Raw genomic sequence first — 56,830 nt, 5'->3', positions numbered from 1 at the left:
ACGTAATGACGGACGGATCGTACGTGACTTCAACCGCCTCCAAGTGACCTGTCGTTTCCGAACAGACCTCTTTATAAGTCGGGTTCTCTGTATGACCACCGGTATATCCTGAAATGACCTGCTCTACCCCATCATATTTATGGAATGGCTTGACCATGCACCAGAAACAACCACCTGCAAATATTGCTTTTGCCATCTATCTTCCCCTCCTCTGTATATGACTATTTTACCGCGTTCAGAGAATGGACTCGACTTTCCTGCTCATTCAATCCTCTGGGTTCGCTTTTAGACGACGCATGACGAAGTAAATCGCTGCAAAGACAAGAAGAAGACCTCCAAGCGAATACCAAATGTTATTCAAACGATAAATCATTTGATATAGGGCAAGCGTCACAAGCAATAATGCGATCGGTAAGAAGGCACGCTTAAAGTGGTACCAGTAATTCACGAAGATCGCCTCCTGTTTTTCTTTCATCTTACTTGAAGCGACATCTAAAAAGCCACCTTCATTTGAAGGCGGCTAGTGGATTACGATTGACGTGGATGTTCTGGGAAGTCCATCTCGTCATAACGAACGATTGACGTCCGGTTTTTGAATTTATGTCCTAACCAGAAGGCAAGGAACAATGGAATACCGACATACGTTGCGGCGATCCCGACCCAATCAATTTGATCCGCGAGGAATGCGGCATAGTTTTGACCAACGATGACGAGGAAACAAAGACCGAATGCGAACAGCGGACCGAATGGGAACGCTGGTGCAACATATGGTAAGTCTTTCAACGAGTGACCTTGTGCAAGGAATCCTTTACGGAAACGATAGTGACTGATCGCAATCCCGAGCCATGCGATGAAACCTGTCATCCCTGAAGCATTGAGTAACCACAAGTAGACTTGTCCACCAAACATTGACGTCAAGAAACAGAGTGCACCGATTGCTCCTGTTGCGAGCAAGGCGTTACGCGGCACACCGTTTTTCGATACTTTCGCGAATAACTTCGGTGCATCTCCTTGGCGAGCAAGCGTATAAAGCATCCGTGTTGAAGCATACATACCTGAGTTTCCGGCAGATAGAACAGACGTCAAGATGACGGCGTTCATGAGCGCTGCCGAGAAGGCAAGCCCTGCTTTTTCAAAGACGAGCGTAAACGGACTGACGGCGACGTCCGTAATGTCATTCGAAACCAAGTTCGGGCTCGTATACGGAATGAGCATTCCGATGACGAAAATCGCAAAGACGTAGAAAAGTAAGATGCGCCAGAAGACTTGTTTGACTGCTTTTGGAACATTCTTTTTCGGATCTTCCGATTCACCCGCTGCAATCCCGACCAGTTCTGTACCCTGGAAACTGAATCCGGCAACGAGAATGATACCGATGACAGCAGGAATCCCACCGACGAACGGTGCATCCCCAAGTGCAAAGTTTTTAAAGCCAACCGGTGGCTCTGATGTAAAGACACCGAAAATCATCGCGACACCAACGACTAAGAAGACGATGACCGTGACGACTTTAATCATGGCGAACCAATACTCCGCTTCTCCGAATCCTTTAACGGAGAAGTAGTTCAAGCCAATCATGAGTAAGAGGAACAAAGCACTGAAGTAAAATCCAGGAACATCCGGGAACCAGTACGTCATGACGATTTGTGCTGCGACGAGCTCAACTGCGATCGTGACTGCCCAGTTGTACCAGTAGTTCCAACCGAGTGCAAAACCGAATGATGGATCGACGAATTTTGTTCCGTATGTCGAGAAGGATCCAGCAACCGGCATATACGCTGCCATTTCACCAAGACTTGTCATCAGGAAATAGACCATCAGACCAACGATTGCGTATGAGAGGAGCGCTCCACCTGGTCCTGCTGCTGCGACGGAAGCACCGGACGCAATGAAGAGTCCTGTTCCGATTGCACCGCCGATAGCGATCATCGACATATGACGAGCTTGTAATCCACGTTTTAATCCTTCTGCTGTCGAATCTGTTGTTTGTTTTACATCTAGATTGTTCATTTCGTTCGCTTCTCTCTGTTTAGATTTTTTGAGAGGACACTTTTTGAATGAAAAAAACAAAAAGCGCCCTCATCTTCCAGATGGAAGATGAGAACGCAACATAATAAAATGGATGCGCCTCATTCTACCGTCGTGAAAGATAGCTCTCCACAAGTAAGTGATACCCCACTTGTGACAGTATTAGACCTATTCGATCTAATCCCAATCGATCATCTTCAAAGCGATGATTGATTTCGGCAATTCTTCCTTTTCGATCACCTCATTTGCCGCTTGACGACATCCGTAACCGTACTCTTAAGAACTGCAACCTCCATCCCACTGGTTGAGTGAGAACTGAATTAAGTTAGTTATTACTACGCCATATTACACAAAACGCCACGAAATTGTCAATTGCCTTTTTCGAATATGAGGTAGTAGATGGTAAAAATCCGATATGTTTAGTACACTAAATGGTAGAAGTCCACTGAGAGAAAGGATGCTGCTTGCATGCCACAGGAACGTGATTTGCTGACTTATCGACTCGAGGAACAAATGCGTGTCATTCTTCGTACCCTGCGACGTGAACTTAATCGACTATTTGAAGGAACAGCGACCCGGAGTGAGTTTTTCATCTTGCGGAGCCTCTCAGAAAACGGTCCTCAGCGTCCGACACTTCTTGCGGAACAGTTTGAACTCGCTACGAGTCAAGTCACTGCTTTAACGGATAAGCTCTTCAAACAAGGATATGTCACACGGACACGCTCGACGGAAGATCGTCGTTCGATCGTACTCGCTTTGACGGATGACGGAGAACGTGCTTTTCGGGAACTCGAAATCGTCCGAAGAAACTATTTACAGGATCGCTTCGGAACCTTAACAGAAGAAGAACTTGAAACGATGATTCGTGTCTTCGATAAGATTTTACTGACGATGGATGAGGATACCCTCACTTCGTCTTCATGAAAACGGTAGATTTTCTACCGTTTTTTCTTTTTTATCTAAACATTTCTCACGATCTAACCGTTACCTAGATGAGTATAACGGAAGTATATATATGGAAAACTGTTAGCTGGGGGAGTTGGGAGGATTTGTTGTCCATCATGAATCAATTCATCATTAATTTTTGTCTACTATTTACAACGATTACTCTCTTGTTCTTACCATTTCGGAATCAGCCGCGTATTTCGCTCAATTCAAGCTGGAGCACACGTCTCATATTAGGCGCTGTCTCTGGGCTGATTGCGGTTTTATTGATGTTCAATGGAATCCAGATTGATATCGCCCGTGTGGATCTACGAATCGTTCCCGTCGCGATTGCCATGCTATTCGGTGGTTTCCCGAGCGCCATCGTTGCAGGTGTGATGATCATCGGGACACGTTACTTCTTGACACCTGTCGATCAGATGGAAGGCTTTTATCTGTCCACACTGATTATCGTATTATTCATTTCGACGATCGGAATCGTACGTCGTTTCGTTCATGTCTCGACGCGCCATTTTCAATTATTGGTGTTGATCGGTATTCTCTATTCGTTACCTGCCATCTATATCCTGACACACAGCTGGTCAACGTTTTTTAAAATCTCGATTGCGTACGTCTTTTTTAATTTACTAGCTGGATTTGTTGCCTTTCGATTGCTAACAGAATTACGACGTCACTTTGAAAACATCCAGTATCAGCAGAAATTAGCGATGACGGATGCCTTGACCGGACTTGCCAATCGGCGCCGTCTCGATGATTCGCTGTCACTTGTCGGTTCGACCGATCAAGGCTATTCACTTGTCTTAATCGATATCGACTTCTTCAAGCACGTCAATGATACATATGGTCATGACGCAGGTGATGATGTATTACGTCAACTCGGCATGACGCTCGCTTCCTTAACACGTCCGGACGATCTCGTCGGACGGTACGGTGGCGAAGAATTTTTGATCATCTTACCAAGCACCACAGCTAAAGAAGCTCAAAAAATCGCAGAATTGGCTCGGATGACAGTCGCACGCAACCTGTTCCCGACAGCGGACGTACCGGATCTACAAATCACGATCTCGCTTGGGATTGCACATTCTAGTGGTTCTCATACGTCCCTTGAAGCGTTACAACAAGCAGATAAAGCGTTGTATTATTCAAAAGAAAGCGGACGAAACCGAAGCACGATCTATACGAAGGAACTCGCTTTCCGACAAGCCTGAACACGAGACGCTTCCTATTTAGGAGCGTCTTTTTCTATGCACTCATTCCGTCTCTTCGGGAAAGCCGATGCTCTCAACCGTTCCAAAGACGATCATCCGGCTCAATTGTTCCGCCATATAAGCCGCTGAATATGGTCGACCGTTCCGCAACCAGGAAATCAATAATCCTAACTGTCCACCAATGACGTAGTTCAATAGCAAATCCCGATCGACAAAGGTTGCATCCTCTGCGACTTGCGGTCGAAAAACGAGGCGATAATTCTCTTTCAACGTATCAAGAAAACGCGAGATGAATGTTTTGATGGGACCTTGAACGAGCATCGTCTGATAAAACAATTCATTTTCTTCAATGTGAATGAATAAACGAGCAAAATAACGACTGACCTGTTCGACGGTCGGAAACACGGTAGCTTTACCTGTAATCCGAATCGCTTGTTCGAGCGTCATCATCTGTTCCTCGACGATTTGGTCAAGTAAATCATATTTATCTGTATAGTGCGCATAAAAGGTCGAGCGGTTCACCCCCGCCCCGTCCGTCAGCATCTTGACGGTGATGCTTGAAAAACTGTTCGTCTTCAATAAACGAAACAATTCCATCGTGATACGGTCACGTGACCGTTTCGGTCGTGGATCACGGCTCTCATTCATCTGTATTTCACTCCTTTTTCATCTTCTTTTCATAAATGAATCCGTTACCATTTACTTTTCCAACATTTTGTCGGAAATTGTCGGTTGTTTGTTATCTAACTATCCATATAATTAACTATATTAATTACTCCTCCCCCCAGAGGAGTACTTTTTTTGAATCGATTGTACACAAGAAAGGATGCTAACACACCCATGAGTATGAAAAAATTATTAATCATCAATATCGTTACACTCATCGTTTTGATTGGTGGTGGTGTCGTCGGATACTACTATTACGATCAAGCAACAAGCTACGTCAAAACAGACAATGCAAAAATCGATGGCAAAATGATAACGGTTGCGAGCCCAAGCGCTGGAAAATTAACGGACTGGTCTGCGAAAACAGGCGAATCGCTCGATAGCGGTGCAACACTTGGTCACATCATGACTGCGCAAGCTGGACAAAAACCAACAGATCTTTCTGTTTCGATGCCTGCGAAAGCAACGATCGTTCAGTCGATGGCGACAAAGAATGGCTTCGTCGCAGCAGGTACACCCCTTGCCTATGGTTTTGACTTAAACGACCTTTGGGTCACGGCGAACATCGAAGAAACAGAAATCGATGAAATCAAAGTCGGACAAGCCGTTGATGTGTATGTCGACAGCTATCCTGACACAACACTTTCTGGTGAAGTGGAACAGATCGGAATGACAACAGCTTCGACATTCTCGATGATGCCTTCTTCAAACGGAAATGCGAACTACACGAAAGTCGCACAAGTCATTCCAGTTAAAGTATCACTCTCGCAAGAAAAATCACTCGACATTCGACCTGGTATGAATGTGACCGTCCGCATTCATAAGGATTAAGGAGGGACGTTCATGTCTACTACCTTCTTGTTCGGATATAGTGCGTTCACGATTCTAATCATTATCGGCGTCAACTGGATCGCCCGCCGGAATCGTCAATCCGACATCGCACTGGCCACTGACGGACCGACACTTGAGGAATCTCTCGAGGCGGAACCGACGATGACCGTGACACCACCAGTCGCAGCACCTTCAAAACAGGTATCGACGGAAAACGTCAGTATTCCAAAAGTACTGACGGTCTTACTGATCGGTATGTTCATTGCTATTTTGAACCAAACGTTGATTAATGTCGCGTTACCGGTTCTGATCAATGACTTCAACGTGTCGACGTCCACTGCCCAGTGGTTGACGACCGGTTTCATGCTCGTCAACGGGATCCTGATTCCGATCAGTGCCTTTTTAATGCGCAGTTACACGTTCCGCCAACTGTTCCTCGCTTCGATGACACTCTTTTTCTTCGGATCGATCATCTGTTCGATGGCGATGAACTTCCCGGTCATGATGATCGGGCGTGTAGTTCAGGCAGCAGGTGCTGGTATCTTGATGCCGCTTGGATCAAATGTCTTCATGACGTTATTCCCACCGCATAAGCGTGGAGCTGCTATGGGGATGCTCGGAATCGCGATGATTCTCGCTCCAGCTGTCGGACCAACGATCACAGGATATGTCATCCAAAACTATGACTGGCATGTCATGTTTTATGCGATGTCGTTCTTTGGATTAGTGACACTGTTACTCGGTGCTGCTTGGTTCCGTCTGACACAGCCCCTCTCGAAACCTTCTTTTGACGCACTTGGTGTGTTATTCAGTACGATTGGGTTCGGGAGTCTCCTTTACGGATTCAGTGAAGCTGGGAATGACGGCTGGGATAGTCCAATCGTCATCAGTTCGATCGTCATCGGTTTAATCGGAATAGCTGCTTTTGCAATGCGTGAGCTATCAATGGAAGATCCGATGCTAAACATTCGTGTGTTGAAGGTTCCGGAATTTTCGTTCACCCTCTTCATCAATGTCATCGTCACGATGGCCTTGTTCGGCGGGATGTTGCTTTTACCGATTTACCTTCAGAGTATTCGTGGATTCTCACCGGTCGACTCCGGTCTTCTCCTTTTGCCCGGATCACTGATCATGGGCATCACCGGACCGATTGCTGGTCGTTTATTTGACCGCTTCGGTATTCGTCCGCTCGCCATCTTCGGTTTGACATTGATGACGTACGGGACATGGGAATTGACGCAATTAAACATGGATACGTCGTATTACTCCATCATGGGCATCTACATGGTTCGGTCATTCGGAATGGCGTTCATCATGATGCCGATCATGACTGCCGGGATGAATGCCTTACCGATGAAGATGATCCCACACGGAAATGCGACGCAAAATACACTCCGTCAAGTCGCTGGATCCATCGGAACGGCGATTCTCGTCACCGTCATGACCCGTCAAACGACAGCTCATTTGGCAGACGACGCAAATCAGTTCACGACGCTCGATCCAACGCTTTCGCAACACTTGAATGACCTCGGACAACAGCTTGGTAGTTCACAAGCCGCTTCGATGAGCTGGTTTACGACGCTGACGAAACAAGCAACGATTCAAGGGATCACCGACGCGTTCTGGATTGCGACCGTTTTATCTGCGCTCGCACTGATTCTGTCGTTCTTCTTGCATGGAAAAAAAGAACCAAATCTGGATTGATTCATAAAAGGCCAGTTGATGTCATATCAGCTGGTTTTTTCTTATACTTTACAAAAAGTTCTTCTTTGCACTTCTCTCTTAAAATCGATACACTAGGGACAATGAGTTTCATATCTAAAGGAGATGCTTTATGGTTGCCTTTCTGCAATTTTATGCGTTTATCTTTGCTTGTTGTTTTGCTTGGCAAGTCGGTCGACCATCGCCTTGGTCGCAAAAGATTCTTCGCGCCTTTTTAACAAGTGTCAATGGGCTCTTCGTATTCGCACGTGCCTCGATTTCAATCTTTTTGTTAGTTGGACCACTATTACTCGTCACATATCTTGTTTTTCCACGGTTAATCACTTTTGAAAATGGTTTAGCGATGGTGATCAGTGTGCTCGTCATCGGACTGATCGATCGTCTCGTCAGTCTCGTCGTCCTACCACTCATACGTTCTTTTTTCCTAAAACGTCAACGCGTCATGCCACAATCGGTGGAAATGGTGCTCTATACGATGGCAATGGCTGTCTTGCTCTTCATTCAGCTTCATGCTGTTCCTGGCGTTCAGATTCATGTAGCATTAACACTTTTCCTTGGGTTTACGATTTATTTTGCCCATTATTTATTTGCGTTGTACCGAATTCGTCTCATGAAAAAGAAACTAACGACTGTTGCTCAAGACGAGGAACGAAAAGCTTCTTAATACGAATGCAACGAAAGATGATTTCCTCTTGGGAATCGTCTTTTTGTTTTCTGACAAATAACGTTGACAATGATAATCGTTATCATTTATAGTGAAAAAGTACTCAGTGAGGAGATGAAACGGATGCGTGCCCAACAAGTGATTGAAACACGCCGGTCCATCCGGTCCTATACGGAACAACCTGTTCCGGTTGAATTAGTAGAGGCATTACTCGAAACGGCGATGTACGCCCCGAACCATAAATTACGAGAGCCTTGGCGTTTTGTTCTCGCAATCGAAGAAGGACAAACTCGATACGTCGATGCTTTGATGGAGTTACTGACAGCGCGTGGTCAATTCGAGACGAAAACGTCTGAACAACGACAACAGGCTGAACAAAAATTACGAGAAGTCCCGGTTTACTTAACAGTACTTTGTCAAGTACAAGGAACGCCGGATCAACAGCTAGAGGATACACTCGCAACCGCTGCCATGATTCAAAATCTGCAATTGGTGGCGACAGAGCGCGGTCTTGGTTGTTGCTGGAAGAGCGGAAAACATTGGTTTACGCCAGAATATGCTGCACTCGTTCATGCTTCCGAAAACGAACGGGTTCTCGGCGTCATTCAAATCGGCTGGCCAGCCCTCGTTCCACCTGTCAAACCGAGAACGTCCGTGAAGGACAAGTTGACGCACTTTTAAGAGGTGCGCATTCTGCGAGCTACCCCTGCTCGCGCCAATCAAGCCCCAATTCAAAATAAAAACGTTCCGATGACGTCTCTCTCCCCAAATGGAGACGCAATCGGAACGTTTTTCTGTAAGGGAAATCCTTCATGATTGACAGGTGATTTAGCTTGATTCTAAGATAATGAAGGTGAAACAAATAACCGCTTACAAAAAGCGGGTCGAAAGAAGGGGTCCCCTTGCACGCAGATCAACGAAAAAAATTAACGGTCCTCATGATCAATATGTTTATTGCGGTCGGGAGCTTCGGGATCATCATTCCGATTCTTCCCGCTTATTTAGCGTCGATTGGACAAGGTGGGACAGCGGCTGGATTAATGATTGCCATCTTTGCCGGAGCACAGCTCGTCATGTCACCGATTGCCGGAAAATGGGCAGATCAATACGGTCGTCGCAAGATGATCATCTATGGATTGATCGGCTTGACCCTCTCGATGTTCGTCTTCTATTTCTCCAATTCCGTGACGGTTCTCTATATCTCGCGCGCAATCGGTGGTGCCGGTGCCGCACTCCTGATTCCAGCGATCTTTGCTTACGTCGCGGATATCACGACGATGGATCAACGCGCAAAAGGAAACAGTTACGTCTCGGCTGCGATGTCCCTTGGGATCGTCATCGGTCCAGGAATCGGTGGTTTCCTTGCCGAGTATGACTTAAAATTGCCGTTACTCGTCTCAGCGATCGTCTCGGGTCTTGCCGTCTTATTCAGCGTCTTATTGCTTCAAGAAAGCGAACAGCACGATGCAACAGCAATGGCACCCGATGAAGGATCGATGCTCAAGAAACTCGGTACGTCGTTTAAGAAACCGTACTTTGTCCCGCTCGTCATTACACTCGTCATGAGCTTTGGTCTCATGGCATACGAATCAGTCCTTGGTCTATTCGTCGATGACCAATTCGGCGCTTCACCGAAAGACATCGCAATCATGGTGACGTCCACCGGTATCATCAGCGTCATTGCTCAAATCTTCATCGTCGATAAGCTGTCACGTAGTCTTGGAGAAGGAAAGGTCTTGAATCTGTTCCTGTTCATCGCAGCGCTCGGCTTCCTGTTGTCATTATTGACATCAAGTTACGGTGGATTCTTTGCGATCACCCTCGTCATCTTCCTTGCGACGTCGATTTTACGTCCCGTCTTGAATACGATGATTTCAAAGCTCGCTGGTAATGAGCAAGGCTTTGCTATGGGGATGAACAACGCCTACATGAGCATCGGGAACGTGCTCGGACCGACGCTTGCGGGTGTCCTGTATGACGTCAACATTCTCTATCCGTTCGCACTCGGTCTGATTTTCCTCGTCGTGACGTTCATCGGATCGTTCATCTGGCAAAAACGTCAAGCACGACTGATTGCCAAGGTCGAACAAAGTTCTTAAACGCATCAAAAATAGCCTCGATTGCTCTATCCCATCGGACAGAGCAATCGAGGCTATTTCGTTTAACGATATTCGTTCGTCATACATATTGTTCCTCTGTTCTTGACACGAGCAGTTTCGCGACGATTTCTGTTAACAAGAAGACGAAGACGACTCCTGTAAAATCCAACGTCAACCACGGCATCAGACCACAGCCGATCAAAAGTGTCCCAATCATTAATGGACGATACGAAGAAAAGGATGGTCGATTCGGACGGACACTCAAAAGGATGCTCACGACACCCAGCACGATAAGCCACGTCACTGAAATATGATAGAAAAAGTGATCGACCAGTAAAAACAGACCAATTGGATACAGCGGAACCCACCAACGGTTCATACCAATACCTCCCGTTTTCTTTTCAGTATCGCATGATTTGAATTGATTCCCTTTATTTTGAAATGACTTATCCGTATTTCTTTTGATGCGCACGTTTAAGTTCAAGGTATTCTTTATCTGTCCGGATCAAATCCCATTTTTCTTGGAAGATGGCCGCAGATTTTGCTTTTTCTTCGTCGATCTCGCGTGTGTGCAATTCGTTTTTCTCTTTATCTTTGTATTTTCGTCCACCCTTATAGTTCGCGTAACGTCGTGCGCGCGTATGTCCCATCTGAATGAACTTCCGCGCCATATCCATACCAACGAAGTCCCCGTCTTCTTTATAAGCTAAATACATCTCATAAATTTTCTCAGACGATTCCTTCGCGATGTCCGGTGTCTTAAAACGCCAGTACGGCAAAATCTCACTTTTATAAGGTTCGACGAGTAAGACCCCTTGCTCTCCGCGTCCAACCCGGTACTTTTCCGGCTCCTTACGAAAATCCGTTGTCTTGAAATCGAGATCGTAATCAAACGCCATCCCGGTCACGCTCCCTTCTACTTTGAAACGTTCCCTTCCCGTCTATTCATCAATCCTCGATCCGGTAGAGTCCTTGCGTATAAATCGTCGCTAAGACGTGCGCGATCTCTTCGATCGTCGCTGTCGCCTCTTCGCGGACGACTTCGAATAAATACATCTCATTGGCAAAAAACCAACCACGGGCGACGAGTTTTGGGTCGACATCCTGCCGTGCGAGTCCTGTCTCCTGCGCATACTGGATATCCTGACTGATCCGATCAATGAACCGTTCCCGAATCGCTTTCCATTTCGCACGGACGATGTAAGACACGCCGATTGCTTGCTCGACAATCCGTAGTATCGCTCGTTCTTCTTCCGCGAGACGTAAGAAATCCGTCGCTTGGGTCACGATACGTTCCTTTGCTTCTAGCGGCGTCGTCGGTTCGAATGTTCGTTCTGCGATCGCGTGGAAGCGGCTCATGACATCTTCCATCAGGACGACGAGCAGCTCATCTTTCCCTTCGAAATGGACATAGGCTGTTCCGTAGCCGACGCCAGCTTGTTTAATCACTTGTGAAATCGTAGCCGTTTGAAACCCTTGTTCTAAGAAGACGTCACGTGCCGCACTCAACAGTTTCTCACGTGTCCGCACCGTGCGCAGATGACGTTTATCGATTTTTTCTGGTTGAGAAGATGACATATCCTTCACTCCTTTTGTTTTCTCTATTCGATAATATTGACACAATGTCAATTTGTTTGCTACGCTTTTGTCAAAATTGATTGAGCATTCATTTGAGGAGGATGACGTATGACACTGCAAGCAAAACGGAGCGATGCTTTTGCTCGGGACGAGCAAGATGCACTCGCCGCCTATCGTGATGAGTTTTATCTGCAACCGGGTAGTATCTATATGGACGGAAACTCGCTCGGTTTATTATCGAAGCGTGCCGAGAAGACATTGCTTGAGTCGCTATCAGACTGGAAAGAACTCGGGATCGATGGCTGGATGAAAGGACGTCATCCTTGGTTCGAATTATCGGAACGTCTCGCTGCTCTCAACGCTCCGCTCGTCGGAGCACAAGCGGAAGAAGTCATGGTCACTGGTTCGACGACCGTCAATCTCCATCAACTCGTGGCGACATTCTTCCAACCATTGGAAGGTCGAGACAAGATTTTAGCGGACGCGCTGACGTTCCCGTCAGACATCTATGCCCTCCAAAGCCAACTTCGCTTACGCGGACTGGATCCGGAGACACATCTCATCCAAGTACCGAGTCGGGACGGTCGCTTTTTAGAAGAAGACGATATCATCGCCGCGATGACGGATGATATCGCATTGATTGTCTTGCCAGCGGTACTTTACCGAAGTGGACAAATTCTCGATATGGAGCGTTTGACGAAAGCAGCACACGACCGTGGCATCCTGATCGGTTTTGATGGTTGCCATTCCGTCGGAGCCGTTCCCCACGCGTTCCATGACTGGGGCGTTGATTTTGCCTACTGGTGTAATTACAAACACTTGAACGGCGGTCCTGGAACGGTTGGTGGATTATTCGTCCACGAACGTCATTTCGGAACGTTGCCTGGTCTGACGGGCTGGTTTGGTTCACGCAAGGATAAGCAGTTTGACATGGATCACACGATGACACCGGCGGCGCATGCCGGGGCTTTCCAAATCGGGACACCACACGTCTTAAGTCTCGCTCCACAAATCGGTGCGTTAGAAATGTTTGACGAAGTCGGTATCGAAGCTGTCCGAACGAAGTCCCTTGCCTTGACACAATATATGATGGAACTCGTCGAACAGGAGCTCACACCGTACGGTTTTGTCATCGGAAACCCGGTCGACGATAAACGCCGCGGGGCGCACCTCAGCCTCGAGCACCCGGAAGCAGCACGGATCTGTAAAGCACTCAAGGAAAATCGGATTATCCCCGATTTCCGGGCACCGAACATCGTCCGTCTAGCACCCGTCGCGCTCTACAATACGTTTACCGATGTCTATGACGTCGTCGCGACACTCAAACGCATCATGAAAGATAAAGAATACGAACGTTTCGCGAATGAACGCGAAGTCGTTGCTTAAGGAGTACATCATGGAACAACCTACTGAACTACGGCGTGAACTCAAGACACGCCAATTAACGATGATCGCAATGGGCTGTGCGATCGGAACCGGTCTTTTCCTCGGAAGTGGGCTTGCGATCGGACTTGCCGGACCGAGTGTTTTAATCAGTTACGCAGTCGGTGCCTTCATCGTCCTACTTTTAATGGGCTGTCTGGCAGAAATGACGGTCGCCCATCCGACATCTGGCTCGTTCGGTACGATTGCCGAACGATACATTAGTCCATATGCGGGTTTTCTCGTCCGCTATTCGTACTGGATCGCAAACGTTCTCGCGATTGGCGTTGAGGTCAGTGCGATCGCTATCTATATGAAATACTGGTTCCCGGACGTTCCCGGGGTCGTCTGGATTCTCGTATTCGCTGCCGCGTTGATCTATATCAATGCCACGACAGTCAATACGTTCGCGACCTTCGAATACTGGTTCTCAGTCATTAAAATCAGTGCCATCTTGCTATTCATCCTGCTTGGCGCCTACTTGGTCATCGGTAGTCCAAGTCCTGAGATTGGTCCTCAAAACTTCACAAATGACGGTGGATTCATGCCGTTCGGCTTCTCAGGTCTCTGGATCGCGATCTTCATCTCCCTGTTCAGCTTCCTCGGAACAGAATTGATTGCCGTCACTGCTGGTGAAGCGAAGGATCCAGATGTTGCTGTACCGAAAGCATTAAAAGCGACAGTCTTCCGTCTCTCGACGTTTTATGTCGTAACGATTGCTTTGATGTTGATGATCGTCCCATGGCAACAAGCAGGCGGTGTCGATCAAAGTCCGTTCGTCAAAGTAATGGAGATGCTATCGATTCCGTATGCGGGCGGCATCATGAACTTCATCATCCTGACGGCAGCATTGTCTGCGATGAACAGTCAGCTGTATGCTTCGACACGGATGATGTATTCGTTATCGAAGGCAACGTATGCGCCAAAAGTATTTGGGCGTTTGAATCGAAAAGGTGTACCGCTTTTCGCACTCGCCTTGTCGACACTCGGCATTTTTCTCGCAGCGATCATTAGCAGTCAATCGAGCGTCTCTTATCCATTCATGATGGGGATTTCGATGTTCGGGGCGATTTTCACATGGTTCATGATTTTTATCTCCCATCTGTACTTCCGCAAAGCCTGGGAACGTGAAGGTGGACGGACGTTACCGGTTCGGATGATGGGCTATCCGTATTTGACTGCTCTCGGTGCATTGTTGTTATTCGCACTCGTCCTAACGACATGGTTCACGGATTTCCAAATCGTCTTGAAGTTTGGTGTCCCGTGGTTAGTGTTCTTGTCGATCGCCTATTTCTTCTGGAAACGGGCGCATCCGGAACAACCACAGACCGCTGAAAAACGAAAACTGAATTAACTTAATAAAGGGGATGAATGGGAATGACAAAGACAGATCCTACGTCTATTGAAGCATCGATTCAAACGGATTTTAAGAAAGATATGTCCTACGGGGATTATTTGCAACTAGATCCATTGCTTACGAGTCAACATCGCTTATCGGGGCATCATGACGAGATGCTGTTCATCATCATTCATCAAACGAGCGAACTATGGATGAAGCTGATCCTGCATGAGATGCGAGCAGCGACGCAAGCGGTCGCAAACGATGATCTCGAATCGTCGTTTAAGATGCTCGCACGTATCTCAAAGATTCAGCACCAGTTGATTCAGTCGTGGAATGTCTTGTCGACCTTGACCCCTGCCGAATATCTGGAATTCCGTGATGCGCTTGGTCACTCATCCGGTTTCCAATCGTATCAAAACCGCCAAATCGAATTCGCGCTCGGTTTTAAGAATGAGCAGATGCTAAAAGTGTATGCGCACGACGAAACGCTCTATCCGATGATGCTAGAAGATTTGAAGACACCAAGTATCTACGACGAAACGATCCGGGCGATGGCACGCCATGGGCTACCGATCGACCAATCCGTCCTTGAGCGTGATGTCACGCAAGACTGGACGCCAAATGCGAGCGTCGAAGCAGCTTGGGCGAGTGTCTATCGGGATGTCGATCGGTACTGGGATCTGTATGAACTTGGTGAAAAACTACTCGATATCGGGAGCCAACAACAGATGTGGCGCTTTAACCACATGAGTACCGTCGAACGGATCATCGGACAAAAGCCAGGAACGGGCGGTTCTTCTGGCGTCAGTTATCTACGCCGTGTGCTCGACCACCGGTTCTTCCCGGAACTGTGGTCAGTCCGCACGACATTATGAGGAGGATGAAGCGATGACACGATGGATTGATGTTTCACAACCACTTGATCGCCACGTCACGACGTGGCCGGGGGATACACCGTTTGAAGCAACATTGACATGGAATAAGGCAGACACCGGTTCCGTTAACGTGGGAAAGGTAACGATGAGTCTGCATACTGGCACTCATGTCGACGCGCCGTTTCATTTTGACGATGCTGGACAAAAAATCATCGACCTTGATCCAGATCTCTATATCGGACATGCGCGCGTCATTTACTTACCAGGTCGCACAGAAATCACAGCTTCTGATTTAGATGGCTTTGAGCTAAATGATGTCCAGCGCTTGATCATCAAAACGGATGGTTGGATCGACAAATCAACGTTCCCAGAAACGATTCCCGTCTTGACGCCAAGTCTTGCTGAACGTCTCGGCGAACTCGGGATTTCGCTGATTGGTCTCGACTTACCAAGCGTCGATGCGATCGATAGCAAGGAAATGGCAGCCCATCACGCACTGGCGCAGCATGGAGTCCATATCCTTGAAGGACTCGTTCTCGATGCGATCACGCCTGGTGATTACCACCTCAATGCTGTCCCACTTCCGCTCGTCGACGGCGACGGTAGTCCCGTCCGTGCCTTACTTCGTCCATACTAAAAAATCCGTCTAGCAGGCTCTCTGCTGGGCGGATTTTTTGTTACTTAGGTAGTAGTTCGAACAAATTGGCTTCAATTTGACGAACGACGTGTCCGAGGATCGCAAGCGATGGATCGACCTCGAATCCTTGATCTAAGGAATGATTCGCTCCTTCGATGACATCAATCGTCAGTTGTGAGGTGCGACACGTTTCAAGTGCTACTTCATCATAAAACTTATCGGCTGTTCCGATGACGAGGAGTCCAGTTTGCGACGAATTGGCGATTTGTTCGACTACTTTGGCTTCAAGAACGGGTGTTAAGAAAACGAAGCGTGCTGTCTGTAGATTCGGCTTAGCAAGCAATGCCGCTAGCGGAATTGTTCCTAACGACTTTGCGATGAACTGAACGTTTTCGTATGGATGCGTCGCAAGTACTTCTGAGACGACGGCGTCGACCCGGCGCGTCATGCACATATTCGATTCTGCGTCTGTCATCGAAAAGAGCTCTTCTGTCACATAGTGAATACAGATGACATCGATGCCTCGTGCTAGTAATGCCATTCGACTGTAGTAAAAGTAAGGATGATCGTATAGGTACGATGCTCCCGAAATCAAGAAGCAGACCTGTTTGGATCCCATTTGAAAATGATCATATGAAACGTTCGTCTGATCGACGACAATGGATGATTGTGTAATATGCATGAAACCCCTCCACGTTTTTTCTAGACTTTACCATTTCAGAGATGGACTGTCATGTTTTTTCAGCTCTCCCTTATAAACTAAAAAAGGCGATGTACCATATTTGGTCATCGCCAATCCTATATCTTTATCCAATCGGAGCAAACACGGACTGTTCGACTTGTTTTAACTCATAAAATGCCCCTTGTTGCGCCATCAATTCAGCGTACGTTCCGACTTCGATGACTTGACCTTGATCCATGACGATGATTTGATCCATCGCTTCAAGACCAGCTAACCGGTGGCTAACGAGGACAAGTGTCGCATCCGTTGCCCGTTCAAACAGTCGTGTAAGAATCATCTGTTCCGTCAAAGCATCAACGGAAGATGTCGGTTCGTCAAGCAAGTAAAGCGAGGCTTCCCGCAAGAGCACACGAGCAATCGCTAGCCGCTGCTTTTCTCCCCCAGACAAGTTCTCTCCTTTTTCAAACACACGATCACTCAACTCGAACGTCGTTAATCCGACATCATCGAGTGCTTGTCGCATCGCTTCATCCGTCGCTGCTTCGTTTGCGAGCAACAGATTGTCGCGAAGCGTTCCATAAAAGTAATGATTCTGTTGCAGCACGACATTTGCATGTTGCCAAAGTCCTTCCGGATCAACCGTCCGACTATCTTGACCAGCAATCGTTAATCCGTCCGCTGGATACATCCGTAACATCAATTGGAGTAACGTGGATTTACCGGAACCACTCGCCCCGACGATCGCCGTCTTCTTGCCGGCAGGAATCGAGACGGTGACGTCACGTAAGACCGGACGCGGTGCATCAGGGAACGTGAACGCCAACGCGTTCGTTTCAAAGGATGGTGCCTGATTGAGAACAAACGTGTCATAAGTTGGCTCTTCTTGCTCGGTCACGACTTCATCAAGTCGTTTCGCAGCATGCCGGCTATCTTCGAAAAAGCCCGGTAAAATCGCCATCGGTGCCGCATTTTCAAAAACGGTCAGCGATGTCATGACGAGTAACGCGAGGAAAACACCTTCGAGCTGTCCGCTTGCGACGAGATAGGCACCGACACCCAGAACAAGCCAAGAGATGATCAGCGTCACCATCGTATTCAATGCCAAGTTCGAGACGGCATGTAACCCATTCCGTTTTTCTTCTTCGACATACCGTTTCGCGACCGCATTCAAGTCCTGTTCTTTTTGATCAAGTTGCTGGTAAATCTTCAAATCACGATAGCCTTGGAACAACTCTGTCACTTCTGTCGACAGATCACCACGGCGGACACGAACCGAACGTGCGAAACGCTGTTCACGGTACGCAAACCATCCTGGAATCAAAAAGCCAGTCAGAATCAGACCAAGCAATAACAGTCCGGCAATTGTCCACGAGAAGAAACTGACGAAAAAGATCGTACAGAAGAAGACAAGCAACAAGACGATTGGTGGATAGAGGACGCGTAAGAACGTATTTTGCAGGCTCTCGACATCTCCGACGATCCGGGCAAGTAAGTCCCCACTCCGGTATTTGCCGAAGATACCAGGTGCGAGCGGCTCGAGTCGACGGTAAAACGACGTCCGGATATCACTGAGGATCGTAAACGTCGCCCGGTGCGAATAATAGCGTTCCGCATATCGACTGACGGCGCGCGTCAGACTCGACACTTTTTGCAGGGCAATCAAGACGGCGAGCGTCTGGATCGGTGGCAACAAGGCTGCTTTTGAAATGAGGTAACCACTTGCTGCGAATAACCCGACCGCCGTCACTCCAGCGAGGACACCGAAGAAGATCGACCAGGCGATATCGCGTTTTTGATGCACCATCAAACGAAAGATTCCTAGTAGTTCCTTCATCGTGTTTCCTCCCCTCTCTGGACGCTACGCATCCGAGCATACTCCGAATCACGTCCAAGTAGTTCATCGTGCGTACCACGATCGACGATTCGTCCGCCGTCGAGGACGACGATTTGATCTGAGCGCTCGATTGTATGCAGGCGGTGTGCGACAGTGATGACTGTCGCGGTTTGTCCAAGCTGTTCGATCGCTTGTTGGAGCAGTCGCTCCGTTTTGACGTCGAGTCCTGTCGTCGGTTCATCAAAGACGATGACGTTCGGTCGTTTCAAGAATGCGCGTGCCAACGCAACGCGCTGTTTCTCGCCACCTGATAGACCACGTCCGCCTTCTCCGATCACCGTGTCGACCCCTTCAGGTAACGTCGCAATCAGCTCCTCGAGCCCTGCTGCCTGCGCCGCCTCAAAAATCTCTTCCGGCGTCGCTTGACGGAGTTCACCGATCGCAATGTTTTCTGCCAGCGTTCCGGCATACAGATACGGATGTTGCGAGATGTAGCTCAACTGACGGAACCAACTTGCTTCCTCCACCTGACTGCGCTCGATCCCGTCAAGCAGAATTCGTCCTTCTTTTGGATCCGCGAGTCCGGCAATCAACTGTAAGACAGTCGACTTACCAGCACCACTGCGACCGATCAACGCCACCTTTTGATATGGCTCGATCGCAAGTGTCACGTCTTGTAAGGCAAAACGTCCTTCTTGATACGTAAAATCAACTTCATCCAAGGCGATTCGTGGTGGACGGTTCATCGAAAGTTCTGATTGACCGAAGGCAACGGGACGATCGTCTGCCGTTAGTTCGGCTGCGATCTGTTTCGCTGCCGCGACACTACCGCGTCCCGTATGGAAGGCAGCTCCCATCTCTTTTAAGGCAAGATAGTACTCTGGTGCCAACACGAGCATCAAGAACGCCGGAATGAAGGTGATGCTTTGGAACAAAATCAAGCGCAGACTGACTTCAAGTGCAATCATTCCCATGCTGAGCATCGAGATGAACTCAAGCATCAACGACGACAAGAAGGCGAGCTTCAAGACCGTTAACGTCGCATCCCGGAAATCAAGACTACTTTTTTCGATGACGTCACGTTGTCGTTTCGCACGACCAAATAACTTCAAGGTCGTCAGTCCTTGCAACGTATCAAGGAACGTTCCTGAGAACGCCGTCATCTTCTCGAGTTGAGCATCCGCCCGCTTTTGCGTCATGATGCCGATGATGATGTAGAACAACGGAATGAACGGTGCCGTGATCATCATGACGAGACCGGTGATCCAGTCATAGCTGAATGCCGCGATCAAGACCATCAAGGGAACAATCGTCGTCTGGACAACTTTCGGCAAGTACTGACTGTAGTAGCTGTCCATCTCGTCTACAGCGTCGAGCAAGACACTGACCTTCTGTCCCGCTTGCCCTTGGAGCATCATCTCGACCGAACGACCTGTGTATTTCGCGACGAGTGCTTCCCGGAGGGCCTGCTTCATGTGTGCCGATAACGTCGTACCGAGACGACCGTTCCAATACGTCACGGCGACCCGGAGCAACAGCATCCCGAGGACAACGAGTAGCAATGGAATAACGGCTTCAAACGGTTGTTCTTTCAAGAAAATCCGATCGACCGTCAACACGATGCCATACGATTGACCGACGACCGCAACCCCCATCAGGAAAGCTGCAATGATAAATTGAACGAGAATACTGCGTGGAATCTGGACGATTCCTTTTAATGGATTCATATACAAACGTCCTTTCACAAAGTGTGAACGACTTTTAGTGAATATTTTCACATATCGTACATTCAGTATACCGAATCCGGAACGGGGATGCCATGCAGATGCTGTCGAAAAGGTGTGACGGTTTTGTGAGAGCATATGACTCGACAATTCTTTCGAATAAAACTATTATGGATATACATTATCCACGTTTAACGAAAGGGGACTTCTCATGCAAATGAAAACCGGGGTCGAGCAATCCGTCTACGCGATGTTGCTCTTGACCTTCCTTCCGGATCGCGCTGTATTGCCCGGTGAATTCATCAGCCAGCAACTCGGTGCCTCGCCAACCTATTTTCAAAAACTCTTACGAAAACTCGTTCAGGCGGATCTGTTGTATTCCGTACCGGGTGTCAAAGGCGGCTTTCGTTTACGGCGTCCGGCAGACGAAATTCAAATCTTTGACGTTTATCAAGCGATCGAGGGCAAGCAGACGTTGTATGCGTCAAGCGGTGTCTTTGAGGATTTGATGGGAATTCAGGAACAGGAGATCGGTCTACTCTCGAATCTAATGACAGAGGCGGAAGACGCGTGGCAATCGACGTTGAAGCGCGAATCGATTGGCTCGATCCGCCAAGCAATCGACGACTCCTGTCCACCGGAACATTTAGAACGGTTGCATGCGTTAATCACAGACCGGATGATGACACTTTAATGAACAGAAAGAGGTTTTTACTATGGTATTAAATCGTTATTTTGACTTATTCGACGCGTCACGCACAGACGCACAAGCTTTTGAGGATCTCGTTTCCTTATTCACGACAGACATCACGTTCATCCTGAACGGACAACCAAAGCACGGGATCGACGCTTGGAAACAGTTCGTCCGTCATGTGTTCACGGCGAATCAGGATATTAAGCACATGTACGCAGGCTGGGAAGAAACAACACCCGGAACGTACGAAACACGCTGGGCAGTTTGCGGGAAACGGGCAGACGGTAGTGTCTTCACGCAAGACGGAAAAGATATCGCACGTCTCGATGAAAACGGACGAATCGCTTACCTGGAGAACGTTCCAGATGATCCGACGATGTTCCGTTCATAAGATGGCTTTTAAACAACGAAAACCTGTGTTCCGCGCAAGCAGAACACAGGTTTTTTGGTATTTAGCGCTTTAGTACGAGTCGTTTCAACAAATAGCCTGTGATGACAAGTAATGACGCAATGGCGAAATAGACCATGTAGATCAACAAGTCCGGCGCAAATCGTGACACGATGTACGTCATTACAACGACAGCCGTATAGAGCAACAAAAATAGACTGATGTGCTTCAACTTCGACACTCCCCTTTAAATCCTTCCCTCTTCTTTACGGAAACGACTGGAAGATGTTTCAAAAGGCCTGTCGTTACTTCGTTTTATAGATTCTTCGCTTTAAATGTATCTCCGCCTTCGATCGTGCCGTTATCAAAACCTTTTTGGAACCAACGTTCTCGTTGCATTGATGTGCCATGGGTGAAACTTTCCGGTACGACATATCCTTGTCCCTTCTCTTGTAACGTATCATCCCCGACAGCATTCGCTGCCGTCAACGCTTCTTCAAGATCGCCTTCTTCGAGCAAGTTTTCGCCTTGCGCATGATGCGCCCAGACGCCGGCATAATAATCGGCCTGTAACTCGAATCGAACGAGGTACTTGTTGAACTTCTCCTCACTCATTTGCTCTCGAAGTGGCATGATCTCGTCCGACTTTCCAAGTAACGTCTGGACATGGTGTCCGACTTCGTGCGCAATGACATAAGCCATCGCAAAATCGCCCGGTGCCCCGTACTTCGTCTGCAGTTCATCATAAAAGCTTAAATCAATGTATAATTTTTGATCACCGGGACAATAAAAGGGACCGACGGACTTCCCTGCTTGTCCGCAAGCCGAACTGACTTGATCCGTATATAAGACGAGCTTTGGTTCTTTGTAAGTCTTACCATCTTCTTTGAATTCTTTCGTCCAGACCCGTTCCGTATCTGCTAAGACGACGGAGACGAAGTCCGCTGCTTCTTTTTCCTGTGCTGTTTCTTCGTACGTCGCATTTTGCTGATCCCCGCCGGTTAAGTCTCCGAGTAATTCAGCTGGATTACCGCCCATCAAAGTGATGACGATCAGCAGGATGATCCCGACACCACCACCGATGCCGGCAATTCCTTTCCCGCCCATTCCCCGTCGATCCTCAACGTTTGAACTCCGTTCTCTTCCCTTCCATTTCATGCGCTTTCCTCCTACTCGTTTCGTTGTAGGTCTTTACCCGAAAGCATTCGTCCGTAACGCTACGTCTTAGGATGGACGTTCCTTCTCGTATTCATTGCTAAAATAAGTACATCCATTTCTAGGAATATCGCCCTCCTGTAGAGAAGAAGTTCAGCACGGATTTTCGCAGAAAGGAGCTGTCCGATGCACTCGTTCCGTCAACACCTCAAGAACTTCATGCATACGTACCGTAAGGACATCCTTGTTCTATCTGGTATGTTTGTATTCATCCTAATCTATAGCTTCCCGTTGTTTCGTTCCGGTATGGTGACGTTCAGCGATCTATCCTTTGGACTGTCCTCCCATCGCTATTTAGAAGAAATCTACGGTGCCTGGAACAACCGCTGGAGTACGACGACGCTTCTGAATGTCGCACGATTGCTCTACATCCTACCGTTTTATCTACTCAGTCTATTGTTTGGCTCATCCGGTCCTGTCTTGATCAAGTCATTCATCATCGGACTGTTAACGATCTCTGCTTTATCGATGTTTGCTTTTACGAAACGGCTCCATTCCGTTTATGTTTCTAAGCACTTTTCTTATCTCTCACTGATTGCTTTCGCGATCGCCGCGTTGTTTTATGCCTTGAACCCGTGGGTGATCACGCGAATTCAACATATCTATTTACTATGTGGCTATTCCGTCTTTCCTTACGCTTTGATGTTGTTCTTCAATATCTTCGACCCGAAGTTTCGTGAACAACTTGATCCCGGTTTTCATTTGTCTGATCGGTTGAGCCGACGGACATGGATTGATATCACCGGACTATCGATTGTCTTCGCCTTCATGGCGGCCGGGATCCATTATTTCTTCTTCTCGCTGATCTACATGGGCATCATGGTCGGACTCATTTTCCTAAAGACGAGTTGGACGCTTCGCAAAGAACGGATTTGGTCACCGTTACTGTGGTTTTATGTTCGGGCGACCTGTGCGTTTGGTCTCGTTTTTCTACTATTCAATGGATATTGGTTCTTGATGTACGTCGGCTCGATTCTGACCGGCTCACAAGCTTCACAACACAATATCAATGTGTCTGATACGTTGATGTTGTTCAGTCGCCACTCGAGCTGGACGAACGTTTTATTTTTAACGAGCTACTGGTGGCCGATGTTTGATTTGACGACGTTACCGCTGACGTTTTGGATTGGTGGTGCGATCACGCTTTTACTCATTTTACTAGGAGCCATCGTCGCGTATCGGCAACCGATCCATCTGTTCTTTAGTCTGCTTGCGATTCCGCTGATCGTCTTTGCGACCGGTACCCATGAACAAGTTGCCGATGCATTTGTTCTGTTCGTGACGAAGACACCGTTGATTGGTGCGATGTTCCGCGATCCAAATAAGCTAGTTGGTCTCTTGATGGTCAGTTACAGCTTGTTGCTCGCCGTCGGATTGAATGCCGTCTTTATCCGTGCGTCCCGGACGATTCCACTGAAGTTGTACCGGGTCGTCTCGATCGTCGGTACGCTGATCGTCGTCGCCTGCTTTTTCCTCCCTTACCGGACTGTCTATATGGAAGGTTTTTATCATCCGGTCAAGATGCCTAAGGAATACACGGCTATCCAAGAAGAAGTCAATGGGAAGTGGTTGCAATTCCCGATTGCGGACGAGATGACGCAACCAAGTACCGGCATCGCGACTCCACGCTGGAATCAAAATCCACGAAAAGGTGGCGAAATCAAGGCTACGGGTGACGTACAAGTCTATACGTCGGCACACGATACCGTCTTTCATCATGAAGGAGCATCACCGACGATTGGTTACATGATGACGTTCATGCAATATCTACTCGACACCGGTCGCTCGGAACAAGCCGGACAGATCGCAAAAGCGTTCGGATTGAAGCAATTCGCCTACCGCGATGAATACACGGGGATGAAGGATCGACAAGACTTCAATCTAAAGGTTCTGCAGGAACAACGTGATCTAGTGCAGACGAAACAAGTCGGCTTGTTCACCTTATTCGACTTGATCGCACCGCTTGATACACGAACCGTTCCACAACTGATTTTGACCCCCTATGGGCTCGAACGGTCGATTAGTTACCCGACACTGGATGGATACAATCTCGGGCGTCAATCGATTTTGTATGCGACACAAGCACATCAGGACAGCCTATCCTGGATGAAAAAGGGTGATCTCGTCGAGATGATCGAGGAAAACGACCTTGTCCTCAGTCAGGTATCGGACGAATACTACTGGAAACCGTTCGATGCGATTGATTCAGCCAATGCCTTCCTGAACTGGGGTAAGACGTTTCTCGCCAACAATGACTGGCGCTGGTATTTACGGACGCAAGGCATGACGAATCCGTCGTTTGATCTCGACTTTGGAGACGGAATTGGTCTCTCGTTTGCTTCTGCCCGAATTGACGCGCCGGTCTACAAATTAGACGGATTAAAGGCGAAGCAGATCGCCTCCTTTAATTCCATGCTTGAGGATGAGACGTTCTTCAAAGCCGATAACCCAGACATCGTCGACTTATCTCCGAATCCGATGTCAAAAGATAATAACCTGCCTGTCCTTCATGCGGAAGTCGCGGAAGGTGATCCGAAATACATCTGGCAAGTCGCGAAATCCGGTAAGCTACCGGCACGACCGAATAACGCCTACCGCTTTGATATCACAGCGAGCGGTCGCGGTGTCGACCGGCTCCATGTCAAGGTCCGGTTCTTTGATGAGAAGGATCGCGAGCTGAATCAAACGTATGTCGTCGCTCCGCATGATTCCGGTGATGTCGATGCGATTCACTTACAAGGTGAATATGTCACACCACGAAACGCAAAAACGATGCGGATTGATCTACTCAGCTTCCAACGTCCTGAGCGGAAAACGTATTGGTGGGTCCATGATATTAAAATCTTTAGCTATGAGGATTATATGATTCCAAACACGTTTACGATGACGAAAGACTTGCCTGCCGGTCGTTACGCTGGTTTTGCCCGCGTGCTGCTGAACCAAAAAGGCGGGCAACTCGATTTGACCTTCAATAAACGAGGCGTCACGATTCCAACTCGACAACGATCCGGTGCTAAACTCGCTTGGGTTCCGCTCGGCTCGTTCACGACGCCGAGCGGTCCTGCGACGCTCAGTGTGACGAACACGGAAGGCTTCAATGCCATCCAAAATATCGTTCTGATTCCGGAAGAAAAGCTGACTGCTTTACGAAAACGCGTCGATGATACACTCGCCTTCACGAAGACCTTGATGGTACTCGAGCCAGAGACCGGATTCGATTACACCGGTCACTTGCAGTCGGAGCGAAACTATCCCGGACTAAGCTTCGGGAAAGGAATCGCTGCGCAACGTGGACGTTTACAGCGTTCGATTGATATTCGGGAAGCGACCGACTATCAACTCCAGTTGATGTTGACTCCACCGCCAGGCAATGATGGTCGGATCACTGTCAAAATCCAAGACGGAAAGCAGGTCGTCTTCGAACGCACTTTGTCTCGTGCAGATATTCTAAATGGTCAAAAACACCAACAGCAGATCGGTAATCAGACGGTGACGTACGATCCGCTACACTTAGCGTTTCCGTACCGGATGACCGAGTTGAGTGATGTTTACCAAGCGTTATACGATGTGAAGTTATCCAATATCCCACTTGCGAAGGGACGCTATCAGTTAGAACTATCCTATGCGAGTAAGGTGCCATCACTCGTCGATTGGAAGGATCTGCACAAGTTCGACCCGAACGAGATCGTCACCGATAAAGCCCTTGCTGCTCCAGAAGCAGCAGCAAATTGTGCGACGTGCGTCTCGATCACGGACGATATGTTCGATGCGAGTGAGACCGAAAACGGCTATACGATTGATTATGAGCCGACCTGCTCGTGTGATTGGTATATTTATGCCTCGCAAAAAATGAAGGTGAAACCATATCACGAATATTTAATTCAGTTTGACGCAGTCAGCAAGAATGTCCGTCAACGGCACCTCAAAGTGTATTACCTGGATAAAGATGATCGTGTCATTGGTACGGATTTCATCAATGAAGTCGAAGAAAAGAAAAAGAAGCAGTGGAACCATTATGAACAAATCGTCATTCCACCGAAGAAGACCGTCCGGATGCAGTTGCATATCTGGACGCGCGGAAATGAGAAAAAGGCTGGGCAATTGCGTCTGAAGAATTTAGAAGTGCTACCGTACGATCAACTGATTCTAGTCGATCAACTCGTTCTCTCCGAGCAAAGCGGGACGCTGTTCGCAACAGAACCTGCGCGTGCGCTTGACGTCGATGCCTCACAGATGGGACGGGATATAAACAGTGATGCGCCACTCGGTCGCTTTACGGTCAATGATTCTCCGACGCCGTTATTTAAGCTCCAGACAGATCAGGAAACGATGCGTGGTGATACGGCATTAAACGGCGTTAGTCAGTTGTATCATTCGAACGAAAAGACGGCACATGTGACCGTTGTGTTGCGTCCGATTTATTACGCCGGACTGACCATCCTCGTCTTAGCGCTCCCACTTAGTATCTTGTTGATTTATTTCATGACAAGCAATCGTGGTCTAGCTATACGACAACGCCTATCGTCCGTGTTCAAGCAACGTCTTCCTCGTCTGAAACGAAACCAGAAATAGTCTATCTAAAAAGCTAAAAGGACAATGGAGACCCCTCGGTCCCCATTGTCCTTTTCATTTGACCGGTACTTCGTCTTTCCGGTGGCGCTGATACAAGCTGACCATCGTCTTCAAGAACGCAACGGAATCCTTGACGAGATTGACATGCGATCCTTCGCGCTCGATGCAGGTCACCGGTTGTTGGTAGACCCGTAGGCGTTCTTTTTTCGCTGCATACATCAGCTCTAAATCAATTGCGAGACCACTCTCGACGTGTAGATAAGGCAACAGACGATGGACGACCCGTCGGTTGATGATCTTCAGACCGGTCTGTGAATCGGTCACCCCTTTCGGTAAGAAGAACCGTGTCAGATTTCGTTTTCCAAAGCTCATGAAACGCCGGACGGCTCCCCGGTCTTCGATCGTCAAATCCTTCGTCCCGACGACGATGTCATAATATCCTTCCTGGGCGATCGTCAGCAACCGCGCGATGTCTTCAATTCGAAACGAGTTATCCGCATCGACGAAGACATAATAATCACTCGAGACGTTTTTCATTCCCTCGATGAACAGACCGGCCTTCCGTGTATTTCGTTCGACCTGGTGTACTTCTAGATATCCGACCGTGAATAACGTATCGGTCGCTTCCATGACGATCGAGCGATACTCCTGTAAGAGTGCTTTCGATCGATCTGATGAAGCATCATCAAAGAAATTGATCGAAGCGTGGATGTAGTCTTCGCTGATGAAGGTCGCAAGCGACTCTAAAAAATCTTTTACATAATTAAAACGTTTCTCTTCGTTAAATATTGGCAATATAAAGGCTATAGTATCCTTTAAAATGGGATATTCAGGATGGATGATATGCTGGATTTCAGCAAACAATTCATTCGGATAGGCTGGGCGATAAGAAAACAAGCGAAGCATACCGTCTCCTTGAACCGTGTGATACGGAAAATCTCCCTTTAAACGAATGGCTTCTTTAATCAACAGGATTTTGGAACGTGGACGTACAGCTCGAATCTGATTGGCGATCGCAAGCTCCTCTTCACGTGTCTTATAGTCGACGACATACAACAGAATCTCGTGTTCTTCTGCTTCTTGAATTTCAGTGCTAGCGATTTGTTTAAACGAGGCAGGACATCTGCCAGGTTGTGTGTAAAACAAAACCGGATAATAAGAAATCAAAGATTCGTATGGAATATGCCGCGAGTGATCGGTGAAAACAGCAATATGTCCTTGACTCATAAGTTTCATCCTTTCCGTAAAACAGCTCTGACTGATGGGAGGTGGCTCCATGACAAGTTTCATTCAGCGACATGCCGTCCTGTTGATTTTTCCGATTCTCGATGTAGCGTTGAATCTCGTGAACTATGCCTATCATTTACTATTAGCCCGTGAGCTTTCTAGTGCTGTCTACGGATTACTGAATGCTTATCTAGCTTTCTTAGGTCTTCTACTCATCATCGGTGGCGCTTTACAATGGACCGTGACACGTGACTACAGTCAACAGAAGACAAATGATTATCAAAAGCTCCGTTTTCGTATACTGGTGGTCACAGGATGCTTTTTACTTATTTTACTTTATGCATTACCTTATTTCCTGCCTTTTGCCAAAATAAACCTACTAATTGTTTATTTCATCATCGTGTTTCATATCCTTCTGTCTTTTCGTCGTGGTGTCTTACAAGCGACTGAACGCTTCTATGCCCTAAACCTCTCGTATTACATCGAATCCGTCGTCAAAGTCCTAGCCACATGGTTTTTGATTCAGCAAACGAACATCAGTTATGCACTGTTGTTCATCTTGGCCGGCATGATTGCGTCCTACCTATTAAGCCTGATACAAGTCACGTTCCCGGTTAGTAGCGGGCAAATCCAGGCGAATGGACTCGTCCATATGATCCATACACAGATCGTCATGACGCTCTTCTTTACACTTGATAGTCTCCTCGTCACCCGTTATTTTCCGCAGTTCGCAGGAGATTATTCCGTTGCCTTACGCTTCGGTCAACTCCTGTTATTCGTCGCGTTATCACTCGCCCAATTATTGTTGCCGCGCTTAAGTCAAAAAAGTCAGGATGAAGCCTTTCTTCTTTGGGAGCGGCGCTTTTACCGTATCTTGTTAGGTGGACTCGTTCTTGCTGTTTTGGTGTACTGGACGATCGTTCCTTACCTGATTCCGCTTCTATTCGGGAGCGGCTACGACATGGCAACTCATTACATCAAATATATGGTTTTCGTTTATGTCGGCATCACATTGATTCAATACGAGGCACTCGTCCAGTTTTCCCTACATCGAACTAGTTACTTGAAAGGCTACTGGCTGATTCTGATTCTGTTCGTCCTTGTTTTGACGACATTTCACTCGACCGTTGAGATTTGGTTGCTTGCACAAGCAGGTGTCTTTTTACTTGGCGCCCTGATCTTACGTTTCACCTTACCTCGACACCCCGATCCCGTGAAGGAGGCATAACATGAAACCCTATCTACTTTTTTTATCTTGGCGCGATATCAAACACCCGAAAGCAGGTGGCGCAGAAGTGTTCACCCACGAGATGCTCCGACGTGTTAGTGACGACTATGAAATTACCCATTTTTCTCCCGCATTCGAAGGCGGACATGATGTCGAGTACTTGGACGGAATCACTTATATTCGGAGAGGTACTGCACTTTCTGTCATTCCGCTCGCCTTTTCTTATTATCAGTCGCATGCTGCGACGATTGATTTAGTCGTCGACCAGATGAACACGCATCACTTTTTCACACCCTTGTATGTTCCATTAGCGAAACGTGCCCTCTTCATTCATCAACTGACACGTGAAATCTGGCAAATCAATGTTCGTCCTCCATTTTCATACGTCGGCGAATGGACGGAGACGCCACGTCTGCAGCTTTACCGGACCGGTCGCGCGTTGACGGTCAGTCAATCCACAGCAGACGACCTGCTTGCTGTTGGTTTCTCCAAGGACGACGTAACGATTCTACCAGAAGGTCTCTCCTTTACCCCATGGAACGAGGAGGACTGGAAGCCAAAAGAAACACATCCAACTTTTTTATACGCTGGACGGATGTCTGCCTATAAAGGAATCAATGATGCACTCCAAGCTTTCGTCATCGTCAAACGGGAGTACCCTGACGCTCGTTTCTGGGTCATTGGAAAGAAAGACGAGGCGTATATCACCGAGCACCTTCATCCAATCGTTCCGGAAGAGATGCGTGAGGCCATCACCTATTTCGGATTCGTCAGTGAGGAAGAAAAGCTCGAACGGATGAGTCGCGCGACGGCGCTCCTGTTTCCCTCCAAACGAGAAGGTTGGGGTCTGACGGTCAGTGAAGCGGCAGCTGTCGGTACACCGACGATCGTCTATGACGCCCCTGGACTGCGTGACGCCGTCCAGTACGGTATGACTGGTTACATGGCCAAAAGTCAGACGCCGGGCGCACTCGCTGCCGAGATGCGTGCCTGCTTACGTGACCCGGAAGAATACGAAATGATTCAAGCAGCCGGTCATCGTTTCGCTCAGACCTTGCACTGGGATCATACAGGTCAAGGGTTTCGAAACTGGTTGCAACGCGAATTAATACCTGTCGCACTGAAGGAGGATTTTTCATGATTGGAATCGCTATGTCCACATACGAAAATGAAGCAATCATCACGGAAACGATCCGCTCACTTCAGACACAACAGGCTTCTTTCCTTTGTGTCATCACGGATGATGGTTCGACCGATTCGACTGTCGCGACGATGCGTCGATTGACCGCAAATGATACGCGATTCGAAGTGCTTGCGCTACCGCACGGTGAACGAGGTATCGCTCGCAAGACTGCCATTGATCGCTTAAAGCAATACGATGTCGAATACCTCTACATCATTGATTCCGATATGGTACTTGAAGAACAGTTATTAAAAAGCTGCCTCTTATATCTTCAGGCACATTTAGAGGTCGGAGCACTCGTCATTCCCGAACGCGCGTACAGTGATTTTGATAATTACTTCAGTCAAGTGAAGGTCTTTGAGCGTAACCTGTTTAACGTCCCAACGGATCAACTCGACACGCATACGATGGAAGCCGCGCGCTTCTGGCGGCTCGAGGCGTACGTCGCCTCGGGCGAGATTGATCCGACGCAAATCAGTTTCGAAGAGACGCAGCCGACGATCCGTTATTTAGAACAAGGCGGAATCATTCGCCGTGCGACGTTCACTTACGTACACCACAACGAAAAGCAGGTCGAATTAAATGACCTGCTTCGAAAGAAACGCTATTACTTTGATGTCATGCCCGCGACGCTCGACGCGGAACAGGGTGGCTTCATGAAAGCCTTACGACGTTGGTATTTCTTCCGTCCCGTTCTCTATCATCAGGCTAATTTAAAAAAATATAGTCGTCATCCACTACTGACCGCTGGTGTCATCTACATGTACTTACGTCTTAGCTTCATTGGTGTAGAATCCCTCTTCTTCAAACGGGTTTCGTAAGACTGCCAGTAAGTGACTGATAGAGGATGTACGTTCCGAACTGCGTCGGGAATTCGAATCGATGAATACCGTTTTGGTCTTCTAGAATCTGTTCATGATGATCAATCGTCAGGGCACGTTGACTGATGATTGATCCATCTTCGTAAAAGAGACAATACGGACGATTTGAATTGATTAACACATCAGTAAAATGTTGTCCCAGATTCCGTTTACGTTGTTTCGTTTCCACGACCTCATCTCCGATGCGCGTCATGATACTAAGAACTCGATCGTCAATTTTCAATGGTTTCGTCATCATCCGACTGACGTTTCCTGCGTTCACAGCTGCCAGCAACGTATGGACTTGCATATAATCCGTCAAGACGATTTGTTTCGTTAACGGCGCCTGTTGTTTAGCAGCACGCAACAGCTCGACACCATCCATTTCTGGAAGTCGAAGTTCTGTCAGCAAGACATCAACGTCGGAGTTGCTGAGTTGTTCCAACGCCTCTTCTCCTGATCCTGCTTCCTGTACGTCTTGTCCCGCTGCCAGTAGTTTACGACGTAAAATCCGTCGTGTCGGTTCATGTGAGTCAACTAATAGATAAAGTGCCATATGCTATCGCCTCCGTTTTAAAAAGAAAGGATGGTCGTCAATGTATATTCTTTTACTATCAGGTGGATCCGGAAAACGGCTTTGGCCGCTCTCGAACGATTTGAACTCGAAACAGTTCTTAAAAATCCTGGAAGATCGCGATGGCAATAAACAATCGATGATGGAACGCGTCTTTCAGCAGCTTCAGGAAGTCGGTCTGGACGACCGGACTGTCATTACGACGACGAGTTCACAAGTCGATGCAATCGAAAATCAGCTTGGATTCCGAACGTCCATCATTCAAGAACCGTCACGTCGCGATACGTTCCCTGCGATCATGCTTGCGACAAGTTATCTCGCAGAACGAATTGATTTAGAAGAGACGATCATCATCATGCCGGTCGATCCTTACGTTGAACTATCGTTCTTTGAACGCTTCGAACAACTGGACCAAGCCGTCCAAGAACATCCGGATGCGCTTCATTTAATGGGGGTCGAACCGTTGCATCCGACATCAAAATATGGCTATATCATTCCGCAGACTTCCGACAATATGTCCATCGTCGATCGCTTCCAAGAGAAACCGACCGTTGAAGTCGCGAGTGACTTAATCGAACAAGGTGCACTATGGAACTGTGGTGTCTTTGCCTGTCGCCTTGACTTCTTAATGCAGTGTCTAGAAGAACAAGCTGTGCCGACGACATTCGAGGCGCTCCGTTCGAACTACGAGGCACTAGAAAAGACATCATTTGATTATGCGGTTGTTGAAAAGACCGATTCTTTATTCGTTCATCGGTATGATGGTTACTGGAAAGATCTCGGAACATGGAATACATTAACGGAGGAGATGCCGCATCCGCTTCATGGAAACGCCCGGATGCTCCATTCGAAAAATACGCATATCGTCAATGAATTACAGGTTCCGGTCCTTGGAATCGGACTTGATAACTTAATCGTGTCGGTGAGTCCAGATGGTGTCCTCGTTGCGTCCAAAGATGAGACACCTGCTTTAAAGGAATATTTGACGGATGATACTTTGCCACCACAATTTGAGTGGAAACGCTGGGGTTATGCGACGATTTTACATCAACAGCAACTAGAGGACGGGCGTTATGCCGTGACCCGACGGTTGCATATCAAGGCACATCAGCAAATCAGTCATCATTATCATGCGCATACCGACTCGACATGGAGTATCTTACAAGGTCGCGCTGAGGCACTGATCGATGGTCAGTCACAGCAGCTCGGACCAACTTCTGTCGTGCATATCCCACAAGGTGTTCCGCATACGCTGACCACACTAGAAGATCTGATCATGATCGAAATTAAATATTCGATCGATTGGACGGAACAAGATAACTATCCGCTCCCGACCTCCATCCGGTCCAAACCATGATGTTAGAAAGGGCACCTCTTATCGGTGCCCTTTCGTCTGCTCTAGTCTAAAAACACTTCACTTGTCACGAATGTGACGGATCCCGCTATTTCGTAATCTCCCGCTCGACGCGGTACAAAGAATTGGTTTCCTTTCTGTAAAGGAATCACGCGACTGCCTTGCCGCGCTTCTCCTTTACCATCGATGACAGTCAACAAACGAAAGACTGGATGATCATGTAATGTATATCGACCGATCACTTCATGACGGATCACCGTAAAGGAAGGTACTTGAAGCAACTTCGTCATGACACCCCCTTCCTTGATGATCGTCTCTGGTTGGTTCGTCCACGGCTCATCTGGAATCGTCGTGACAGCGATTGCCTTCTCAACGTGCAATTCTCTCGGTTTCCCGTCATCTCCTAATCTGTCGTAATCATATAGTCGATACGTCCGGTCGCTCATCTGTTGAATCTCAAGAAGAACGATGCCTGGTCCTAGAGCATGAATCGTACCACTCGGAATGTAATAAAATTCGCCAGGTTTTACTTTTTGATGCCGAAGAGACGTCTCCCAGTCCTTTTCTTGCGCGCACCGGAACAAGGCATCTCGTGATTGTAGATTGTGACCAAGAATGATTTCTGCCTCTGGTGCAGCCTCTAAGATATACCAGCACTCATTCTTACCGAATGGTTCTCCTTCTAGCCGTCGTGCCTCCTCATCATTCGGATGGACTTGTACGGATAAGTACGCGGACGAGTCCAGAAATTTTACATGAAGCGGAAAGGCGTCAAGCAGATAATCACCGAACAGTTCCGTCCGTTTCGTTTGCCATAATTCATCTAGCGTCTTCCCCTGATCAGGTCCATCTAAGAAATGCGTCCGTCCACTCGCATGAGCGGATGCTGTCCAACATTCTCCAATTTGTCCTTCTGGTAACTCAAACTGAAACAACGCCTCTAACCGTCGACCGCCCCAAATTCGTTCTTTGAAAATTGGTTGAATGGCATACATATCGACGCGGACTCCCGATAGACTAGGAGCGACGCTTCACCTCCATCTATACGTTTGGTTACCTCTTTATACCCATTTTTATGTCTATATTATCCAAATAAAACAGATTGAATCATAAAAAAACCAACTCTTAGTGCATCACTAGGAGTTGGTTTTCGTACAGTTTGCTAGCTCTTTTTATTGTTCGAGATAATCGATGATCGTCTGCGGATCCACTCGTTTCGTATAATCCGATGATACTTCAGCGAAACGAATCACACCACCGGTATCAATGATGAACGTCGCCGGTTTCGGTAACTGCCAATCCTCATTTCCGTTGTGCTTCGCTACATCAAGTCCCGATGCTTTGTAAATTTCAATCAAATAATCTGGCAGGTCGAACACCAAATCAAATTGACGGGATACATGTAAATCAACGTCACTTAAGACAGGGAAACTTAACGCATTCTTGTTTGCTGTCTGCTCAGCAAATTCAGGTGTCTCCGGACTGATCGCAACGACAGTCGCTCCCTGCGCACGAATACGGTCGATTTCCCGTTCATACGCGCGAAGCTCGAGATTGCAGTATGGACACCAGCCACCCCGGTAGAACGTTAAGATGACAGGACCTTGCTCGAGTAATGTCTCGATCGCCACAGGCTTGCCAGATACATCGGGTAACGTAAAGTGTGGAATCGTATCACCGACACCTAGACCTTTAGCAATACCAGAAGCATCCAGCTCAGCTGTCGCTTCCGCCATCAACCGTTGTTTCTCAGCAGGTGCCTTTTGTCGGAACTCTGATTGATACTGTTTGATTTCTTCGAGTAAGCGTGTCATGTGTTCTCCCCCTTTATTGCTGTATAGAATAACAGGGAGATTACTCGTTTGTCTCTTCTGACGACTCTTCTGCCTTCTTCCGGAATCGTTTCACAAATCCCATCAGTTGTTCCGGTGTTAATTCGAGCTTATTCTCATAGACATATTTCGTTCCGTATCCGAGTGCAAGGGTGGCAGTCGAAGCGACTCCCGCGGCAATGACGGCACCATACCCCGGAACTAGCTTCGCCATTTGCCGAAAAGCAGTCTTTCCGGAGTTTCCGACGATTGTCACGACAAGCAATTCCTTCGCACTCTCCTTGGATAACTGTCGTTCATACAGATTCGATAACTTGAGCATCAAGCCGATTTGAATTGAAGTCAACGGAATGATATCAGCTCCCGGGAACGGGACGGCACCGATCGCACCAGCGGCTGTTCCGGCACCGACGATCCAGTTGTTGGCGATCTTCCCACGAACGGTCGGATCCATCTGGCGAACGAACACATTATCCTTGTCGAACTTTTTTAAGATATCGAGGACCTCCCGGCGGAGCCGATCGATGTTCGTTCCTTCTCGTGCTGATACGGGAATGATTTTGGGTCCTGGTAGTTTTTCTGCAATATGCTGGACGATCGTATCGACATCATCCGTCGCATCCATCTTCGTGACAACGATCAAGACATTTTGGTTATGTTGATAAATCTTACGGAAATTCTTCGTCTCCGTCTCAGATAAAACAGTACCTGCCGCATTTAAAAAGTAAAGGATGACATCGGCACTTTGATAGTACGTCCACGTCGCTTCCGAGTTCTGTGTATTGGCATCATTCAATCCTGGTGTATCGACGAAGATGACTTTATCTTCCGGGTGCTGCCGGACTTGATCAATCCGGACCGTTTCACCCGGGCGCGCCCCGACCGTTGCGACTTCACGACCAAGAATCGCGTTCAAAGTCGAAGATTTTCCCGCATTGACATCTCCGATCAGAGCAACCGTCACGTCCTGCTCCAGCGATTGATTGAAATCCCGTCGCTCCGATTCAAACGACTGATCAAAGATTTCCTCCAGTTTGCGTTTCCGCTTTTGCTGATTGGTCTCAAGTCCTTCACCAAAAAAATCATCCATCGTGATCCCTCCCCCTTCTTCTGCTGTCTGTCTTTTCCCGTTATCTATTGATTTCAATACAAAACAGGCAAGTGAACCTCTTGTCCACTTGCCTGTTTTTAAAGATATGTGCTGCGTCGCTCGAGCAACACCGTATCGCGCCATCTGCCACCAAGCCGACCAATTCGCTCCCGGCGACCGACTTCGCGAAAATCAAATCGTTCATGAAGGCGCAGACTCGCTTGATTTTCCGGAAAGACTTGCGATTGCAGGGTCCAGATGCCTGCTGCTTCACTTGCTTGAATGACGTTTTCCATCAGGCGTGTGCCGACACCTTTGCCGCGCGCTTCTTCGGCGATATAAAGGCTGATTTCAGCGACACCGGCGTATGCCGGAATCGAAGAGAATGGACTTAACGCGACCCAGCCGAGCAGTTGCTCGTCTTCCATCGCAACGAGGCGGCTGTGTGCGTGGTGATGCTTCGTCCATTCTTCGTACGGTAATGCTTCCGTGCGAAACGTCGCCTTCTCCGTCTTTATTCCTTGTTCGTAGATCCGGACGACTTCTGGATAATCCGATTCTTTCATTAGTCGAATATGCATGGTGTCTCCTCTATTCGTTCATCATCTCATCAAGTTTTATACTTCTAATCGCACCGCCATTTCCCGACCGAATCGATCCCCGTGATCGATGAAGCCGAGACTTGCATACAGACGGTGTGCCGCCTGATTATCCGGCCGATAGCCGACGACGATTCGTTTGGCTGCGGGTAACACGCGCATCTCGTCAATTACGGCTTGCATCGCTAATCGTCCGATCCCGTTTCCTTGCTGTGTCTGATCGATCATAATGCGGTAAATCCAGTAACCATCGAGTTCTTCTAGTTCCGTGTTGTACATCACAAAACCAACGACTGCTCCACCTGCAATGATCGCCCGAAGGACAAGGCTCGGTTCGAACTTCGCTTGCGCGATCGAGTAGACGTTCGTTTCCATGAAGTCTTGCTGTTCTGCTGTCAATGTCAACTCACAACACGCTTCCCAGTTCTCTGCCGTTACCGGTACAAGTTGAATCATGTTCATTTCCCCTTTTAGTTAGACGGGAGTTGCCTCCAGCGTCTGTTGATCACATCGTTGCACAGTGATCGCCCCCTTTCCTTCTCTCTCCTATCGGTTGGTTTAATTCATTGTTGAAGAACTGCTGCGTTTTCAAGCACCGCAGGTAGTTCGGCTAACGATGTAATCGTAAATGTCGGCTTGATATCCGTCGCTGATTTTCCGTCTGGATTAAACCAACATGTGGCGATACCAGCTTGATTGCCACCTGCGATATCAGCTGACAAGGAATCCCCGACGATGATCGTTCGCGCCGGGTCGAATTGCGGAATCTGCGCAAATACGTGGTCGAAGAATCCTGCCATTGGCTTTTGAAAACCCGTCTCCTCTGAAACGAAAATCCCTTCAAAGAAATCCGTTAATCCAGCGCCATCGAGCCGTGCGCGTTGTGTCTTCGAAATACCGTTCGTGACGACATACATTGTGACGTTTCCGGTTAGCTGCTCAAGTAGCGCCGTTGCACCCGGAATCAATTCTGTTCCTTGTGCGAGATAGCCGCGATACGTTTCGTCAACTTCTCGTCCGTCGACCGTCCGTTCTTCTTCCGCGAAGAACGTCACGAACCGTGAGTGAATGACTTCCTCACGTGTCACCTCGCCTCGTTCGAGTGCTTTCCAAAGTGCTTGATTGAGTGTTTTATAGCGCGCTTCTCGCTCCGGCGTCCACTGCAACTCTTGTTGCTCGAGCAGGCGGCGAAAGGCAATCCGTTCCGTCGCTTCAAAATCGAGTAATGTATGGTCAATATCGAATAATATTGTCGTGTAAAACATATTCAAGCTCCTTTTCGTACGTGTTGTACAGTCGTTGTTTTCCCGCCCAGTTGAAATAACAGCACGCCGCCACCAATCAATAGGACACCGAGTGCTTTCGTCCATGTGAACGGAACGGTCTGTAAACCAAACCAACCGAGCGTATCCCACAGCAAGGCAAACAAGATTTGCGATACCATGACGATCGAAATCGCTCGACTCGGTCCGAGTTGTTGAACGCCTTGTGTCACACAGAGGACGACACCGACACCGATGATTCCGCTGAACCAAAACCAGGTTTGTGCCTCTTTTAGGGCAAATAGTTGTGATCCTTCGACGATTAAACCAATCGTCAGTGAAGCGAGGAATCCGAGTCCAAGGACTAGCGTCGTCGTCGCCCAAGCACCGACATGTTCTTTGACTTTTGCGTTAAACGTGTTTTGAATACAGACGAGCATGCCCCCACAAAGGGCAAGAATGATTCCCGTAACCATGTCACACCTCTTTCATTCGTAAATGCTTTCTCCAACGCGTTCCATCAACCCGTCCCGATCAATAATTTCAATCGTATGCTGCGTCCGGCGAATCAATCCATCGTCGACGAAATGGCGTAAGACACGATTGACATGACGGTAGCTCGTCCCGATCAAATCTGCCGCATCGACGAGTTCCTTACTCGCAAAAGCATCCGTATTAGGTGTCATCGACAACAAATAACTAGCGAGCCGAACTTCAACTGGGTACAACAGATTGAAGCTGAGCGTATGCGATTTTAACTCAAACTTTTTCGTGATCGTCTCGAGTAAAAATAATAAAAAGGCAGAATGATGGACACGTGCTTCTTCCAAATCCGGATAGGCAATGCGTAAGACGGTCACTGGTGTCACTGCCTCGACCGTGTTCATCAAATCAATCTTTCGGACGAACTCAATATCACCGACGAGATCAAACGGATGCTTGAAGGACAACACGAGACGTTTCCCCGTTGCCGACATATGCGTGATCTTCAATTTCCCTTCGACGAGCAGGTACAGTTCATGCGCAACATCGCCTTGTCGGCATAAAGCCTCACCCGGTGCGAACGTCTGGATGTGCATCGCCTTGCGTAGCGATGCGTCAAAGATATGCTCTAACTGATAGCGTTCTAAATAGGTCGTAATGTCCGTCACGCTTTCTCCCCCTTAGCTTTTTAAGATGAAGATACCTGCGATCATCATCACGATACCGATGATTTGTGGTCCGCGCAGTCGTCGCTTCATGACGCCGAACCAGCCTCTTCCGTCAATCCAGAGTGCCAGCGCTAATTGTGCCAGTAAAAAGAGCGAAATCGTCAAGGTCACACCCATTCGGTGGACCGCCGTCATGTTGCTGAATAATATGATTGCCGCAAAGGCTCCCCCTGCTAGATAAAGCGGTTTGACACGTCGCATCGCTGAAAAACTGCGATCCCGTAAGACGATCGCTAAAAGGATCGCAACGATGAACCCGGTCATCTGGGTGATCGTCGCTGCTTGCCACGTCCCAATCGTTTGACTAATCCGGGCATTAGCGACACTTTGGAGCGTCAAGAAAAAGCCACCGGCAATCGCAAATAAGACACCACGCATGTACATACTCCTCTCTTGTTCCATAATACTTTCATTTAACGAGAATCCTTCTGATTTGAACAGGACATTTGTCCTGAGATGTGAAGAAGTTCATGCTTTATGATAACTAAAAAGAATTTCATACAAAGCCAAGCGTATCAAAAAAGCGATTCTTCTCAGCAAGAGAACAATCGCTTTTGGTGTAAATGATTTATGCTTCTTCTTCCAATCGTTTAATGGCTTCATCCAGCTGTTCCTGATCCTCTTCCGATAACTTCGGATATTGCGGGTCAATTTTCTTCAAGACGTCATTCATGACTTCAGTAACGATATAGCGGGAATACCATTCGTCATCTGCCGGCAAGATGTACCACGGTGCATACGATGTCGACGTCGCCGAGACAAGCTCTGCAAAAATCTCATGGTATTCGTCCCAGTGCTTGCGTTCTTCAATATCACTGAACGAGAATTCGAAGTTTTTCGTTGGATCCTTCAGACGAGTCAACAATCGTTGCCGTTGCTCCTCTTTTGAGACATGAAACAAGAACTTGACGACTCGGAAGCCGTTCTCGACGAGATAGCGTTCAAAGTCATTGATTTGGCGATAACGCATCTGCCAGACATCTCCGTCATCCGGCTTTTCTTCTTCCTCGAGCAAATCATGAATTCGTGGCGCAATGACTTCCTCATAATAGGAGCGGTTCAAGATGCCGACTTCCCCTTTTTCCGGTAGACCTTCGTGGATCCGCCATAGATAATCGTGTTTTTGCTCCGTATCCGACGGTTTTTTGACGGAGATCGTCCGGAGTCCTTGTGCGTTTAGGTTAGAAAAGATGTAGCTGATCGCCTCATCCTTCCCCGCTGCATCAATCGCTTGCAGGATGACGAGGACACCGTTCTTTTCTTCGGCATGCAAACGCCAGTGTAACTCTTGTAATGTCTCGACACTTTTCGGAATCCGTTTCTCTCGTAATTCCGCTTCTGAAATTTTATGTTCTTCTGATGTCGGGTAATTCGAAAACGAGACTTGCTCGCCTTCCTTGACACGATAGGATGACAGTTTCATGGTAAGGCTCCTCCTTTAATTGCTTCTAAAGGGGGTTTACCCTACTCGTTCACCCTAAAAACGTTCAGATGAACTTATCTTTTCAAAAGGAGACGGACTCCTTCTTCTAGCGTCGTCACAGGACGACCGAGTAATTCTTTAAAATCAGTACTTTCTACTGCCAGAGTTCCGGCTGCGATATCTGCCTGGATACCCGTCAACATTGGAATCAAGAAGTCAGGTAAGCCGGCTTCTCGCATCCGCTCGCCATAGGTCGCACCATCTACTTCATCTACAGCGACCGATCGGTTAAGCACTGTTCCGACTGCATTCGCAAGTTCTGCTTGTGTATGCAACGGTCCAGAGAGTTCATAGATCGCTTTTGGATGCTCAAGCGTCAGCCCCGTCGCAATCGCTAGCGCATACTCATCTTGTAACGCCCATCCGACTTTTCCTTCGCCTGCTGCCGTTAACCAGTCTGCGCCTTGTGAAACGGCATCAATCGTTCCGAGTTCATTTTCGAGATACCAGTTGTTGCGGAAAAAGACATACGGGATACCTGTCGCTTGAATCGCTTCTTCTGTGACCCGATGTGTTCGCGCAAGTCCGTTCGTGCTCTGTGCCGCATTAGCGATGCTCGTATAGCCGATCAGCTTGACGCCTGCCGCTTGTGCTGCCGTGACAGCGGCTTGATGTTGCCGGATCCGTGTTGCTTCTTCACCATCCGTCGAGATGATCAGCAGACGATCGATACCTTGAAACGCGTGTCCGAGTGTTTCCGGCTGATCGAAATCACCATGCCGGACGTCGATTCCTTGCGCTGCAAGCGACGCTGCTTTTTCAACGTCACGGACACTAACCGCTACATGTTCGTTGCCGACTTGTTCACTGAGATGTTGCACGATGCGCGCACCTAATTTTCCGGTTGCTCCTGTAATTAACCATTTCATGATGAAACCACTCCTTTGAAGTTTGATGTTGTTCTTCATGATACGCCAGGTGATACACTAAAAAAAGTAGGCACTTATCTGAAACTAGGTCCCTCAAAACGAACCAATGGGAGAGGATGAACGTGGCTGTATTCGATTCAACAACTAATCAACGGACGGCTTGCCCGGTCACTCGGGTCCAACAGATGGTCGCTGGCAAATGGAAGATCATCTTGCTCTGGCACCTGACACACGGGACGCATCGTTTTCATGAACTACAACAATTAACAGGCATCTCTAAAGGAACATTAACGCGTCAGCTTCGCGAGCTCGAGGCGGATGGTTTGATTCAACGACACGTCTTTGGCGAAGTTCCTCCTCGCGTTGAATATTCCCTGACGGATGCCGGACATAGTTTTTTACCGATTCTTGACCAAATGGCAGCCTGGAGTGAGCAACACTTCCAGGGGAATGATCGTGAGTAACAAAAAAACATGCGCTTCTTCTCGATTCAGAAAAGAAGTGCATGTTGTCGTTCATTCCGTCGCTGTCACCGTCTGACGTAAGTGGGTATCAATCGCCTCTGCGACGCGTAATCCGGAAATGACAGCACTCTCGACGCGCGTCCGCCCTGACGCATCATCGGCTTCAAGGAACGCATCCCCGGCAAGCCAAAGCGGATGTGCCGCCAGTTTCAAGTGTGGTGTCCGGTAAACCGCGCGTGCCTGAGCGTAACGCCAGCGTTTGAGCTGACGCGAAACAATCGTCACCGGTCCGAGTTGCTGTTGTAACAGCCGCTCGACTTCAGCGAGTGTCTCTTCTTCCGGACGCTCGTACCAGTCTTCACTGAAGCGGGCTGTCATATAGACGCTCAGGAGTGTCGTCTTCGAAATCTGTTTCTCGGCATTATTGACGAGTTTTAACATCCCATCGACGAGTTGTTCGTCTTGTAGGCCGACTTCCCCGATTGTCAGTCGCTCTTTGATTTCAAACAGACCCACGAATGTCGGCTCGAACGTCACTTGACGTAACTGCTCATGATCGTCCTCTCCGAGCGCCAGATCAGAAGCCTGCAACAGTTCATATGCTTGCGGTACAGGCGCCGTCACAAGTAACGCATCATACGCACCTTGATGATCCGTCGCTTGTGTGACGAGTTCATCTTCTGTTGCCGTAATATGCGTGACCTGTTCATTCAAATGAACGGGAATCCCTCGACCAATCGCTTGTACGAGTTGATTCATGCCGTCCGTCGCGACATAGCGTGGAAAATCCGTTCCGAACCATTTACGAACCCACCCTTTCTCAAGCCAGTCGTCGACTTCGCGTCCTAACTCTTCCGTCCGAACCGTGAAGAAGACGGCACCATGATCCGCTGTTCCTTCATCAATCCGACGAGTCGCCATTCGCCCCCCGACGCTCTGGCTTTTTTCGATGATTTCAACAGCATGTCCTGCTGCCTGCAATTGACGTGCCGCAAAAATCCCGGCGAGTCCACCACCGATGATTCCGATTCGTTTCCCTGTCATCTCGCTTCCCCCTCATATTCCTCATTTCCCTAAGTATAGAGGTTTCTTCCAAGACATGGGTGAATCAATACCCGTTCGATATGCTCGTCATCTGTAATTCCTGCTCGATGAGCATGATGTTCTCCTCAAAGAACGCCCGGTGCTCTTCTAGTCCACGTTTGATGCACCACCCGACGGCCGTGAGTGCTTCCCACAAACGATAGTATGCTAGATACGTCTCGATCGGCACGTCTGGGTGTAACGTCGCGTATCCTTCTTGAAATGCCGTGACGTAAATGGAACCGAACGACTTGAGATTACGGACGATCTTCGTGAAGTCCATCTCGACGGCCCCGTAGCGGGTCGTCTCGAAATCGATCAACCCTGTGACTTGATCACCTATCGTCAGTAAATTTGCTAGGCGGAAGTCACAATGTATGGCAACGGGACGTGAAGGCTCCGGTAACGACTGTTCTCGTCTGACTAACTCTGTTTGGATGTTCTCTAAAAAAACCGGATCGAGTTCGGTCGTGATGAACGGCATGAATCCATCAAGTTTTTCATTCCGGAAGCGCCGCCAGTCCTGAACCGGATAGGCATAAAATCCGTCTTCCGTATACTCGCCGTAAGCTTCTCCTGTACACGTATGTAGCATTGCGAGCGTTCGACCAATTTCGTACGCCAATTTTTTAGTCATCGTGACCGGTGCCTGTCCCGGTAAGGCAGCAAGCACGAACGATCCGGTCGTCTGCCCGGGAGCTGCTTCAGCTAAGATGTGCGGCACGGGTACAAACCCTTCTAGTACATGAATCCAGCCACGCTCCCGGTACCACTTTTCAGCCGTGTACGGTCGCTTTAAGAAAACGACCTGACCATCTGTTAGGACGAGACAATCGACTTCAGAACTATACGATTCATCGACAGTCGCGTATGCTGCGACGTCGAGTTGAAAATGTTCAATCCATTCGTCTCGTGTCATTCCGTCGTCCCCAATATTTTCTGTAGCGTTTCACCTGGTAGACCGTCAATCGGTCCAACATAGGTCGATTCAAAACCTAATCCGATCAAAATACGGCGCGATGCTTCATGTGCTGGATCAATCGTTGCCGTGACGACCTGTAGCTCTTCTTCTGTCGCTAACTGTAACAGACGCTCTGCAATCGCTGTGCCGTATCCACTTCCCCACTGATCGGGTAGCAGCATGTAACCGAGCTCTGCTTCAAACGGTTGCGTTTGACTCCGGGTCATGTGCCCGATTCCAATCCATGTCTCTTCGGCATAAATCAAATACGATCCGAGTCGGTCGTGCTGCTGTTGTTCAAGGATTCGGTCAAAGCGCTGTTTCGTTTCCGCATCTGTTAATGCCTGTTCCGTAATGTAACGCATGACACGTTCATCTTGGACGAGCGTTGCGTAGCGTTCGTAATCGGGCGCTGTTATTTTTTGTAATTCAATCATCTTATTCTCCTCTTCATGTCCGGTAATCATTGTGGGTTGGGGTGAAGACATCTTCCGTCGACGGACGAACAATCGCAAAATGTTCGACGTTATAATGACCGTGCAAGACTTGATTGTGGTGAGCGATCATTTGCTCCGGCGTCAGGACATCAGAGCCGTTCGTCGTGTGCCCGTCAGCGACAAGCGTGACATCAAAGCCATGCACCGTCGCACTACGCACCGCGGTATCGATGCAGTGCTCCGTCTTACAGCCTAGGACGATCAGATGTTCAATCGATGCTTGGCGTAGATAATCAAGCAAAGGGGTACCATGAAACGCATTCGTCGCCGCTTTATCAAACGTGATACTGGACGCTGGAACGGGAATCGAGTCATGGACTGCAAACCCAGACCCTGTTCCGCCGGCGACATCCAGATCCCGAATAAAGACGATCGGGATATTCCGTTCGTCTGCTTCGAGTACGACCGCTTCGATGACGTGCGCGACTTGTTCTTTTAAGTATAAAGGACGTTCTTCTGTGTTTCCGTCGACGAGTTCCTGTTGAAAATCGATCACTAGGACTGCTTGTTTCATCGTCATGTTCCTCCTTATAAAATCGACTGCTTGTTTCCTTCCCGTTCTTCTGAATGATTTCCTGCTCCTGACGGACGTGAAACTTTTTAGCTGTTGGATTCGTTAAGAAGAAGGAAAGGATGTGTCTGGATGATTTGGTTTGGCGTCATCTTCTTATGTGTGCTTCTCGTCAATCTGACACTGGAGAAACTGATCATGAACCGGACGATGACAGGTCGCTGGTTCGTCCGCAACTTACTCATTTGTCTCGGGATCACTCTCTTATTATTCGGGATCGAACGTTATGTTATATCCGGATTCTAAAAAAGCAGATAGCGATTTTTCGCTATCTGCTTTTTTAGTTAATAGACTTCGTAATTTTGCCCCGTCTGTGCCCCTTCGACACTTTTCTCGAACGCCGTTGCGACACGTGACGCCGGAACGGCTTCAAAACCACGGAAGAAGGGTTCGTACTTCTCAAGCGACTCGATCAGTACGTTCGGACTGACGCTGTTGATTCGAATGCCTCGTGGCATCTCGATCGCTGCTGCGTGAACGAACGCTTTGACCCCACCGTTCGCAAGCGCAGCGGATGCGCCTTGACGAATCGGATCGTCCATCATGATGCCGGTCGTCAGCGTAAAGCTTCCGCCGTCTCGTACGGACTCTAAACCAAGCAAGACGAGATTGACCTGACCTTTTAGTTTACTGTCGATTCCGATTTGATTAAGCTCCGGTGTTAAGTCCGTCAATGGACCGAAATGAGCGCCACCTGTGGCACTGATGACGGCATCAACAGAACCGACCGCTTCATACATCGCTCGGATACTTGCTTCTGATGTAATATCGACTTGTACATCCGCTCCGCTTCGTCCAGCACGAATGATGTCATGCCGCTCACTCAACCGTTCGACGACTGCCTGCCCAATCGTTCCGCTTGCCCCTACTACTAAAATTCGCATGATTCCTTCCCCTTTCGCGTCTAGCTTACTTATCTAGCCTACTGCACAGTAGATGATGGTTTCAAGGAATGTACCGGGTGGGTCTTCAAGAAGACGAGGATTTCTTCGAACAAACACTGTTTATCCCGATCGAGCGTCAGTAAATGTTTACTGTTCGGAAGAAGGACTTTTTTCTGATCTCGGCTCGGTACCGTCGTTTCGATTCGCTCGAGACTTGCATGATAGACGGTATCATCTAATGCGCCAAGGAAAAGAGCGATGGGCTGCGTGATCTTCGGTAAGACGACTTCTGTGTCGAGGATGAACTGTTGCAGTGCTCGTAAGTCTTTTTCTGGTCGTGGAAAATGACAGGCGACAAAGTCTGCAATCCACTCTTGCGAACGATCGTCAAATTGAAAATACCGTTCTGTATAGCGACGAACGCGATACTCGAGTCCGGCGATCGTCCGCTCAAGAATCGGCGTCGAAAGTAAGATGAGTCCGGCACATCCTGACTGCTCTGCCAGTCGAAGTGCCATCACTCCACCGAGTGATTGTCCGATCAAAAAGATGTCGTTGTGTCCTCGATCATGTAAAAACGCGAGTCCGGCTTGTGCGGACTGCCAGACGTCTTCGATCGTCGTCGCAAACAAACGCTCCGGCGATTCTCCGTGCCCGGCATAGTTCGGTGCGAAACAGGTATACCCGGCTGCATGTAAAAAACGAGCGAGTCCCCGCATCTCATTCGCACTACCAGTAAAGCTATGTAACAACAAAATAGCAGGTCCAGCTCCTTCTAAGTACAAATCCCTTGATTTCGTAATCAAGTGCGCCCCTCCTTTTCATCTCTTCACATTTCCTCTACCAAAACACCCTCCCGTAACGATTCTATAATCCGAAAGCCTGGGTAGTTTGCTTCGGACCGTCGTTCGCCAGAGCGGTAATAAGCATTCCAGTAACTGATCATTCGATCCTCGATTCGCTTCATGTATGCTGGATCATCCTCGACGAATCGCCGCTTCACTTCCGAATCCCATTGCTCGATTGCGGGTACGATGATATCGACGATTTCACGGATGTACTCACTAGCAAGTTCGATGACATAGGCGAGGACCCATCCGTCGCGCGGACGAGTTTTAAGTAACTGTTGGAGATAATGCTCACGGACGTAACCGTCATGATGACGCGTGTAGAGGCAATATAAAATCGTCTGTTGCGTCGACGTCAGCTTCTTAATACGCTCCGCGTCGACCTCTAATAAGTACAAACGCATCGGAATCTGTATGTGTTCGTATTCTATCTTCACTTTAATTGTCCCTGGTGATAAGCGTGTCCATCCAAACGGTAGACACGCTTTAACGACCTGAACGTCCTGTTCATATCGTTTAGGAAATGCTGTAAGCCATCGGTTCATCTTATTCTCCTCTCATATAAAAAACTCCAAACGGCAGACGCTCACACGCCTGTCATTTGGAGTCAATTTGTTTCCTTATTCAACCGTTACCGACTTCGCCAAGTTACGTGGCTTATCGACGTCACAGTCGCGACCGAGTGCCGCGTAGTATGAAATCAATTGAAGTGGTAAGACCGACAAGAGCGGTGACAAGAGTGGCTCGACTGCTGGGATGACGAATGCATCTGTCGGCAATTCAAGACCTTCTGCTGCGATGACACACGCGTTTGCCCCACGTGCGACGACTTCCTTGATATTCCCACGGTTGTTAAGATGAACGTGTGGTTGTGTCACGAGCGCGATGACCGGTGTGTTGTCTTCGATCAAAGCGATCGGACCGTGCTTGAGCTCTCCACCAGCGTATCCTTCTGCTTGGATATACGAGATCTCTTTGAGTTTTAATGCACCTTCCATCCCGACGTATGCATCTTGTCCGCGACCGATGAAGAACGCGTTACGTGACTCAGACAAGTATTCTGTCGCGATTTCTTGGAAGCGATCTTTTTGAGACATGACCGACTCCATCGCACTTGAGATTTTACCGAGTTCCTTCATGAGATCAAAGTTGACGGCAACTCCTTTTGCTTGAGCAAGGTCAAACGCAAGGACAGCGAGAACAGCGATTTGAGCTGTATACGCTTTTGTTGAAGCAACAGCGATTTCTGGACCTGCGTGGAGCAACAATGTTGCGTTTGCTTCACGTGACAATGTTGATCCTGGAACGTTCGTGATCGTCAGTGCCGGGTGACCGAGTTTTTTCGCTTCGACGAGAACAGCACGGCTATCCGCTGTTTCACCTGATTGTGAAAGGAAGAGGAAGAGTGGTTTCTCTGTCAATAATGGCATGTTGTATCCGAACTCAGAAGAAATGTGCACTTCTGTCGGGATGCCTGCGATTTGTTCGATCAACTGTTTTCCGATCAAACCAGCATGATAGCTTGTTCCGCAACCGATGATATAGACACGGTCACGACCGAGTACGAGATCACGGACCGATTGATCGAGTGTGATGTCGCCTGCTTCGTTTTGATATTTTTGAACGATATTCCGGATGACTGCTGGTTGCTCATCCATCTCTTTAAGCATGTAGTGCGCGTACGTTCCTTTTTCGATATCTGATGCATCGATTTCAGCCGTGTACGCTTCACGCTCTTGGACGTTCCCGTCGAGATCTTGAATCGTGACGCTATCACGCGTCAAGATGATCATCTCACCGTCATGCAACTCAATGAATTGATCCGTTACTTGCAACATTGCCATTGCGTCTGACGCGACAACGTTGAACGTACCGTCACCGAGACCAACGAGAAGTGGTGATTTGTTTTTTGCGACGTATAAGACGTCTGGATTTTCCGCATCGATCAATGCGAGGGCATACGAACCGTGCAAGACGCGGAGTGTTTGACGGAATGCTTCCGCGACGTCACCTGTCTCGTTGAAGTTCTTTTCGATCATCTGAACGATGACTTCTGTATCCGTGTCGCTGAGGAGATCGACATTCAATTCCGCTTTTAGCTGCTCATCGTTTTCGATGACGCCGTTGTGCACGAGTGTGAAACGTGCTGACGCACTTTGGTGCGGGTGCGCGTTTGGTACGCTTGGAACACCGTGTGTCGCCCAGCGTGTGTGTCCGATTCCGACTGTGCCGTCTGCATCAGCAGGAACGACTTCGCGTAGCGCAGCAATCCGGCCTACTTCTTTATGGACTTGGACGCCGTCGTTGACGAACGCAAGACCTGCCGAGTCATAGCCGCGATACTCGAGCTTCTCGAGACCTTTTAATAAAATTTCCTTCGTGTTGACTTGTCCAATCATACCTACGATTCCGCACATGTTACATCTCTCCATTTACAAGTATTTCCCTAAAGAGGAAACGGCTCTTGTTGAGAGGATCCCGATCGGTCTGTTTGTCCGTCCAATCACTTGGACGATTTCAGAACGATTTACGGTATGGACCTGGTACCGGGAGGCATCCGCCGAATGATTCGATAAACCTCCACCTCGTCAGCTTTCATCCTACGAAGAAAGCCCTGGCGCTTTGTTAGTTCCGTCTGACTCCGTTTCTGTCCGACTTCACCATCATACGAACTTTAATCTGAAAAAGCAAGAAAGGTAACGTAGTTGTAACTATTCCCGATATTTCACTAATCAATACGTATAATCCCTATATTTTGTAAAAATCTCAAGCTGTTTTTCTAAAATAATTGTAAAAAAAAGAAGCAGAGCATCGCTCTGCTTCGGGCTGCTTAATTTTCTTGTAACGCATAGTTTTCACGAACGACATTCGCGATCCGCTCAACATATGCATCACACGCTTCTTGTGTCGGAGCTTCTGCCATGACACGAACGAGTGGCTCTGTTCCTGACGCACGAACGAGGATCCGTCCGTTGCCCGCCATTTCCGCTTCGACTTCCGCAATGATTGCTTGCACGGCAGGACCGCTCATTGCACCATTTTTATCTGAGACACGGATGTTGACGAGGCGTTGTGGGAAGATCGGCATCTCAGCTGCGAGTTCCGATAATTTCTTCCCTGTCGCTTTCATGATTTGCAACAACTGGACGCCTGACAACATGCCGTCCCCTGTCGTTGAGTAGTCCATGAAGATGATGTGTCCCGACTGTTCGCCTCCGAGCGTATAGTCGTTCTTACGCATCTCTTCGACGACATAACGGTCACCGACTGCTGTCTGAAGTGCCGTCATTCCGTTTTCTTTGACGGTTTTATGGAAACCAAGGTTACTCATGACCGTCGCAACAATCGTGTTGTCTTTCAGACGACCAAGTTCGTTCAAGTATTTTCCGCAGATGAACATGATTTTATCACCATCGACGATATCGCCGTTCTCATCAACTGCAATCAAACGATCGCCGTCGCCATCAAATGACAGACCGACATCTGCACCTTTTTCTTTGACGAAGGCAGCAAGGTGTTCAGGGTGTGTCGAACCGACACCATCATTGATGTTGAGTCCGTTCGGATTCGTTCCGATCGTCGATACTTCCGCTTCTAAGTCACCGAATAGACGTGGTGCGAGGCTTGACGTCGCTCCGTGTGCACCGTCAATCGCGACATGGATGCCTGAGAAATCTTCATCCGATGTCTGACGAAGCATATGCAGATACTTTTGTGCGCCCTCAAAATAATCATGAACGAAGCCGAGTTCTTTTCCGGCTGGGCGTGGCAATGTGTCTTCTGCTTCATCGAGCAATGCTTCGATTTCAAGTTCTGTTGCATCATCAAGCTTAAAGCCGTCCGATCCGAAGAACTTGATTCCGTTATCTTCCACTGGATTGTGCGACGCGGAAATCATGACCCCTGCTGTCGCATCCATTGTTTTTGTCAGATATGCGACACCTGGTGTCGAGATGACACCAAGACGCATGACTTCTGCACCGATTGATAACAGACCCGCGATAAGTGCGTTCTCAAGCATTTGACCAGAAACACGTGTATCGCGTCCAATCAAGACTTTTGGTCGTGTGCTTTCGTGTTTTGTTAATACGTAACCACCTGTTCGACCGAGGCGATACGCCAGTTCCGGTGTCAATTCTACGTTTGCGACGCCGCGTACGCCGTCAGTTCCAAAATACTTACCCATATGTTATTTCCTCATTTCACTAATTTGTTTTAATTGGTCGGAACGGATGTCCGAGGCACGGCTTTTAACGTGACATCCATGTTATCCGGGCGCAGGACGTCGAAGGCTTTCGACGTCTGGTAGGAAATCGGCAATCCATGCGTTCCTTCTTTTAATCCTGTCACGTCGATGACCGCTTTAATATCCGTCGCATCAATCGATGCTAAATCAGATTCTTTCCCACGGACAACGACATCTATCGTTTGGTTATAATCAATCGTATACTTCGACTCATCAAACCCGTTCAATGTGACCGTTACACCCGGGATCGTTTTCTCTGCTCGATCCTCGACGGTTTCTGTCGTCGATTTCGCGTTTTCCTTTTCAACGACGATATTGACGGTAACCTGTGTCGGATCCATCGCCGTCGCGTTTTCCGGTTCGACGAGTTTGACGGTTTTTTCGGTCGTCTTCGTCAATCCTTTGAGCGAGACCGCTTCCGTATCAACGGAACCAATCCGCTCCAATTCTTCTTTTGTCCCATACAGACGAGCTTCCGTCGTGACAGGAACAATCTTGACGACGGTATACCCTTTTTTGACGTCGTCTTTTGTCTTCACATTAATCGGTACTGTCTTACTTTCCTTATAGATCGGTACGGTGATTTCTAATTGTTCCGGTTGATAAGATGCATTGATCGTATTCCCGTTCGCATCGGTCGCTTTAGCATTGAACGTCTCTTTGAACGTCTCCGCCCGACCGGTAACATCGATCGGTACTTGAATCGCTGAAATTGCCTGTAGCTTCTCCGCCCCACCCGTAACTTCAACAGTTTGTTGGTTCGGTTGTGCTTCTCCCGCTACATAACCTTCAGCGATTTTGTTTTTATTGAGTAAGGCAACTTGTACCGGTACTTCTTTCGTAATCTTCTTATCGAGGAATACTTCGATCGTCTGTTGTTTCGGTGTCACCTCGACATCTTTTCCGAAGCCTGTCGGTGTAACACGGACACGATGATAGCCCGGGTCGAGTCCTTGCAAATCAATCGATAATCCGAAATCTTGTACGAGCCGGAGCATCGTCAAGCTACTCGAAGGACCTTTAACGGTGACCTCCATCGTATTTGGAATATTATAGGCGACCCATTGCGATTCATCATACTGGACCGTAACCGGTACGTCAAACTTCGTCGAACCTTGTCCTGCGATCGGTAACAGACTAGCGGCATCACTTTTTCCTGTTGGATTCGAACCTGCGACCATCAAATACAACATGACGGCTAAGGCAACAGCAACGATGCGTAAGAACCAGCGTTCATTGAACCACTTTTCGAACATTATTTTTTCGCCCCCATCCAGTTCAAGAAGGAAGTATTCGTCGGCTCGACCTTGACAATCGTCTCAAGCAACTTCGTCCGTAAGGATTCTTCATCGAGTTCCCGATACAGACGTCCATTGATAGCAAGTGAGACACCACCCGTTTCTTCCGAGACAACGAGTGTGACGCTGTCCGTCACTTCACTAACACCGATTGCTGCGCGGTGACGTGTTCCAAGCTCTTTTGAGATATGTGCACTCTCCGATAGCGGTAAGTAACAAGCGGCTGCTGCTAACTTGCCTTGCTGGACGATGACGGCACCATCATGTAAGGGTGTATTCGGAATGAACAAGTTGATCAGCAACTGACTCGTGATTTGTGAGCCGAGCGGAATACCTGTCTCCACGTATTCACTCAGTCCGGTCTCGCGTTCAATCGTCACGAGGGCTCCGATACGACGTTTTGACATATACTGAGCAGACGATACGAGCGCATCGACGATTCGAACTTGTTCATCTTCATCACTGATCGCACTACGTGAGAAGAATTTACTCGTTCGTCCTAAGTGTTCCAGTCCACGCCGGAGTTCGGGTTGAAAGATGATGATAATCCCCAGTAATCCGTAGGTGATGATTTGATTCAATAAGAATTGCAATGTTTTGAGTCCAAAAAAACCACTCAGGAACCAACTGATCAAAATGACCGAGATCCCTTTAATAAGTTGGACCGCTTTTGTTCCTTTGACGATGATCATGAGACGGTAAATGACGAACGTCACGACCGCGATATCAATCACATCATTAATATAATCGTACCAATGTACGTTTTCTCCCAGTTTCAACAATTGAAATTGAAGTGGTTGCCAGCTGAAGTAATTCACCAACCGTGCCCCCTAACTCATCTGATTTAAACAGTTTCCATTATAGCACAAAGGGACGAGTTCGACTCGTCCCAGCTGATTATTGAAATAGACGTTTGATTCCATACCACACGCGTTCGAATAATTGATCGATTTCCTTGATTTCTCCGGTCACGCTACCGGCACTCGCCATGTAAGCTTTTCCGTCAACGGTCATGACGTCGCCATTCACTTTCCCTTCGATGCGGACGTTCCCGCCTTCGACGTATAGATCTTGATTGACCGTGACGCCTTTCGGGACGACGACCTCACCATTTTGAGCGACGATGCCTGGTGCATTCGTGTAGGATAAGTCATGTTCTTCCTGTGCCATATAACCACCAAGGCTACCGACCGACAAGAGTAAGAAAACAGCCGCTGCCGCGAGCAATGGGTATTGTTTCATCTTCCCTCCAAAACGGGACGGCTGCGGTTGATGCAGTAAAGCAGCGCTCGGCGTATCCACCTGGTCGGGCAATTGTGCCAGCACGCGGGATGTAAAATCTGCCGATAATTTGGGCGCTGGAAGTTGACGCAGTCGAGCATCAAGGAGTCGATACTCTTCGAACTCGTCCATCGCGTCCGCTTCCCGTAACTCTGCTTCCAATCGTTCGAATTCCTCAGGTGGTTGGTTTTGGTCTAAATAATCCTGGATCCGTTCATGTACATGCTCTCGTGACATGGTGAGTTCCTCCTTCTCATCGTTTGGCAAAATGCTTCTTCAGCGCTTCCCGTCCACGATGAATTCTAGTTTTGACAGTAGCGACAGGTAATTCGATCATTTCACTGATTTCCTTTAGCGAAAGATCCTCTACATATTTTAGGACGAGTGGGACACGGTATTTTTCTGGTAAAGCCGCAATCGCATCCCCGACTTCGTTTCGTTGCTCGTTATCGACCACTTGGTCCTCCGGCAAGGTGTCCTTGCTCTCGAGTTGTGAATACAATGTCAGTCCTTCAGTACCTGACATCTCAGCATCAAGAGAATAATCAGGTTTCTTTTTCCGTAATCGGTCAATCGATACATTCGTGACTATTCGATACAACCAAGTCCGGAACTTCCATTGTGCATTATACGAATCAATCTTCGTAAATACACGGATGAAGGCTTCTTGTGTCGCATCCTCCGCTTCCATTCGATCGCGCAAGACGCGGAAAGCCACAAGAAAAGCACCTTCCTTATATAGATCAACAAGTGCCGCAAAAGCATCACGGTCTCCCTGTTTCACTCGCTCGATTAAGCGTAGTGTCGTTTCTTCCACTTTGAATACCCCCCGCTCTATGCGGTCAATCTCTTATACGAAGTCGACCGATAAATGTTTCATCTCCTTTTAAATTGTAACAAAAAAAACTTGAACTCCGCCGAAAAGAGTTCAAGTTCTATCCATTATTTTACTAAGCGATGTGTTTCCATTGCCAAAAGTAAATCTCCAATCAGTTCATTCGCAAGTTCTGCTGTTCCGTTTCCTTCTTCAAGTAACGGATTCACTTCAACGAATTCAGCTGCAATGAAGTCTTCTGCCGTTGCGCAATGCTTGAGAACCGTCTTTGCATCGTCTAAGAAAATGCCATCAGCGACACGTGTTCCTGTACCGACGACGAGTGATGGATCGAGACCATCCATATCGAAGCTAAGATAGAACGCATCCGTCGTTTCCTTCAAATAGGCAATCGCTTCTTCCATGATCGCGTCCATTCCCCGAGTTCGGATCGCTTCCATACCATAGACACGAATACCAAGACGATCAATCAGCTCTTGTTCCCCTGGATCAACATCACGTAATCCGATGAAGACGAGATGTTCCGGTTGCAGTTTGACATCGGTCCCTCCGACTTCTGTTAAACGCTGATGCCCTTCCCCAAGGGCGACAGCGAGCGGCATGCCGTGGATGTTACCAGACGGTGATGTTTCCGGTGTATTCAAATCACCGTGTGCATCGAACCAGATGACACCAAGACGTGGTACAGTTTGACGAAGCCCTGCAATCGTTCCAATCGCCATACTGTGATCGCCACCAACTAACAATGGAAAACGTTGTTCTGATAACGCGTCACGAACGATCAGGTGCAAGTCATTCGTCGTGTGGACGACGCCTTCGAGACGTTTTAGCTTCGGATCTTCTTCTCGAACCGCATCCTCGGATAAGACAGCCGCTTCCCCGTAGCGTACTGCTTCTTGTCCCCGTGCTTCGAGTGTCGCGAGTAGACCGGCTTTTTCGACAGCAGCAGGTCCGTGTTCAGTGCCTGGCTTTCCTTGTCCATAACGGTACGGTACGCTGATATACGCGATGTTCATACGATATTCCCCCTATGTCATAGTCACTTCTACATTTATTGTAAGCGGTAACAATCCAGTGGTTCAACTCAACAAAAAAACGCATGAATATACAAAAAAACACCGTGAAGGGAATCACGGTGTTCTTGCGTACGTACTCTGGTTATGCTTGGCATTTCATAATAAAAAAAACTTAAGACGAACGAAACTCGCTTAAGATCTTTAAATAAAATTGGTGGAGCCTAGCGGGATCGAACCGCTGACCTCCTGCGTGCAAGGCAGGCGCTCTCCCAGCTGAGCTAAGGCCCCGAAAGAAAAAGCGGAAGACGGGATTCGAACCCGCGACCCCGACCTTGGCAAGGTCGTATTCTACCACTGAACTACTTCCGCAAGAAATGAGCCATGCAGGATTCGAACCTGCGACCCTCTGATTAAAAGTCAGATGCTCTACCAACTGAGCTAATGGCTCGACATGGTGGGGGGGGGCGGATTCGAACCGCCGAACCCGAGGGAGCGGATTTACAGTCCGCCGCGTTTAGCCACTTCGCTACCCCCCCAGTTTGTCTAGGAAACTTATACAATTAAGAAAAACAGTGCCGGCAACAGGAGTCGAACCCGCGACCTACTGATTACAAGTCAGTTGCTCTACCAGCTGAGCTACACCGGCACAAAAAGTATAATGGTGACCCGTACGGGATTCGAACCCGTGTTACCGCCGTGAAAGGGCGGTGTCTTAACCGCTTGACCAACGGGCCATTGGCTCCGCAAGTAGGATTTGAACCTACGACCTACCGGTTAACAGCCGGTTGCTCTACCACTGAGCTATTGCGGAATAAATTAAATGCCTGGCAACGTCCTATCCTCACAGGGGGAAGCCCCCAACTACTTTCGGCGTTCAAGTGCTTAACTTCCGTGTTCGGCATGGGAACGGGTGTGACCACTTGGCTATCGTCACCAGACGATCGGGCT

Annotated in this window: 59 protein-coding genes, 7 tRNA genes, 1 rRNA gene and 1 riboswitch (1 of these 68 cut by a window edge); of the genes, 20 read left to right on the top strand and 47 right to left on the bottom strand. The window is 48.2% G+C overall.

What is annotated here, in order from left to right:
* The 3 genes from msrA to ACHWTJ_RS14315 form a co-directional block, all read right to left on the bottom strand.
* Positions 1-196 carry the start of a peptide-methionine (S)-S-oxide reductase MsrA gene (gene msrA, locus ACHWTJ_RS14325; protein ID WP_294739545.1) on the bottom strand. It extends 752 nt beyond the left edge of the window, so the window shows 196 of its 948 coding nt (coding positions 1-196); it begins with the start codon at positions 194-196; its stop codon lies off the left edge, out of view.
* A 69-nt stretch (positions 197-265) separates the two neighbouring features.
* The gene (locus ACHWTJ_RS14320; protein ID WP_035399267.1) at positions 266-448 is read right to left on the bottom strand and encodes a hypothetical protein; all 183 of its coding nucleotides are present in this window, start codon (positions 446-448) and stop codon (positions 266-268) included.
* Positions 449-528: 80 nt separating this feature from the next.
* Positions 529-2,010 (bottom strand): amino acid permease, encoded by a 1,482-nt coding sequence (locus ACHWTJ_RS14315; protein ID WP_055969897.1) that lies wholly within the window; start codon positions 2,008-2,010, stop codon positions 529-531.
* Positions 2,011-2,142: 132 nt separating this feature from the next.
* Positions 2,143-2,331: riboswitch (Lysine riboswitch) on the bottom strand.
* Positions 2,332-2,496: 165 nt separating this feature from the next.
* Between ACHWTJ_RS14315 and ACHWTJ_RS14310 the strand changes: the two genes are divergently transcribed.
* Together ACHWTJ_RS14310 and ACHWTJ_RS14305 are read left to right on the top strand one after the other, a co-directional pair.
* Positions 2,497-2,952 (top strand): MarR family winged helix-turn-helix transcriptional regulator, encoded by a 456-nt coding sequence (locus tag ACHWTJ_RS14310; protein WP_294739550.1) that lies wholly within the window; start codon positions 2,497-2,499, stop codon positions 2,950-2,952.
* Positions 2,953-3,089: 137 nt separating this feature from the next.
* Positions 3,090-4,181, top strand: coding sequence for a diguanylate cyclase domain-containing protein (locus ACHWTJ_RS14305; protein ID WP_394679895.1), 1,092 nt, complete (start codon positions 3,090-3,092; stop codon positions 4,179-4,181).
* Positions 4,182-4,223: 42 nt separating this feature from the next.
* Here ACHWTJ_RS14305 and ACHWTJ_RS14300 read toward each other — a convergent pair whose 3' ends face one another.
* A complete protein-coding gene (locus ACHWTJ_RS14300) occupies positions 4,224-4,829 on the bottom strand; it encodes a TetR/AcrR family transcriptional regulator (RefSeq protein ID WP_294739553.1) in 606 nt (201 codons plus the stop codon).
* Positions 4,830-5,021: 192 nt separating this feature from the next.
* Here ACHWTJ_RS14300 and ACHWTJ_RS14295 point away from each other — a divergent pair, with 192 nt between their 5' ends.
* From ACHWTJ_RS14295 to ACHWTJ_RS14275, 5 genes are all read left to right on the top strand, one after another.
* A complete protein-coding gene (locus tag ACHWTJ_RS14295) occupies positions 5,022-5,678 on the top strand; it encodes an HlyD family secretion protein (protein ID WP_294739555.1) in 657 nt (218 codons plus the stop codon).
* A gap of 12 nt (positions 5,679-5,690) precedes the next feature.
* Positions 5,691-7,382 carry a DHA2 family efflux MFS transporter permease subunit gene (locus tag ACHWTJ_RS14290; protein WP_294748429.1) on the top strand — a complete coding sequence of 564 codons (1,692 nt, stop codon included), beginning with the start codon at positions 5,691-5,693 and terminating at the stop codon, positions 7,380-7,382.
* A gap of 130 nt (positions 7,383-7,512) precedes the next feature.
* On the top strand, positions 7,513-8,064 hold the full coding sequence (locus ACHWTJ_RS14285) for a hypothetical protein (RefSeq protein WP_294739558.1): 552 nt from the start codon (positions 7,513-7,515) through the stop codon (positions 8,062-8,064).
* 123 nt (positions 8,065-8,187) lie between these two features.
* Positions 8,188-8,745 carry a nitroreductase gene (locus ACHWTJ_RS14280; protein WP_394679894.1) on the top strand — a complete coding sequence of 186 codons (558 nt, stop codon included), beginning with the start codon at positions 8,188-8,190 and terminating at the stop codon, positions 8,743-8,745.
* Between the two features lie 221 nt (positions 8,746-8,966).
* Positions 8,967-10,163 (top strand): MFS transporter, encoded by a 1,197-nt coding sequence (locus tag ACHWTJ_RS14275; RefSeq protein ID WP_294739562.1) that lies wholly within the window; start codon positions 8,967-8,969, stop codon positions 10,161-10,163.
* Between the two features lie 79 nt (positions 10,164-10,242).
* Here the strand turns inward: ACHWTJ_RS14275 and ACHWTJ_RS14270 are convergent, their stop codons facing one another.
* The 3 genes from ACHWTJ_RS14270 to ACHWTJ_RS14260 all read right to left on the bottom strand — a co-directional run bounded on the left by ACHWTJ_RS14270 (position 10,243) and on the right by ACHWTJ_RS14260 (position 11,741).
* On the bottom strand, positions 10,243-10,542 hold the full coding sequence (locus tag ACHWTJ_RS14270) for a hypothetical protein (RefSeq protein WP_394679893.1): 300 nt from the start codon (positions 10,540-10,542) through the stop codon (positions 10,243-10,245).
* A 67-nt stretch (positions 10,543-10,609) separates the two neighbouring features.
* Positions 10,610-11,062 carry a DUF4385 domain-containing protein gene (locus ACHWTJ_RS14265; protein WP_394679892.1) on the bottom strand — a complete coding sequence of 151 codons (453 nt, stop codon included), beginning with the start codon at positions 11,060-11,062 and terminating at the stop codon, positions 10,610-10,612.
* A gap of 49 nt (positions 11,063-11,111) precedes the next feature.
* Complete coding sequence (locus tag ACHWTJ_RS14260) at positions 11,112-11,741, bottom strand: TetR/AcrR family transcriptional regulator (RefSeq protein WP_394679891.1); 630 nt, start codon at positions 11,739-11,741, stop codon at positions 11,112-11,114.
* 108 nt (positions 11,742-11,849) lie between these two features.
* On the opposite strand from ACHWTJ_RS14260, the gene kynU reads away from it, so the two are divergent.
* The 4 genes from kynU to kynB are packed head-to-tail and all read left to right on the top strand — an operon-like array spanning position 11,850 to position 16,017.
* Positions 11,850-13,127 (top strand): kynureninase, encoded by a 1,278-nt coding sequence (gene kynU / locus ACHWTJ_RS14255; RefSeq protein WP_294739570.1) that lies wholly within the window; start codon positions 11,850-11,852, stop codon positions 13,125-13,127.
* 10 nt (positions 13,128-13,137) lie between these two features.
* A complete protein-coding gene (locus ACHWTJ_RS14250; RefSeq protein ID WP_152995538.1) occupies positions 13,138-14,517 on the top strand; it encodes an amino acid permease in 1,380 nt (459 codons plus the stop codon).
* A 23-nt stretch (positions 14,518-14,540) separates the two neighbouring features.
* The gene (gene kynA / locus ACHWTJ_RS14245; RefSeq protein ID WP_294751852.1) at positions 14,541-15,380 is read left to right on the top strand and encodes a tryptophan 2,3-dioxygenase; all 840 of its coding nucleotides are present in this window, start codon (positions 14,541-14,543) and stop codon (positions 15,378-15,380) included.
* Between the two features lie 13 nt (positions 15,381-15,393).
* Positions 15,394-16,017 (top strand): arylformamidase, encoded by a 624-nt coding sequence (kynB, locus tag ACHWTJ_RS14240; RefSeq protein WP_394679890.1) that lies wholly within the window; start codon positions 15,394-15,396, stop codon positions 16,015-16,017.
* Positions 16,018-16,057: 40 nt separating this feature from the next.
* On the opposite strand, the gene ACHWTJ_RS14235 is transcribed toward kynB, so the two are convergent.
* The 3 genes from ACHWTJ_RS14235 to cydD all read right to left on the bottom strand — a co-directional run bounded on the left by ACHWTJ_RS14235 (position 16,058) and on the right by cydD (position 20,260).
* Positions 16,058-16,699 carry a cyclase gene (locus ACHWTJ_RS14235; protein WP_394679889.1) on the bottom strand — a complete coding sequence of 214 codons (642 nt, stop codon included), beginning with the start codon at positions 16,697-16,699 and terminating at the stop codon, positions 16,058-16,060.
* 124 nt (positions 16,700-16,823) lie between these two features.
* Positions 16,824-18,533 (bottom strand): thiol reductant ABC exporter subunit CydC, encoded by a 1,710-nt coding sequence (cydC, locus tag ACHWTJ_RS14230; protein WP_294739580.1) that lies wholly within the window; start codon positions 18,531-18,533, stop codon positions 16,824-16,826.
* The gene (gene cydD / locus ACHWTJ_RS14225; protein WP_394679888.1) at positions 18,530-20,260 is read right to left on the bottom strand and encodes a thiol reductant ABC exporter subunit CydD; all 1,731 of its coding nucleotides are present in this window, start codon (positions 20,258-20,260) and stop codon (positions 18,530-18,532) included. Before cydD ends, cydC begins: the two co-directional genes overlap by 4 nt.
* A gap of 208 nt (positions 20,261-20,468) precedes the next feature.
* On the opposite strand from cydD, the gene ACHWTJ_RS14220 reads away from it, so the two are divergent.
* Both ACHWTJ_RS14220 and ACHWTJ_RS14215 read left to right on the top strand, forming a co-directional pair.
* Complete coding sequence (locus tag ACHWTJ_RS14220; RefSeq protein WP_394679887.1) at positions 20,469-20,951, top strand: Rrf2 family transcriptional regulator; 483 nt, start codon at positions 20,469-20,471, stop codon at positions 20,949-20,951.
* 22 nt (positions 20,952-20,973) lie between these two features.
* Positions 20,974-21,342 (top strand): nuclear transport factor 2 family protein, encoded by a 369-nt coding sequence (locus ACHWTJ_RS14215; protein ID WP_294739585.1) that lies wholly within the window; start codon positions 20,974-20,976, stop codon positions 21,340-21,342.
* Positions 21,343-21,403: 61 nt separating this feature from the next.
* Here ACHWTJ_RS14215 and ACHWTJ_RS14210 read toward each other — a convergent pair whose 3' ends face one another.
* Positions 21,404-21,571 carry a hypothetical protein gene (locus ACHWTJ_RS14210; RefSeq protein WP_294739587.1) on the bottom strand — a complete coding sequence of 56 codons (168 nt, stop codon included), beginning with the start codon at positions 21,569-21,571 and terminating at the stop codon, positions 21,404-21,406.
* Positions 21,572-21,654: 83 nt separating this feature from the next.
* Positions 21,655-22,497: a neutral zinc metallopeptidase gene (locus ACHWTJ_RS14205; RefSeq protein ID WP_294739589.1), complete on the bottom strand. Its 843-nt coding sequence runs from the start codon at positions 22,495-22,497 to the stop codon at positions 21,655-21,657.
* Positions 22,498-22,680: 183 nt separating this feature from the next.
* Between ACHWTJ_RS14205 and ACHWTJ_RS14200 the strand changes: the two genes are divergently transcribed.
* A complete protein-coding gene (locus ACHWTJ_RS14200) occupies positions 22,681-27,126 on the top strand; it encodes a hypothetical protein (protein WP_294748390.1) in 4,446 nt (1,481 codons plus the stop codon).
* A 54-nt stretch (positions 27,127-27,180) separates the two neighbouring features.
* On the opposite strand, the gene ACHWTJ_RS14195 is transcribed toward ACHWTJ_RS14200, so the two are convergent.
* On the bottom strand, positions 27,181-28,353 hold the full coding sequence (locus tag ACHWTJ_RS14195; protein WP_294739593.1) for a glycosyltransferase: 1,173 nt from the start codon (positions 28,351-28,353) through the stop codon (positions 27,181-27,183).
* 49 nt (positions 28,354-28,402) lie between these two features.
* Here ACHWTJ_RS14195 and ACHWTJ_RS14190 point away from each other — a divergent pair, with 49 nt between their 5' ends.
* The 3 genes from ACHWTJ_RS14190 to ACHWTJ_RS14180 are packed head-to-tail and all read left to right on the top strand — an operon-like array spanning position 28,403 to position 31,585.
* Positions 28,403-29,581, top strand: coding sequence for a hypothetical protein (locus ACHWTJ_RS14190; RefSeq protein ID WP_294739595.1), 1,179 nt, complete (start codon positions 28,403-28,405; stop codon positions 29,579-29,581).
* Between the two features lies 1 nt (position 29,582).
* Positions 29,583-30,722, top strand: coding sequence for a glycosyltransferase family 4 protein (locus ACHWTJ_RS14185; protein ID WP_394679886.1), 1,140 nt, complete (start codon positions 29,583-29,585; stop codon positions 30,720-30,722).
* Positions 30,719-31,585 (top strand): glycosyltransferase family 2 protein, encoded by an 867-nt coding sequence (locus tag ACHWTJ_RS14180; RefSeq protein WP_394679885.1) that lies wholly within the window; start codon positions 30,719-30,721, stop codon positions 31,583-31,585. The genes ACHWTJ_RS14185 and ACHWTJ_RS14180 overlap by 4 nt, the downstream gene beginning before the upstream one ends.
* On the opposite strand, the gene ACHWTJ_RS14175 is transcribed toward ACHWTJ_RS14180, so the two are convergent.
* The gene (locus ACHWTJ_RS14175; RefSeq protein ID WP_294739600.1) at positions 31,569-32,180 is read right to left on the bottom strand and encodes a response regulator; all 612 of its coding nucleotides are present in this window, start codon (positions 32,178-32,180) and stop codon (positions 31,569-31,571) included. The genes ACHWTJ_RS14180 and ACHWTJ_RS14175 overlap by 17 nt on opposite strands.
* Positions 32,181-32,220: 40 nt before the next feature.
* Between ACHWTJ_RS14175 and ACHWTJ_RS14170 the strand changes: the two genes are divergently transcribed.
* Positions 32,221-33,555, top strand: coding sequence for a sugar phosphate nucleotidyltransferase (locus tag ACHWTJ_RS14170; protein WP_294739602.1), 1,335 nt, complete (start codon positions 32,221-32,223; stop codon positions 33,553-33,555).
* A 41-nt stretch (positions 33,556-33,596) separates the two neighbouring features.
* Here ACHWTJ_RS14170 and manA read toward each other — a convergent pair whose 3' ends face one another.
* The 11 genes from manA to ACHWTJ_RS14115 all read right to left on the bottom strand — a co-directional run bounded on the left by manA (position 33,597) and on the right by ACHWTJ_RS14115 (position 41,898).
* Positions 33,597-34,547: a mannose-6-phosphate isomerase, class I gene (manA, locus tag ACHWTJ_RS14165; RefSeq protein WP_294739604.1), complete on the bottom strand. Its 951-nt coding sequence runs from the start codon at positions 34,545-34,547 to the stop codon at positions 33,597-33,599.
* A 177-nt stretch (positions 34,548-34,724) separates the two neighbouring features.
* Complete coding sequence (locus tag ACHWTJ_RS14160; protein WP_294751879.1) at positions 34,725-35,366, bottom strand: peroxiredoxin-like family protein; 642 nt, start codon at positions 35,364-35,366, stop codon at positions 34,725-34,727.
* Between the two features lie 40 nt (positions 35,367-35,406).
* A complete protein-coding gene (locus tag ACHWTJ_RS14155; protein ID WP_035399298.1) occupies positions 35,407-36,474 on the bottom strand; it encodes a YcjF family protein in 1,068 nt (355 codons plus the stop codon).
* Between the two features lie 98 nt (positions 36,475-36,572).
* Positions 36,573-37,055 carry a GNAT family N-acetyltransferase gene (locus ACHWTJ_RS14150; RefSeq protein ID WP_294748372.1) on the bottom strand — a complete coding sequence of 161 codons (483 nt, stop codon included), beginning with the start codon at positions 37,053-37,055 and terminating at the stop codon, positions 36,573-36,575.
* Between the two features lie 36 nt (positions 37,056-37,091).
* Positions 37,092-37,529, bottom strand: a complete 438-nt coding sequence (locus tag ACHWTJ_RS14145) for a GNAT family N-acetyltransferase (RefSeq protein ID WP_394679884.1) — start codon at positions 37,527-37,529, stop codon at positions 37,092-37,094.
* Between the two features lie 107 nt (positions 37,530-37,636).
* Complete coding sequence (locus tag ACHWTJ_RS14140; protein ID WP_294748367.1) at positions 37,637-38,338, bottom strand: YjjG family noncanonical pyrimidine nucleotidase; 702 nt, start codon at positions 38,336-38,338, stop codon at positions 37,637-37,639.
* Positions 38,339-38,340: 2 nt separating this feature from the next.
* Complete coding sequence (locus ACHWTJ_RS14135) at positions 38,341-38,811, bottom strand: DMT family transporter (protein WP_023466690.1); 471 nt, start codon at positions 38,809-38,811, stop codon at positions 38,341-38,343.
* A 12-nt stretch (positions 38,812-38,823) separates the two neighbouring features.
* Positions 38,824-39,486, bottom strand: coding sequence for a Crp/Fnr family transcriptional regulator (locus ACHWTJ_RS14130; RefSeq protein WP_294748364.1), 663 nt, complete (start codon positions 39,484-39,486; stop codon positions 38,824-38,826).
* A 12-nt stretch (positions 39,487-39,498) separates the two neighbouring features.
* Positions 39,499-39,924 carry a DMT family transporter gene (locus tag ACHWTJ_RS14125; RefSeq protein WP_238238429.1) on the bottom strand — a complete coding sequence of 142 codons (426 nt, stop codon included), beginning with the start codon at positions 39,922-39,924 and terminating at the stop codon, positions 39,499-39,501.
* A gap of 190 nt (positions 39,925-40,114) precedes the next feature.
* Entirely contained in the window at positions 40,115-40,969 is an 855-nt protein-coding gene (locus ACHWTJ_RS14120) for a PPK2 family polyphosphate kinase (protein WP_294751885.1), read from the bottom strand.
* Positions 40,970-41,043: 74 nt separating this feature from the next.
* Complete coding sequence (locus ACHWTJ_RS14115; protein WP_394679883.1) at positions 41,044-41,898, bottom strand: SDR family oxidoreductase; 855 nt, start codon at positions 41,896-41,898, stop codon at positions 41,044-41,046.
* Positions 41,899-42,020: 122 nt separating this feature from the next.
* Here ACHWTJ_RS14115 and ACHWTJ_RS14110 point away from each other — a divergent pair, with 122 nt between their 5' ends.
* Positions 42,021-42,362, top strand: a complete 342-nt coding sequence (locus ACHWTJ_RS14110; RefSeq protein WP_255999198.1) for a helix-turn-helix domain-containing protein — start codon at positions 42,021-42,023, stop codon at positions 42,360-42,362.
* A 51-nt stretch (positions 42,363-42,413) separates the two neighbouring features.
* Here the strand turns inward: ACHWTJ_RS14110 and ACHWTJ_RS14105 are convergent, their stop codons facing one another.
* From ACHWTJ_RS14105 to ACHWTJ_RS14090, 4 genes are all read right to left on the bottom strand, one after another.
* On the bottom strand, positions 42,414-43,406 hold the full coding sequence (locus ACHWTJ_RS14105; protein ID WP_394679882.1) for an NAD(P)/FAD-dependent oxidoreductase: 993 nt from the start codon (positions 43,404-43,406) through the stop codon (positions 42,414-42,416).
* A 64-nt stretch (positions 43,407-43,470) separates the two neighbouring features.
* Positions 43,471-44,364: a phosphotransferase family protein gene (locus ACHWTJ_RS14100; protein ID WP_294751893.1), complete on the bottom strand. Its 894-nt coding sequence runs from the start codon at positions 44,362-44,364 to the stop codon at positions 43,471-43,473.
* A complete protein-coding gene (locus ACHWTJ_RS14095; protein ID WP_294751895.1) occupies positions 44,361-44,843 on the bottom strand; it encodes a GNAT family N-acetyltransferase in 483 nt (160 codons plus the stop codon). The genes ACHWTJ_RS14100 and ACHWTJ_RS14095 overlap by 4 nt, the downstream gene beginning before the upstream one ends.
* Before the next feature lie 13 nt (positions 44,844-44,856).
* Complete coding sequence (locus ACHWTJ_RS14090) at positions 44,857-45,417, bottom strand: isochorismatase family protein (RefSeq protein ID WP_294748339.1); 561 nt, start codon at positions 45,415-45,417, stop codon at positions 44,857-44,859.
* Positions 45,418-45,546: 129 nt separating this feature from the next.
* Here ACHWTJ_RS14090 and ACHWTJ_RS14085 point away from each other — a divergent pair, with 129 nt between their 5' ends.
* The gene (locus ACHWTJ_RS14085) at positions 45,547-45,720 is read left to right on the top strand and encodes a hypothetical protein (RefSeq protein WP_156357224.1); all 174 of its coding nucleotides are present in this window, start codon (positions 45,547-45,549) and stop codon (positions 45,718-45,720) included.
* 38 nt (positions 45,721-45,758) lie between these two features.
* On the opposite strand, the gene ACHWTJ_RS14080 is transcribed toward ACHWTJ_RS14085, so the two are convergent.
* The 18 genes from ACHWTJ_RS14080 to rrf form a co-directional block, all read right to left on the bottom strand.
* A complete protein-coding gene (locus ACHWTJ_RS14080) occupies positions 45,759-46,358 on the bottom strand; it encodes a short chain dehydrogenase (RefSeq protein ID WP_294751898.1) in 600 nt (199 codons plus the stop codon).
* 38 nt (positions 46,359-46,396) lie between these two features.
* Positions 46,397-47,164 carry a carboxylesterase gene (locus tag ACHWTJ_RS14075; protein ID WP_294751901.1) on the bottom strand — a complete coding sequence of 256 codons (768 nt, stop codon included), beginning with the start codon at positions 47,162-47,164 and terminating at the stop codon, positions 46,397-46,399.
* A 23-nt stretch (positions 47,165-47,187) separates the two neighbouring features.
* Positions 47,188-47,751 carry a hypothetical protein gene (locus tag ACHWTJ_RS14070; RefSeq protein WP_294751904.1) on the bottom strand — a complete coding sequence of 188 codons (564 nt, stop codon included), beginning with the start codon at positions 47,749-47,751 and terminating at the stop codon, positions 47,188-47,190.
* A gap of 75 nt (positions 47,752-47,826) precedes the next feature.
* On the bottom strand, positions 47,827-49,623 hold the full coding sequence (gene glmS / locus ACHWTJ_RS14065; protein ID WP_294751906.1) for a glutamine--fructose-6-phosphate transaminase (isomerizing): 1,797 nt from the start codon (positions 49,621-49,623) through the stop codon (positions 47,827-47,829).
* A gap of 413 nt (positions 49,624-50,036) precedes the next feature.
* Positions 50,037-51,392: a phosphoglucosamine mutase gene (glmM, locus tag ACHWTJ_RS14060; RefSeq protein WP_294739641.1), complete on the bottom strand. Its 1,356-nt coding sequence runs from the start codon at positions 51,390-51,392 to the stop codon at positions 50,037-50,039.
* Between the two features lie 29 nt (positions 51,393-51,421).
* Positions 51,422-52,708 carry a YbbR-like domain-containing protein gene (locus tag ACHWTJ_RS14055; protein ID WP_294739644.1) on the bottom strand — a complete coding sequence of 429 codons (1,287 nt, stop codon included), beginning with the start codon at positions 52,706-52,708 and terminating at the stop codon, positions 51,422-51,424.
* Complete coding sequence (gene cdaA, locus ACHWTJ_RS14050) at positions 52,708-53,568, bottom strand: diadenylate cyclase CdaA (RefSeq protein WP_283205695.1); 861 nt, start codon at positions 53,566-53,568, stop codon at positions 52,708-52,710. Before cdaA ends, ACHWTJ_RS14055 begins: the two co-directional genes overlap by 1 nt.
* Positions 53,569-53,647: 79 nt before the next feature.
* Entirely contained in the window at positions 53,648-54,268 is a 621-nt protein-coding gene (locus ACHWTJ_RS14045) for an anti-sigma factor (protein ID WP_294739648.1), read from the bottom strand.
* A gap of 16 nt (positions 54,269-54,284) precedes the next feature.
* Positions 54,285-54,848, bottom strand: coding sequence for an RNA polymerase sigma factor SigW (gene sigW / locus ACHWTJ_RS14040; RefSeq protein WP_023466660.1), 564 nt, complete (start codon positions 54,846-54,848; stop codon positions 54,285-54,287).
* 125 nt (positions 54,849-54,973) lie between these two features.
* A complete protein-coding gene (rocF, locus tag ACHWTJ_RS14035) occupies positions 54,974-55,882 on the bottom strand; it encodes an arginase (RefSeq protein WP_294739651.1) in 909 nt (302 codons plus the stop codon).
* Positions 55,883-56,094: 212 nt separating this feature from the next.
* Positions 56,095-56,170 (bottom strand) — tRNA-Ala (locus tag ACHWTJ_RS14030).
* Between the two features lie 9 nt (positions 56,171-56,179).
* A tRNA-Gly gene (locus tag ACHWTJ_RS14025) sits at positions 56,180-56,251 on the bottom strand.
* A 6-nt stretch (positions 56,252-56,257) separates the two neighbouring features.
* Positions 56,258-56,330, bottom strand: a tRNA-Lys gene (locus ACHWTJ_RS14020).
* Positions 56,331-56,334: 4 nt separating this feature from the next.
* Positions 56,335-56,418, bottom strand: a tRNA-Tyr gene (locus tag ACHWTJ_RS14015).
* Positions 56,419-56,455: 37 nt separating this feature from the next.
* Positions 56,456-56,528 (bottom strand) — tRNA-Thr (locus ACHWTJ_RS14010).
* A 13-nt stretch (positions 56,529-56,541) separates the two neighbouring features.
* Positions 56,542-56,616 (bottom strand) — tRNA-Glu (locus ACHWTJ_RS14005).
* Between the two features lie 2 nt (positions 56,617-56,618).
* A tRNA-Asn gene (locus tag ACHWTJ_RS14000) sits at positions 56,619-56,693 on the bottom strand.
* Between the two features lie 11 nt (positions 56,694-56,704).
* Positions 56,705-56,820, bottom strand: a 5S ribosomal RNA gene (rrf, locus tag ACHWTJ_RS13995).
* Between the last annotated feature and the right edge of the window lie 10 nt (positions 56,821-56,830).

Source organism: uncultured Exiguobacterium sp. (assembly GCF_964277885.1).
In the GTDB taxonomy this organism is placed as follows: Bacteria; Bacillota; Bacilli; order Exiguobacteriales; family Exiguobacteriaceae; genus Exiguobacterium_A.
The sequence above is the reverse complement of the archived record's forward strand: the minus strand, read 5'-3'. Positions and strand labels throughout refer to the sequence as shown.

Coding starts and splice junctions, on each gene's coding strand:
- ACHWTJ_RS14315 (WP_055969897.1), bottom strand. CDS start 2,010: ATGAACAATCTAGATGTAAAACAAACAACAGATTCGACAGCAGAAGGA.
- ACHWTJ_RS14310 (WP_294739550.1), top strand. CDS start 2,497: ATGCCACAGGAACGTGATTTGCTGACTTATCGACTCGAGGAACAAATG.
- ACHWTJ_RS14305 (WP_394679895.1), top strand. CDS start 3,090: ATGAATCAATTCATCATTAATTTTTGTCTACTATTTACAACGATTACT.
- ACHWTJ_RS14300 (WP_294739553.1), bottom strand. CDS start 4,829: ATGAATGAGAGCCGTGATCCACGACCGAAACGGTCACGTGACCGTATC.
- ACHWTJ_RS14295 (WP_294739555.1), top strand. CDS start 5,022: ATGAGTATGAAAAAATTATTAATCATCAATATCGTTACACTCATCGTT.
- ACHWTJ_RS14290 (WP_294748429.1), top strand. CDS start 5,691: ATGTCTACTACCTTCTTGTTCGGATATAGTGCGTTCACGATTCTAATC.
- ACHWTJ_RS14285 (WP_294739558.1), top strand. CDS start 7,513: ATGGTTGCCTTTCTGCAATTTTATGCGTTTATCTTTGCTTGTTGTTTT.
- ACHWTJ_RS14280 (WP_394679894.1), top strand. CDS start 8,188: ATGCGTGCCCAACAAGTGATTGAAACACGCCGGTCCATCCGGTCCTAT.
- ACHWTJ_RS14270 (WP_394679893.1), bottom strand. CDS start 10,542: ATGAACCGTTGGTGGGTTCCGCTGTATCCAATTGGTCTGTTTTTACTG.
- ACHWTJ_RS14265 (WP_394679892.1), bottom strand. CDS start 11,062: ATGGCGTTTGATTACGATCTCGATTTCAAGACAACGGATTTTCGTAAG.
- ACHWTJ_RS14260 (WP_394679891.1), bottom strand. CDS start 11,741: ATGTCATCTTCTCAACCAGAAAAAATCGATAAACGTCATCTGCGCACG.
- kynU (WP_294739570.1), top strand. CDS start 11,850: ATGACACTGCAAGCAAAACGGAGCGATGCTTTTGCTCGGGACGAGCAA.
- ACHWTJ_RS14250 (WP_152995538.1), top strand. CDS start 13,138: ATGGAACAACCTACTGAACTACGGCGTGAACTCAAGACACGCCAATTA.
- kynA (WP_294751852.1), top strand. CDS start 14,541: ATGACAAAGACAGATCCTACGTCTATTGAAGCATCGATTCAAACGGAT.
- kynB (WP_394679890.1), top strand. CDS start 15,394: ATGACACGATGGATTGATGTTTCACAACCACTTGATCGCCACGTCACG.
- ACHWTJ_RS14235 (WP_394679889.1), bottom strand. CDS start 16,699: ATGCATATTACACAATCATCCATTGTCGTCGATCAGACGAACGTTTCA.
- cydC (WP_294739580.1), bottom strand. CDS start 18,533: ATGAAGGAACTACTAGGAATCTTTCGTTTGATGGTGCATCAAAAACGC.
- cydD (WP_394679888.1), bottom strand. CDS start 20,260: ATGAATCCATTAAAAGGAATCGTCCAGATTCCACGCAGTATTCTCGTT.
- ACHWTJ_RS14220 (WP_394679887.1), top strand. CDS start 20,469: ATGCAAATGAAAACCGGGGTCGAGCAATCCGTCTACGCGATGTTGCTC.
- ACHWTJ_RS14215 (WP_294739585.1), top strand. CDS start 20,974: ATGGTATTAAATCGTTATTTTGACTTATTCGACGCGTCACGCACAGAC.
- ACHWTJ_RS14205 (WP_294739589.1), bottom strand. CDS start 22,497: ATGAAATGGAAGGGAAGAGAACGGAGTTCAAACGTTGAGGATCGACGG.
- ACHWTJ_RS14200 (WP_294748390.1), top strand. CDS start 22,681: ATGCACTCGTTCCGTCAACACCTCAAGAACTTCATGCATACGTACCGT.
- ACHWTJ_RS14195 (WP_294739593.1), bottom strand. CDS start 28,353: ATGAGTCAAGGACATATTGCTGTTTTCACCGATCACTCGCGGCATATT.
- ACHWTJ_RS14190 (WP_294739595.1), top strand. CDS start 28,403: ATGACAAGTTTCATTCAGCGACATGCCGTCCTGTTGATTTTTCCGATT.
- ACHWTJ_RS14185 (WP_394679886.1), top strand. CDS start 29,583: ATGAAACCCTATCTACTTTTTTTATCTTGGCGCGATATCAAACACCCG.
- ACHWTJ_RS14180 (WP_394679885.1), top strand. CDS start 30,719: ATGATTGGAATCGCTATGTCCACATACGAAAATGAAGCAATCATCACG.
- ACHWTJ_RS14175 (WP_294739600.1), bottom strand. CDS start 32,180: ATGGCACTTTATCTATTAGTTGACTCACATGAACCGACACGACGGATT.
- ACHWTJ_RS14170 (WP_294739602.1), top strand. CDS start 32,221: ATGTATATTCTTTTACTATCAGGTGGATCCGGAAAACGGCTTTGGCCG.
- manA (WP_294739604.1), bottom strand. CDS start 34,547: ATGTATGCCATTCAACCAATTTTCAAAGAACGAATTTGGGGCGGTCGA.
- ACHWTJ_RS14160 (WP_294751879.1), bottom strand. CDS start 35,366: ATGACACGCTTACTCGAAGAAATCAAACAGTATCAATCAGAGTTCCGA.
- ACHWTJ_RS14155 (WP_035399298.1), bottom strand. CDS start 36,474: ATGGATGATTTTTTTGGTGAAGGACTTGAGACCAATCAGCAAAAGCGG.
- ACHWTJ_RS14150 (WP_294748372.1), bottom strand. CDS start 37,055: ATGCATATTCGACTAATGAAAGAATCGGATTATCCAGAAGTCGTCCGG.
- ACHWTJ_RS14145 (WP_394679884.1), bottom strand. CDS start 37,529: ATGATTCAACTTGTACCGGTAACGGCAGAGAACTGGGAAGCGTGTTGT.
- ACHWTJ_RS14140 (WP_294748367.1), bottom strand. CDS start 38,338: ATGTTTTACACGACAATATTATTCGATATTGACCATACATTACTCGAT.
- ACHWTJ_RS14135 (WP_023466690.1), bottom strand. CDS start 38,811: ATGGTTACGGGAATCATTCTTGCCCTTTGTGGGGGCATGCTCGTCTGT.
- ACHWTJ_RS14125 (WP_238238429.1), bottom strand. CDS start 39,924: ATGCGTGGTGTCTTATTTGCGATTGCCGGTGGCTTTTTCTTGACGCTC.
- ACHWTJ_RS14120 (WP_294751885.1), bottom strand. CDS start 40,969: ATGAAACTGTCATCCTATCGTGTCAAGGAAGGCGAGCAAGTCTCGTTT.
- ACHWTJ_RS14115 (WP_394679883.1), bottom strand. CDS start 41,898: ATGAAATGGTTAATTACAGGAGCAACCGGAAAATTAGGTGCGCGCATC.
- ACHWTJ_RS14105 (WP_394679882.1), bottom strand. CDS start 43,406: ATGACAGGGAAACGAATCGGAATCATCGGTGGTGGACTCGCCGGGATT.
- ACHWTJ_RS14100 (WP_294751893.1), bottom strand. CDS start 44,364: ATGACACGAGACGAATGGATTGAACATTTTCAACTCGACGTCGCAGCA.
- ACHWTJ_RS14095 (WP_294751895.1), bottom strand. CDS start 44,843: ATGATTGAATTACAAAAAATAACAGCGCCCGATTACGAACGCTACGCA.
- ACHWTJ_RS14090 (WP_294748339.1), bottom strand. CDS start 45,417: ATGAAACAAGCAGTCCTAGTGATCGATTTTCAACAGGAACTCGTCGAC.
- ACHWTJ_RS14085 (WP_156357224.1), top strand. CDS start 45,547: ATGATTTGGTTTGGCGTCATCTTCTTATGTGTGCTTCTCGTCAATCTG.
- ACHWTJ_RS14080 (WP_294751898.1), bottom strand. CDS start 46,358: ATGCGAATTTTAGTAGTAGGGGCAAGCGGAACGATTGGGCAGGCAGTC.
- ACHWTJ_RS14070 (WP_294751904.1), bottom strand. CDS start 47,751: ATGAACCGATGGCTTACAGCATTTCCTAAACGATATGAACAGGACGTT.
- glmS (WP_294751906.1), bottom strand. CDS start 49,623: ATGTGCGGAATCGTAGGTATGATTGGACAAGTCAACACGAAGGAAATT.
- glmM (WP_294739641.1), bottom strand. CDS start 51,392: ATGGGTAAGTATTTTGGAACTGACGGCGTACGCGGCGTCGCAAACGTA.
- ACHWTJ_RS14055 (WP_294739644.1), bottom strand. CDS start 52,708: ATGTTCGAAAAGTGGTTCAATGAACGCTGGTTCTTACGCATCGTTGCT.
- ACHWTJ_RS14045 (WP_294739648.1), bottom strand. CDS start 54,268: ATGTCACGAGAGCATGTACATGAACGGATCCAGGATTATTTAGACCAA.
- rocF (WP_294739651.1), bottom strand. CDS start 55,882: ATGAACATCGCGTATATCAGCGTACCGTACCGTTATGGACAAGGAAAG.